Origin of the sequence: Seonamhaeicola sp., from assembly GCF_028281565.1 — a bacterium.
Lineage (GTDB): Bacteria > Bacteroidota > Bacteroidia > Flavobacteriales > Flavobacteriaceae > Seonamhaeicola.
Genome location: NZ_JANQJQ010000043.1, coordinates 346,029 through 403,699, shown reverse-complemented (window position 1 = coordinate 403,699; position 57,671 = coordinate 346,029). Strand labels below are relative to the sequence as shown.

39 protein-coding genes (2 of these 39 cut by a window edge) are annotated in these 57,671 nt (G+C 37.6%); 6 read left to right on the top strand and 33 right to left on the bottom strand.

The window, feature by feature from the left end; genetic code table 11:
* On the bottom strand, positions 1-1,802 hold the 5' portion of the coding sequence (locus tag Q0983_RS18830) for a glutamine synthetase III (protein WP_299556530.1). The gene continues 385 nt to the left of window position 1, outside the view; 1,802 of the gene's 2,187 nt are visible here — the first part of the coding sequence; it begins with the start codon at positions 1,800-1,802; the stop codon falls past the left edge of the window.
* Positions 1,803-2,053: 251 nt separating this feature from the next.
* Here Q0983_RS18830 and Q0983_RS18825 point away from each other — a divergent pair, with 251 nt between their 5' ends.
* A complete protein-coding gene (locus Q0983_RS18825; RefSeq protein WP_299556528.1) occupies positions 2,054-3,070 on the top strand; it encodes a glutamine synthetase beta-grasp domain-containing protein in 1,017 nt (338 codons plus the stop codon).
* A gap of 33 nt (positions 3,071-3,103) precedes the next feature.
* Here the strand turns inward: Q0983_RS18825 and Q0983_RS18820 are convergent, their stop codons facing one another.
* Entirely contained in the window at positions 3,104-3,322 is a 219-nt protein-coding gene (locus Q0983_RS18820; RefSeq protein ID WP_299556526.1) for a hypothetical protein, read from the bottom strand.
* 134 nt (positions 3,323-3,456) lie between these two features.
* Positions 3,457-4,401, bottom strand: a complete 945-nt coding sequence (locus Q0983_RS18815) for a calcium/sodium antiporter (protein WP_299556525.1) — start codon at positions 4,399-4,401, stop codon at positions 3,457-3,459.
* 220 nt (positions 4,402-4,621) lie between these two features.
* Between Q0983_RS18815 and Q0983_RS18810 the strand changes: the two genes are divergently transcribed.
* From Q0983_RS18810 to Q0983_RS18795, 4 genes are all read left to right on the top strand, one after another.
* The gene (locus Q0983_RS18810) at positions 4,622-4,969 is read left to right on the top strand and encodes a hypothetical protein (protein WP_299556523.1); all 348 of its coding nucleotides are present in this window, start codon (positions 4,622-4,624) and stop codon (positions 4,967-4,969) included.
* A gap of 281 nt (positions 4,970-5,250) precedes the next feature.
* The gene (locus Q0983_RS18805; protein WP_299556521.1) at positions 5,251-5,610 is read left to right on the top strand and encodes a BlaI/MecI/CopY family transcriptional regulator; all 360 of its coding nucleotides are present in this window, start codon (positions 5,251-5,253) and stop codon (positions 5,608-5,610) included.
* Between the two features lie 2 nt (positions 5,611-5,612).
* A complete protein-coding gene (locus tag Q0983_RS18800) occupies positions 5,613-7,658 on the top strand; it encodes a M56 family metallopeptidase (protein ID WP_299556519.1) in 2,046 nt (681 codons plus the stop codon).
* 505 nt (positions 7,659-8,163) lie between these two features.
* A complete protein-coding gene (locus Q0983_RS18795) occupies positions 8,164-8,316 on the top strand; it encodes an SsrA-binding protein (RefSeq protein WP_299556517.1) in 153 nt (50 codons plus the stop codon).
* 2 nt (positions 8,317-8,318) lie between these two features.
* On the opposite strand, the gene Q0983_RS18790 is transcribed toward Q0983_RS18795, so the two are convergent.
* The 27 genes from Q0983_RS18790 to Q0983_RS18660 form a co-directional block, all read right to left on the bottom strand.
* On the bottom strand, positions 8,319-8,915 hold the full coding sequence (locus Q0983_RS18790) for a nucleotidyltransferase family protein (protein WP_299556515.1): 597 nt from the start codon (positions 8,913-8,915) through the stop codon (positions 8,319-8,321).
* 2 nt (positions 8,916-8,917) lie between these two features.
* Positions 8,918-9,940, bottom strand: coding sequence for an XdhC/CoxI family protein (locus Q0983_RS18785; protein WP_299556513.1), 1,023 nt, complete (start codon positions 9,938-9,940; stop codon positions 8,918-8,920).
* A gap of 43 nt (positions 9,941-9,983) precedes the next feature.
* Positions 9,984-11,117 carry a hypothetical protein gene (locus Q0983_RS18780; protein WP_299556511.1) on the bottom strand — a complete coding sequence of 378 codons (1,134 nt, stop codon included), beginning with the start codon at positions 11,115-11,117 and terminating at the stop codon, positions 9,984-9,986.
* Positions 11,110-13,032: an FAD-dependent oxidoreductase gene (locus Q0983_RS18775; protein WP_299556509.1), complete on the bottom strand. Its 1,923-nt coding sequence runs from the start codon at positions 13,030-13,032 to the stop codon at positions 11,110-11,112. The genes Q0983_RS18780 and Q0983_RS18775 overlap by 8 nt, the downstream gene beginning before the upstream one ends.
* A 3-nt stretch (positions 13,033-13,035) precedes the next feature.
* Positions 13,036-14,679, bottom strand: a complete 1,644-nt coding sequence (locus Q0983_RS18770) for a sulfatase (protein ID WP_299556507.1) — start codon at positions 14,677-14,679, stop codon at positions 13,036-13,038.
* Between the two features lie 7 nt (positions 14,680-14,686).
* Positions 14,687-15,601 carry a family 16 glycosylhydrolase gene (locus Q0983_RS18765; protein WP_299556505.1) on the bottom strand — a complete coding sequence of 305 codons (915 nt, stop codon included), beginning with the start codon at positions 15,599-15,601 and terminating at the stop codon, positions 14,687-14,689.
* A gap of 4 nt (positions 15,602-15,605) precedes the next feature.
* Positions 15,606-17,990, bottom strand: coding sequence for a hypothetical protein (locus Q0983_RS18760; protein ID WP_299556503.1), 2,385 nt, complete (start codon positions 17,988-17,990; stop codon positions 15,606-15,608).
* Positions 17,991-18,012: 22 nt separating this feature from the next.
* Positions 18,013-20,400: a beta-galactosidase gene (locus tag Q0983_RS18755; RefSeq protein ID WP_299556501.1), complete on the bottom strand. Its 2,388-nt coding sequence runs from the start codon at positions 20,398-20,400 to the stop codon at positions 18,013-18,015.
* 13 nt (positions 20,401-20,413) lie between these two features.
* Positions 20,414-22,291, bottom strand: coding sequence for a CRTAC1 family protein (locus Q0983_RS18750; protein WP_299556499.1), 1,878 nt, complete (start codon positions 22,289-22,291; stop codon positions 20,414-20,416).
* 12 nt (positions 22,292-22,303) lie between these two features.
* Positions 22,304-23,956, bottom strand: coding sequence for a sulfatase (locus tag Q0983_RS18745; RefSeq protein WP_299556497.1), 1,653 nt, complete (start codon positions 23,954-23,956; stop codon positions 22,304-22,306).
* A 301-nt stretch (positions 23,957-24,257) separates the two neighbouring features.
* On the bottom strand, positions 24,258-26,798 hold the full coding sequence (locus Q0983_RS18740) for a glycoside hydrolase family 2 TIM barrel-domain containing protein (protein WP_299556495.1): 2,541 nt from the start codon (positions 26,796-26,798) through the stop codon (positions 24,258-24,260).
* A 136-nt stretch (positions 26,799-26,934) separates the two neighbouring features.
* The gene (locus Q0983_RS18735; RefSeq protein ID WP_299556493.1) at positions 26,935-28,821 is read right to left on the bottom strand and encodes a CRTAC1 family protein; all 1,887 of its coding nucleotides are present in this window, start codon (positions 28,819-28,821) and stop codon (positions 26,935-26,937) included.
* 9 nt (positions 28,822-28,830) lie between these two features.
* Complete coding sequence (locus tag Q0983_RS18730) at positions 28,831-30,915, bottom strand: beta-L-arabinofuranosidase domain-containing protein (RefSeq protein ID WP_299556491.1); 2,085 nt, start codon at positions 30,913-30,915, stop codon at positions 28,831-28,833.
* 215 nt (positions 30,916-31,130) lie between these two features.
* Positions 31,131-32,864 carry a RagB/SusD family nutrient uptake outer membrane protein gene (locus Q0983_RS18725; protein ID WP_299556489.1) on the bottom strand — a complete coding sequence of 578 codons (1,734 nt, stop codon included), beginning with the start codon at positions 32,862-32,864 and terminating at the stop codon, positions 31,131-31,133.
* Between the two features lie 14 nt (positions 32,865-32,878).
* The gene (locus Q0983_RS18720) at positions 32,879-36,127 is read right to left on the bottom strand and encodes a TonB-dependent receptor (protein WP_299556487.1); all 3,249 of its coding nucleotides are present in this window, start codon (positions 36,125-36,127) and stop codon (positions 32,879-32,881) included.
* 349 nt (positions 36,128-36,476) lie between these two features.
* Positions 36,477-38,462, bottom strand: a complete 1,986-nt coding sequence (locus Q0983_RS18715) for a beta-L-arabinofuranosidase domain-containing protein (RefSeq protein ID WP_299556485.1) — start codon at positions 38,460-38,462, stop codon at positions 36,477-36,479.
* Between the two features lie 53 nt (positions 38,463-38,515).
* Entirely contained in the window at positions 38,516-39,937 is a 1,422-nt protein-coding gene (locus Q0983_RS18710; RefSeq protein WP_299556483.1) for a sulfatase, read from the bottom strand.
* A gap of 208 nt (positions 39,938-40,145) precedes the next feature.
* On the bottom strand, positions 40,146-41,708 hold the full coding sequence (locus Q0983_RS18705) for an MFS transporter (RefSeq protein WP_299556481.1): 1,563 nt from the start codon (positions 41,706-41,708) through the stop codon (positions 40,146-40,148).
* 46 nt (positions 41,709-41,754) lie between these two features.
* Positions 41,755-42,519, bottom strand: coding sequence for an aldolase/citrate lyase family protein (locus Q0983_RS18700; protein WP_299556479.1), 765 nt, complete (start codon positions 42,517-42,519; stop codon positions 41,755-41,757).
* A gap of 3 nt (positions 42,520-42,522) precedes the next feature.
* Complete coding sequence (locus Q0983_RS18695) at positions 42,523-43,977, bottom strand: NAD-dependent succinate-semialdehyde dehydrogenase (protein WP_299556478.1); 1,455 nt, start codon at positions 43,975-43,977, stop codon at positions 42,523-42,525.
* Between the two features lie 14 nt (positions 43,978-43,991).
* Positions 43,992-45,143, bottom strand: a complete 1,152-nt coding sequence (locus Q0983_RS18690) for a mandelate racemase/muconate lactonizing enzyme family protein (protein WP_299556476.1) — start codon at positions 45,141-45,143, stop codon at positions 43,992-43,994.
* A 233-nt stretch (positions 45,144-45,376) separates the two neighbouring features.
* On the bottom strand, positions 45,377-46,840 hold the full coding sequence (locus Q0983_RS18685) for a sulfatase-like hydrolase/transferase (protein WP_299556474.1): 1,464 nt from the start codon (positions 46,838-46,840) through the stop codon (positions 45,377-45,379).
* A 93-nt stretch (positions 46,841-46,933) separates the two neighbouring features.
* Positions 46,934-47,284: a hypothetical protein gene (locus Q0983_RS18680; RefSeq protein WP_299556472.1), complete on the bottom strand. Its 351-nt coding sequence runs from the start codon at positions 47,282-47,284 to the stop codon at positions 46,934-46,936.
* Between the two features lie 50 nt (positions 47,285-47,334).
* Complete coding sequence (locus Q0983_RS18675) at positions 47,335-48,351, bottom strand: family 16 glycosylhydrolase (RefSeq protein ID WP_299556470.1); 1,017 nt, start codon at positions 48,349-48,351, stop codon at positions 47,335-47,337.
* Positions 48,351-49,364 carry a family 16 glycosylhydrolase gene (locus tag Q0983_RS18670; protein WP_299556468.1) on the bottom strand — a complete coding sequence of 338 codons (1,014 nt, stop codon included), beginning with the start codon at positions 49,362-49,364 and terminating at the stop codon, positions 48,351-48,353. Before Q0983_RS18670 ends, Q0983_RS18675 begins: the two co-directional genes overlap by 1 nt.
* Positions 49,365-49,492: 128 nt before the next feature.
* Complete coding sequence (locus Q0983_RS18665) at positions 49,493-50,827, bottom strand: Na+/H+ antiporter NhaC family protein (protein WP_299556467.1); 1,335 nt, start codon at positions 50,825-50,827, stop codon at positions 49,493-49,495.
* Positions 50,828-50,931: 104 nt separating this feature from the next.
* Entirely contained in the window at positions 50,932-51,789 is an 858-nt protein-coding gene (locus Q0983_RS18660) for an AraC family transcriptional regulator (RefSeq protein WP_299556465.1), read from the bottom strand.
* 405 nt (positions 51,790-52,194) lie between these two features.
* On the opposite strand from Q0983_RS18660, the gene Q0983_RS18655 reads away from it, so the two are divergent.
* Positions 52,195-53,241, top strand: coding sequence for a T9SS type A sorting domain-containing protein (locus Q0983_RS18655; protein ID WP_299556463.1), 1,047 nt, complete (start codon positions 52,195-52,197; stop codon positions 53,239-53,241).
* 436 nt (positions 53,242-53,677) lie between these two features.
* Here Q0983_RS18655 and Q0983_RS18650 read toward each other — a convergent pair whose 3' ends face one another.
* From Q0983_RS18650 to Q0983_RS18640, 3 genes are all read right to left on the bottom strand, one after another.
* Positions 53,678-54,076 (bottom strand): hypothetical protein, encoded by a 399-nt coding sequence (locus tag Q0983_RS18650; protein WP_299556461.1) that lies wholly within the window; start codon positions 54,074-54,076, stop codon positions 53,678-53,680.
* 354 nt (positions 54,077-54,430) lie between these two features.
* Positions 54,431-56,137, bottom strand: a complete 1,707-nt coding sequence (locus tag Q0983_RS18645) for a hypothetical protein (RefSeq protein ID WP_299556459.1) — start codon at positions 56,135-56,137, stop codon at positions 54,431-54,433.
* 6 nt (positions 56,138-56,143) lie between these two features.
* Positions 56,144-57,671, bottom strand: the 3' portion of a protein-coding gene (locus tag Q0983_RS18640) for a RagB/SusD family nutrient uptake outer membrane protein (RefSeq protein ID WP_299556457.1). 242 nt of this gene lie beyond the right edge of the window; the window shows 1,528 of its 1,770 coding nt (coding positions 243-1,770); the start codon falls outside the window, past its right edge — the gene reads right to left on this strand; the stop codon is at positions 56,144-56,146.

The following is a 57,671-nucleotide window of genomic DNA, read 5'->3' as shown; positions in this document are numbered from 1 at the left end:
TGAATATGCATAATATAAGCCTCCACTTCTATTTCGTAACGTGCCCTGGTTTCAATTTCACTCATAACATTCATTTCCTCAAACAGTTTTATAACTTGTTTCGATATCTTTACTTTTAAAGCCTCCGGCGTGGTTTTATTATTACTCAATCCGCGTTTTTTGGCTTCTTTTTGCCAGGCTTCGTCATAACCATTACCTTCAAACAAAATGGGTTTGCAAGATTTAATATATTCTCTTAATACATTAAAAACCGCTTCATCCTTTTTTAAGCCTTTGCCATCAATAAGTTTATCAACTTCTACTTTAAAATCTATTAATTGTTTGGCCACAATGGTATTTAAAATCGTCATGGGATTACTACAATTAGCAGTAGAACCAACCGCTCTGAACTCAAACTTATTTCCAGTGAAAGCAAAAGGCGACGTTCTGTTTCTATCGGTATTATCTAATAATACATCCGGTATTTTACCAACAACATTTAGTTTGAGTTCTGTTTTTTCCTGGGGTGATAATTTCCCTTTGGTAACTCCTTCCAACTCATTCAGCACTTTAGTCAATTGTTCCCCAATAAATACGGAAATGATGGCCGGCGGTGCTTCATTTGCTCCTAACCTATGGTCATTACCAGCGGATGCTATGGAAGCTCTTAACAACTCTTCATAAGTATGTACCGCTTTAATGGTATTTATAAAAAAGGTCAAAAACTGAAGATTGCTCATGGGGGTTTTTCCTGGTGCCAAAAGGTTTACTCCGGTATCTGTAGATAACGACCAGTTATTATGCTTCCCCGAACCATTCATACCGGCAAACGGTTTTTCATGCAGCAGCACTTTGAAGTTATGACGTGAGGCCACACGCCCCATGACATCCATTAATAAAGCATTGTGATCCACCGCTAAATTTGCCTCTTCGTAAATAGGTGCTAATTCAAACTGATTGGGTGCTACTTCATTATGCCTGGTCTTAACAGGAATGCCCAAAAGCATACATTCTGTTTCCAAATCACGCATAAAATTAAAGGCTCTGTTTGGTATGGCCCCAAAATAATGATCATCCAGTTGCTGTCCCTTTGCCGAAGAATGCCCTAACAATGTTCTGCCGGTTAAGGTTAGATCCGGCCTACTCGCAGCCAACATTTTATCAATTAAAAAGTACTCTTGTTCCCATCCCAAAGATGAGGATACTTTTTTTACATTTTTATCAAAATATCTGCAAACATCCGTAGCGGCATCATCAACCGCATGAAGTGCCCTTAAAAGCGGTGTTTTGTAGTCTAAAGCTTCACCCGTATAAGCAACAAAAATAGTTGGAATACAAAGTGTTGTCCCATAAATAAAAGCAGGTGATGTTGGATCCCAGGCCGTATACCCCCGTGCTTCAAATGTATTTCTAATACCACCACTTGGAAAACTTGAGGCATCCGGTTCCTGTTGCACTAATTGGCCACCGTCAAACTTCTCGATGGCCATGCCTTCACTTACGGTTTCAAAAAAGGCATCATGCTTTTCAGCCGTAGCTCCGGTTAGAGGCTGAAACCAATGGGTATAATGGGTGACCCCTTTTGATAACGCCCAATCTTTCATGGAAGCTGCTACCTGATCTGCAATGGTTCTTTTAATTTTTGTTCCATCCTGAACAGCACTCATAACACCTAAGAAGGCATCCCTGGTTAAGTACTGCCTCATGGCATTTTCATTAAACACATTTTCACCAAAAATTTCAGATCTTTTTTGAGATTCCTCTACAACAACTGGCTTGCGGGTGAGTGATTCCTTTACGGCATGAAATCGTAATGTAGGCATTGACTTATTAATTTGATTTATTTAGAATTACAAAATTAACCATAGTGGTCAAACCACAAAATATCGCATTAACAATTTTTCAATATTTATATAAAAAACTATACTTTTTTTAATGTAAACCCTAAAAAAATGGGGGATAAATAAAAATAACTAAGCATTTTACTAAAATACCCCTTAATTATTTAAAGTATTTATATAAAAATATATATTTGTGCTGATAACATTTTAGATCACAAAATTAAATATTCATTATGGCAAAAATTAAATTAGAATACCTTTGGTTAGATGGTTATAAGCCCACTCAAAATTTGAGAAGTAAAACTAAGGTAGAAGAGCATGAGAATTTTCAAGGAACTCTTGAGGAATTAGGTAACTGGTCTTTTGATGGATCATCAACGTTACAAGCAGAAGGTGGTTCTTCTGACTGTATCTTAAAACCTGTTGCTATTTATCCAGATCCACACAGAAGAAATGGTTATTTGGTAATGACTGAAGTTTTAAATGCTGATGGAACTCCACATGAGTCTAACGGTAGAGCTACTATTGATGATGATGATAACGATTTCTGGTTTGGTTTTGAGCAAGAATACTTTATAATGGATACTGAAACTCAACTTCCTTTAGGATTCCCTATTGGTGGTTACCCAGGACCTCAAGGATTATACTACTGTTCTGTAGGTGGAAAAAACACTTGGGGAAGAGACTTGGTAGAAGAGCATGCTGATGCTTGTATCGATGCTGGTCTTAACTTTGAAGGTATCAACCAGGAGGTTGCTGCCGGACAGTGGGAATTTCAATTATTCGCAAAAGGTGCCAAGAAAGCTGGTGATGAGATCTGGGTTGCCAGATACTTACTGGACCGTTTAACTGAAAAGTATGGATACTACATTGAGTACCACCCAAAACCAATTAAAGGTGACTGGAATGGTTCCGGTATGCACGCAAACTTCTCTAACTCTACGTTAAGAACTTGTGGAGACCAGGCTACTTATGAAGCAATTTGTGAGGCTTTCAGACCTGTAACTAAAGAGCATATTGAAGTGTATGGTGCTTATAATGACCAACGTTTAACTGGAGCTCATGAAACGCAATCTATAGATCAATTCTCATATGGTATTTCTGATAGAGGTGCTTCAATCCGTATTCCGGTTGCAACTGTAGAAAGAGGCTGGAAAGGTTGGTTAGAAGACAGAAGACCTGCTTCTAACGGTGACCCATACAAAATTGCGGGTAGAATTATTAAAACTGTTAAATCTGCTAAAATATAATTTAGCAACAGATTTTGTTCATAAAAAAAGCGCTTACCAATTGTAGGCGCTTTTTTCATACTTCTTTTTTTTAATTGGAACAGTACCATTATCGGTCATAAGTTTTCCAATTACTTCTGCACAACCTGTTTCACAGCCTTGACTAATTAAATCATCTTCATGATCATAACAACTTTGGAGTACTATTAATACTATTATCACTAACAGCCAGCCTCCAGTTTTTCTAATGCCTTTCAAACTAGCTAAAACCAAAAGCCTACAATAAACATTGACATTAATTATAACAATACACTGAAAGAAAACATAAAAGATTAATCAAATGCTTTACAGCACTCATCAAATTTGCAAACATTTTCTTGCTAAAAATTAAGTGATATATCTTAAAGCTAGCCCCTAGTAAAAATAAAGAACATCAACAAACCATAAGCCGCCACTAAAACCATCCCCTTTAACCTGCTAATTCGGAGTCTTTTGGGCAAGAAAATTAATGGCAACAGGATCGCTGCGAAACCCAGCATCCAAAAAATGTCATTTGTTAAAATAGTGGGCTCTGTGACCGGTATAGGCTTAACAATGGAGGTTATGCCTAAAACCGATGCTATATTAAAAATATTAGATCCAATAAGGTTACCTAAAGAGATAGCTTTTTCCTGTTTTGCCGCTGCTATTACCGATGCCGCTAATTCCGGAACACTGGTCCCAATAGCAATCAAAGACAATCCTATTACGCCCTTACTCACACCCACCGCCAGGGCTACTTCCTCAGCTCCTTTTACCAACCACTCACTTCCAAAATAAAGCGCTACGGCTCCAATTAACAACCAAAGTGTGATCTTAAAATTAGACACGGTAGCCAGGGCGTCGTCAACCGCTTCAACAACTTTATCTTTTTTGGCATGCTTTATCAATATATATAAAAACAGTATGAGCCCAAGAAATAGTGAAGCCCCTTCAAGTGTTGATAATTTACTGTCATTCTTTAAAAAGATATAAAGTACCAGGGAAAAAACCATCATGACCGGCCAATTGAGTTTATAAAAAGACTTGTCAACCGTGATGGTTCCCACTAAAGCGGTAACCCCCAAAACCAGGCCTATATTGGCAATATTTGAGCCTACTACATTATTTATGGCTATGGCCGGGGATCCAGATAAAGCAGCATTTAAACTCACCAGAAGTTCCGGTGCAGAAGTTGCAAACGATACTACTGTCATACCAATGACCATTTTAGAAATATTGAATTTAAATGATAATGCTACAGATGATCTTACCAAATATTCACCACCAACAACCAACAATGTAAACCCAAGGATGACCCAAAGTACGCTCATAAAAAATATTTTTTGCGAAGATATTATAAAGTTGGAAGTTAAAAGCTTGCAGACCCAAGTTTATTCGCCCTTACTTCAAAGAAGTCCTCAATCCATTAAACGTTTATTATCGATTAACTGTATCTATTTCAGTTCATTCATCGAAAAATCGACCAACGGCAGGCACTTCTGAATAATATTTCCAAAATTTGATATACCAAATCTATTAAATCAAATAACTATGAAACGATTAGCTTTTGTTATGTTTTGCCTTGTTTTTACCCTTACTTCCTGCTCTAAAGACGACATTGAAGTGGTAGGTGTGGAAATTAGCGGCACTTATAGCCTCAATGGCAAATACATGTTAGACAAGACCTACACTAAAGGCACTCAATATGTAAGTGTCACTGATGAAACATTGCGTTTGAAAACGGCATTTATAGACAACAAAGATATGTGGATACTCATACGTGGGAATGTGTACTATTACAAAATTGAGAAAGATGGCACCTACCCTCCGGAGTCCGGTTGGGAATGTGGTTATGATGTTGGTAAAGAAGATTTTAAATGTAAACTCATTATTGATTAGACTTTTAATTTTGGTTTTTTAGAAAAAATCCGGTGTTTATAAAAAGCATCGGGTTTTTTTATTTTCTGACTTAATAAAAACTAAAAATTTCGTTAAATAACTATTAAAATAGTTGTGTAACTATAAAAATAGTTATAGGTTTGTTTCATGTTAAAGATAATGATGTATTATTATGATGCTAAATTAAATTTAACACATGAGCTACAGTGAATAACCTGATAGTATTGAATCGCTCAAAATATTAGATTTCCTCAAAAGAGGAAATGAAAAAACTATAATTGATGGAAAAATTAACAAATAAGGAAGAGGAAATCATGCATATTTTATGGAAGCTGGAAAAGGCTTTTGTGAAGGATGTACTTAACGAAATTAAAGAGGATAAACCCCATTACAATACACTTTCTACCATCATTAGAAATTTGGAAGATAAAGGTTATGTAGGCTATACAGCTTATGGTAAGACACATCAGTACTTCCCTATTGTTACTAAAGAGGCTTACAGGAAACGTTTTATGAATATGGCCATTAGTAATTATTTTAACGACTCTTATAAAAATGTGGTGTCGTTTTTTGCAAAGGAGGAAAAAATTAGCGTTGAAGAGCTAAAGGAGATTATTGAACTTATTGAAAAAAACAACTAATTATGGAATATTTATTGAAGGCCAGTGCAGTTGTTGTCATTTTTTACGCGTGCTACAAATTGTTTTTACAGCGTGATACTTTTTTTGAATCAAATCGAGGGTTTTTATTAACAGGATTGGTTTCGGCATTTTTGATTCCTTTAATAGTTATTCCTGTTTATATTGAAAGAACGCCCGTAGTATTGGATAATCTTATTTTTGATAATGCTGTTGTTGCCCAGCCTATTGAATCATCTGTTAACTTAATTGATATTGCCGCTTACGTATATTTCATAGGGGCAGTTTTCTTTTTAGGCAAATTTTTGGTTCAGTTGGTTTCTTTAGCACTTCTTCTAGTACAAAACAAAAGCACAAAATTTGGTCGTTACAGGTATGTAAAAACCTCGAATAGCACATCTCCTTTTTCATTTTTTAACTGGATCGTTTACAATCCCGCTTTATTTAATAAAACGGAATTGGATCAAATATTGACTCACGAAAAAGTACATGCACGTCAGCATCACTCTATCGACATTCTGTTAACCCAATTAGCCGGTGTTGTGCTTTGGTTCAACCCGTTTATATGGCTTTACAACAAAGACCTAAAACAGAATTTAGAGTTTATTGCAGACCAAAATGCCCAACAAAAATCAGACTGTAAAAAAAGTTATCAGTACACTTTATTAAAAACAAGTATGCCAACTCATCAATTGGCTTTAACCAATAATTTTTACAATTCATTAATCAAAAAACGAATAGTTATGTTACACAAATCAAAATCTAAAAAGACAAACCTGCTTAAATATGCTTTGGTTATTCCGGTTTTAGCTGTTTTCCTCATGAGCTTTAACACCAAAGAAGTGTTTGTTGATACCGACGTGATCCCGGAAGAGGATTATCTCCTAAACTCATTTTATAATGAAGAAACGCCTTCTGTTGAAGACCATAAAATTGAGGAAGCCATCAAAAGTGAAACTACTGCTTCGAAACCGGTAACACCAATAAAAAAGAAAACTGCAACGGTTGCTCCAACCGGGAAAGACGTGGAAATGTTTTTGATCAGCAAACACTTTAGTGATGCTGATTTCGACAAACTGGCTGAAACCTTAAAGGAGAAAGGTATTACTGCAAAATTCAAAGGTATTAAGCGCAATAGTGACGATGAGATCATTGCCATTAAAATTGAACTAAGCTCCAAGCACTCAAACGCCAATTATAGTGTTAGCTCCGATAAGGCTATTAAATCTATTAAGATCTCCTTTGAAAACAACGGCAAAAACCTATCCATAGGAAATGCTTCTCATCATAAAGGTGCTTATTTTATATCAAAAGACGGTAAACATAAAGTCCATAAATCAGGAAAAGGTAAAAATGTATTCTTCTTTTCTGATGACGATGATGATGTACAGATAGTTCATGAAGATATTCATATTGTCCATGGTGATACTTTAAAATGGCACTCAACCGGTAAAGACGGCAAGCATGTTGTTGTTAGAAAACACAAAAATGTTGAAGTTATCACTGATGATGATGGTGAAACCCATGTAGAGGTTATTGTTGAAAATGATGATGACGTCATTAACGAAGAAGAAGATATAGTCATCATAAGAAAGAATGATGATGATAAAAAATCCTTTAAAGTAAGAACGCTTGCCAGTGGAAAAAGCAAAAACAAAGTCCTATTTATGAATGACGATGACAATCAGCCATTGTTTATTATTGATGGAAAAGAAGTAGAAAAAGACCTGACTGAAGACTTAAATCCTGATGATATAAAAACTGTTATGGTTTTAAAAGGAGAGCAAGCAACTAACAAATATGGTGATAAAGGAAAAAATGGTGTAGTCCTAATCAACACGAAAAATGACAAACGAATAAAAATTCATAGTTCCAATGACAAATCCCCGCTGATCTATTTAAATGGTAAAGAAATCACCCAGGAAGACATGGATAAACTTGACAAGGATACGATTGAATCCATTGATGTTATAAAAGGGGAGTCTGCAATAAAAAAATATGGTGGTAAAGGAAAAAACGGTGTTATAAATATTACCACTAAAAAAGAATAATAAACTATAAAAATCAATATGTTTTAAAGCACTTCTTTTGAAGTGCTTTTTTTATGTCACGTCTCCAAACCAAAAGACGATTTTATTAAAAAGTCGATTTTTTTGGGCAAAATGTCCCTTGGTTTTAAAAACACAGCCAAAAAACCGCCTACAATTATTATAAAATGAAACATTAAAACACAATCAACCTTACATTTATAAACTTCAATGAAGAGAGTCACTAAAATACCGAAATCAATTTGATTTTTTTACTTACAAATTCGCATTCAATTTCATCGATTTTTTCAAAAACACTTGACAATCATATTCCAAAATATATATCTTAAAAAAACATTGATATAAAAACTGTTTACTAACTCTTAAAACCTTTAAAAAATATGATGACACTTGCGAAAATTGTAGTTGATATAATACTTATTATCATATCAATTCTTTAAACCCCGAAAATGTAAAACTTAGTTCTAGAATAAGTTTTACTATTTTTACCTCCAAAGCGGTATAAAAAATGCAAAAGCAAGTATTTAAGGTTTTAGCGAAGATTAATAAAGCAGTATTGCCGAGTTATACTAAAAAAGGATTGGATATTTCGAAAGCAACAAAACTTCAATTAGCCATTATTGGGTGGCGATGGTACGTTACTAAAAATGCTTTAGATTAGATTCAATTATCCAAAAGTGTATTATAATCATCCGGTGTATCAATATCCAATAAGGTATTTCTGCGTTTGGGTGCTATCGAAATAACATCCACACCCTCACTATTTAAAAGCTGCTTAGCACCTTTATCTCCTTTTAATTTTAAAAGGCTTTCAAAATGTCTTTTCGAAAAAATAGCAGGGACGCCATTTTTTTCGTCGTAAGCAGAAGCTATAATACTGTCCTGATTTTCATGGTAAGCCTCTATTAGTGAATCCATATAATTGGAATCCACAAAAGGCTGATCAGCGAGCATAATTAAAACAGCATCCGGTACATTTTCCACAGATTGTATATACGTAATGCCTGCCACAATACTGGCACTCAAGCCTTCTTGCCAATATCGGTTCTCAATAAAAGTGACTTCACCCGTTTTAACCCGGTCTTTGATTTCTTTGGAATGAGCTCCTAACACGCAATACACCTTTCTTGCTTTTGTGGCCTGAGCATTCTTAACAGCATGTTCCAAAAGTGTGGTGTTCTTAAAAGGCAACAACTGCTTTGATGTCCCCATTCTGGAAGCATTACCCGCAGCTAATATTAGAACAGTAAGGTGCTTCACATTTAACAGTGTAGTTTCCCATTAAGTGTTTTCAAAGAAAAAGGCTCTCTATCCCTGGTAACCGTTAATATTTCCGAAAGAATAGATAATGCTATTTCTTCCGGGGTTACGGCTCCAATGTTTAACCCTGCCGGACTGTGAATACTATCTAACAAACTTTCGTCAAGATCTTCTATGTATTCAAATAATTCATTTTGAAGTTGCTGTCTTCGTTTTACAGACCCTAAAATGCCAATATAAGACAGGTTACAATCTTTCAGTTTTAACAAATACCTGAGATCCTGAGCATAATTATGCGTCATTAAAACCACCGAACATTCCGAGTCTATCTTATCTGTAACAAAGCCTTCCGGAGTGTTGGCTATTACCGACTTTGCTCCGGGAAAATCGCTTAACGCTTTCGGATCGCTCATGGATGTTACCACATCAACCTCCCAACCTAGTAAAGCAGCCATCTTGCAAAGTTTAACCGCATCATGCTCACCACCAACAATCAATAGTTTAAAACAGGGTGGCAGTGTTTGAGAAAATACTTTAATATCTTTTTCCAATGCTCCAGAATTAAAAGCATCTGAAAAGTTATAAGACTTCCCGTTGCTAAACTTAACAACGGACCCAAAATTGCCCACACTATCATCCTCTTTCTTAAAAAACGATGCCATCTCGAAGGCATTTCTATCCTCAATATTCCGGAAGAAAGTCTCTTTCAATACTTCCGAGACAACAAACGGTTCTATCAAAATATAAAGTGACCCTTCACAGCCCAACCGGTAGCGTCCGTCATAAACCATCACTTTAGATATGCCTGTATCAAAAACGGATTGTGCTCTTCTAAGCACTTCCTTTTCAACACAACCACCACTTACGGCCCCGATCATGGTACCATCATCAGTTAATAACATTCTAACACCGGGTTTTCTATAGGACGAGCCTTCCAAATCCACAACTGTAGCCAGAACACTCTTTTTTCCTGATTCCTGGTTTTGAATAGCAGCCTGAATTATTTGCTGTAATTCATGTGTCATTTATTCTAATTTAGAACTTAAATATAAGCATTATTTAAGTTTGTTATAACTTATCGGAATGCGCCTCAGAAAAAGTTTTTAGTTTTTTTTGCTGACCGTCATCAAGATTACTTTGTTCACCCAAAAACCAATAAACTCTGCGAGCTATTAAAAAGTCACCCTCCATCAACGCTATCAATGCTTTATTAATTTGAATCGAATTCGGATTTTTAACTTCCATTAACCCCAGAAAAACGGAAACTTCCTGAAAGGATTTTAAATAACCGATTTCATTGCTAAAGGAATCTAAATAGTCCTTAGGCAACTCCTTTTTACTGTACTGTAATGATCGGATCACAGCGATTCTCTGAAGTTTTTCGCTTGCAATAAAAATCTTTTTTAATGAAGCTGTATAGACTTCTAAAGGAGCTGCCTCCAAATACTTTATGGATGCTTTTATTAAATCATCATGATTCGCTGCTCTTTCAATGACCGTTTCTATAAATTCCGAAGCATAATGGTTTCTGCTGACCAATGCTTCTAAGGCAATCGGATAGTAGCTTTTATTATCATTAACTAAAAACTCTAAAAGTTGTTGGTTTGTCGACGACTCACCGGTTTTCTTTTTTATGGTCTTTATAATGTCACCGTTGGCCCAATGCCACAACGTATAACAGGTTAACGCTGCTCCGGGCACGGTGTCTTTTTCATCCAACTCAAGTGCTGTGGCACCGGCAACAGCATCAACACTATCATCTTCAACAGCAGTTAAAACCTGATGTATCGCCACGTCTTTAAACGGGGAGTTTTCATTAGCCAAAACAGTATGTAACTTCTTGTAATCTTCAGGTTCAAATAAATCGGCCTCATATTTTTCCAAAGTAGCATCTTTTGCCAGTACATATTTTTGGTAAACCCCAATATCGTTCCAAAAAAGCCTGACAGGAATCTCCTTGCATACCTCATCCAAACAAATGACCGATTCCACCTCCATAGCGTATCCAATAGTAGTGCTATCCTTATTCTGAATTTCGGTTAAAATGGTCTCGACCGGTACTTCTTCTCCGGGATGTTTTACAATGACCTTATGATCTATTTCAATACGTTCGCTTGAAACCATAGCTGGTTCATTGGAAAAAAGGATCCAAAAAGGGAAAAAGAAAAACGATATGAACTTTAATTTATACAGATTAGGCATAACAACGAATCTCAAACAATTTAACATTTTCGGCCCCGTAAGTTTCTTTCAAATTCACTCTAACAGCAGTTGTTTTTAACTGATTGAACTTAAATTTTATTAATCTGGTCCTATTATTTTCAATGGCTCCTAAATCTTTCCATTTACCATTAACACGTGCTTCAAGGCTTAACGACTTTAATAATTCCTTTGGAACATGATTTCCGTAAAGGTCATCGTTTTTACTGTCTTTACGCATCATGATATTACGCTTTACGTTAGTATCACATTTAAGCTCTACGGTGGACAATTGAACAGGGGTCTCCCATTCCAATTGAAGTTCTGCATTCAGGCCGTCTGATTGCCAATGATTAATGGCTCCGTCAATATCCCTGGACATACCGTTTAAAAGGTTTTTTGCATCTCCTAATAATGTGGTTGACCCAAAGATCAAACTTGCCTTTCTTGCCAGGTCTTTGGGATCCATAGCCGGTCTTTTCGGAATAAAAGCGTCATCTCTTAATAATTGCTCCTGTAATTCTTTAATGTGATTATTAGCGACCTCCCTTGGCAATATATTCCTTTTATTGCATATGGTAGCTGCCGTACCAACTGCCTGTCCCATTAATGCACAAGTAGCCATAATTCTTGAAGAGGACAACGCAATATGTGTCTGACTAACGTTACGGCCTGCAAACATTAAATTGGATACATTTTTAGAGTATAAACTTCTAAATGGGAATTCATATATTTTCTTGAAATGATAATGAAAATAACTGGGTGGCTCTGAAATATTTTCAATACCTCCCGGGTTGTGCTCATCTAAAGACCATCCACCAAAAGCCACTGCATCTTCAAAGTGTTTGTACCCTGTCATATCTTTTTCCGAAACAATGTAGTCACCAATAAAGCGACGTGATTCCCGTCTTGATGGTAACGATCCAACCCAATCCAGGGCCAGATTTTCGGCCTCGGGAAAATTCCCTGAATTTTTAATATAATCCCATACGCCATGTAAATAGCCCATTAATTTATGTCTGTTCTTTTCTGCATCAGCAATAATATCGCCTTTACTTCCTACTTCAATCCACCAGATACCATCTTTAAACCACTTAAAATGCCTTCTCGGGTGTGCGCCTTCATGTGTATATTTTATGGCATAAGACGGCGGATTATAAGTCATAGGCCTACCCATATCTTTTGAAGACATTAAAAGCGTGGCTCCCATTTGCCACCCGTCCGGTTCATCCGGCGCATAGGTTTCATTAAACTCAGCCTTTCCTTCTCTTCCGGTTCTGTACGCTGCCCCTGCCGAGGCTCCCAACAATCCATCCCCTGAACAATCAATAAAAATAGACGCATTAATAGTAAATAATGTCTCTGTAGTCGCCTGCCAGCATTTGGCAGATTTTATCTTATTTCCTTCCATCACCGCTTCAACCGCCTGGGTATTCACCATTAAGGTTAAGTTAGGTTCTCTCACTACAAAATCGTACATCACATGATCAAAAACCGGAAACGATTCCTGTTCATTTTCAAATCGGTTATGTAATAATAATTCTTCTATAATTCCGGTTTCTCTTTCTGCCTTTCCGTTAATATTATTTACGCCGTTTAAGTGCACGCGCATCTCACTGGAGGCGTTACCGCCTAATACCGGTCTGTCCTGAACCAATACGGTTAATGAACCATTTCTGGCTGATGCTACCGCTGCGCAAATACCGGCCGCACCGCCACCAATAACAGCTACATCATAGGTTTCCGTTTTCTTCCTTTCAGGGATTCCCTTTTTACCGGAACCCAGATGATACCATTTATCCTTTTTTCTGTCATCTACAATATCTTTTGCCGTAGCACAAGATGATGCTATAATCGGAACTACGCCCGCAGCTACTGCTGCCTTGGTACCTTTCTTAAAAAAATCTCTTCGTTTCATTGTTTATTTTTTTTTGGCTTCAGGTCGATTCCCTCTCCAACCTTTTTCAAATTGAATCATTAATTCTGAAACTAATTCTGGCATTTCCCCTGCCCTATTTTTTGTTTCGTTAGGATCTGTTTTATGATCGTACAGTTCCACATAAACCGGTTCTTTTTCTGGATGTTCTCTATCTTTCCAAACAATGAATCGATACCTGTCCGTACGCATGGCATACCCCATTAAATTATTTTCAAATAAATCCCTATCCCATGTTTCTTTTTGCTGATCCTTGATTCTTGCTTCCACTTCTTCAAGTAATGGACCAAAATACGTTTCGCACATTGCCGGACGAATTGGGAATGCTCCCCATTCCCGCAATGCCGGAGATGGGAATTGACTAAAGGCAGCTGTCTTCCATTCTTTATCAGGATTTTCCAATAATGGCCTGAAACTTGTCCCTTCAATGTGATCCGGCATAGGTATGCCCGCCAGATCGCATAAGGTTGGATACATATCTATCAGTTCTACCAAAGCATCTGTTTTGGTGCCTTGTTTAGATTTCATCATATCGGGTGTCCAGATCATCATAGGCACCCTGGTGGCTATCTCGTAGTTGGTAGCTTTTCCCCAAATACCCATATCACCCAAATGCCAACCATGGTCACTCCAAACTATTATTATTGTATTATCTCTTACTCCTACTTCTTCTAAAGCTGCAATCATCTTCCCAATTTGCGCATCTATATAACTCACACAAGCTAAATAGGCATGCTTTAATGTAACTGCTAATTCATCATCAATCCTCCCCTTTTTAGGAATACCACTTCTAACCCGTAATTCAAATGAAGGATGTAAGCCTACTTCTGCACCATGCTCAGGGCTTGAAGTTTGTGCCGACAATTTTATGTCTTCAGGGTTATATAAATCCCAGTACTTCTTTGGAGCTACCCAGTTTAAATGTGGTTTATTAAAGCCCAGCCCTAAGAAAAACGGTTTATTGCCCTTAGCAACCATATCTTTCATAGTTGCAATAGCAAGTTCCGTGTTATAACCATCTCCGAAGGTATTATCTGGAACATCGGCTGCTTCATAGGCATTTCCCATTGAAAGTCCATACCTGGCGGCTTCCCCATATTTCTCCAGCATAGCTTTACGCGTTTCAGCACGCTCTTTTCTGTTCTTTTCTAAGGCAAAACCAACCGGCGGTTTAATACCTTTTATTTTCATACTGTCCCTGGAAGGCAATCGGCTCCAAGACTTTTCGTCATCTTTATCGCCGTGATGGAAAATCTTTCCTGTATAAACAGTTTCGTACCCATTGTTCATAAAATGCTGCGGTAATGTAATCACATCAGGATTCGCCTCTCTAAACTTTATATAATTATGAAAAACACCACTGGTTTCAGGTCTTATTCCCGTTAACAAACTGGCCCGTGACGGCCCGCAAATAGCTTGTTGACAATAGGCCTTATTGAATTGCAGTCCCTGACTTGACAGCTTATCCAGGTTAGGGCTAATGGCAATATCCGACCCATAACATCCCAGCTCAGGGCGTAAATCATCAATCCCTATGAATAGAATGTTCGGTTTCTTTTGAGATTCCTTATTTTGTTCCTGACAACAGAGTACATTAACCAAAAGAAAAAGTAAGAACAAATGCTTCATCTTGATATTATTTTTTAACCCACACCCGTATATAGTCTACACTCATGGTTGTAGGCATACCTTCTAATTGTTTTTTTGCCTCTTCATCTATCAAAGGATTTACAGCTCTGTTAGCATTGTTGGAAAATTTCACAAAAGGTCTACGTAAACCTAAAGATGCTGTCACATTCATGGGTCTGTACCAATACGTATTGGGTTTACTGGCAATTTTCACACCATCAACATACCAAATAATTTCAGTCTCATTCACCTCACAACCGTAAACATGGTAATTTCTGCTGGGGTCATCACTGATTCTGTATTTGTTCATTTGCGTATCAATATGTTGCTTAGGACGAAACCACACACTTTTACCATCAACTTTTTTAACCAGGTGCAGATTATGGTCTGAATCCTGAATATCGTCCTGATGCCCTTTGAACCAATCAAACTGCTGAAGCTCCACCACATCAATTTCGCAATACACCGTTTTACCGTCTGAAGCACTTCTATCAAAATCACTGTAAAGCCAAAATGACGGACAGACACCCCAACCGTTTTTAGGACCGGAAACATCAATCACGGCCCCTTTTATTCTGGCTTCAACATAACCTGTTGTAAAGGTTCCTTTAGATTTTAAAATTCCCGATTTAAAATAAGTCCCACCATCAGAAGTATTATCCTCATTATGTCTCATGGTTAATTCGGCAATGCCATCAACAATTTTAACATTATCCGTATTATTCCATTTCCAACCTGTCGTATTTGGCAAACTGTTTTTTCTGTACCATTTTTCCCAATTTACTTCCGCCTTATCAAACTCATCCGATAAACTTTCAACCAACTCCCATGTATCATTGTCGTTAGAAGTTTTAGCCGGTGTTTGGGCATCCATCTGACCTGTAAGCAAACACAATACTATCAAGCTACTAATTCGTTTCATATAATTATATAATTTCAAGAAGTAAAATACCATTTGGTTTTAGTTCAAAATCCGGACCAAGAGATTCTCCAGTCATTATATTAGTTACATTTATAATTTTGCCATTCTTAAGACCAATATTCAATTTGGCATCATTCTTACCAACATTTAAGATATTAACTATATACCCTCCGTTTTCATTCTCAACCACTCGCCATGTACAACCTTTGTACGGCGTTCCATTGGATTCTTTTAAAACAATTTCAGGAAGACTATTGGACACTACGCCTAATACTTTTGTTTTGACCTCTGAAATACTTGCATCATCATCCATAATAACAAGTGTTCCCTCAGTTTCTTGCAAGCTCTTATTACGCAACTGTCCATATTCATTTTTAGACAAACTATTTTCATTATCCAGAATTATAGTTCCACCATCGTCCAAATACTTCTGAAGCGTACTAAACTCGGAATCTGTAACGTACTCGGTTTTATAAACCAGAATAGCGTCCCAATTGTTATGATCTTGTTTTTTAATAATTTTTTCAGTGGCAAAACCTAACGGAATTCCCTCAAAATACATGGATTCAAATAATTCTGATTGTTCTGCAATCTGTTCTTCTCTATTTATGTATGACGTTTCAGAATAGAAGAATCTAACAGGCCTTCGTTGTTTTCTAAGTGCAATAATTTCTTCAGATACACTATTCATGTCCATGTAAACCTGGGCTACCTCATTAACAACCTGAGGTTGCATATTAGCAGAAGCCGCGTAAGAACCGGCCAGGGCCGGGTCAAAGAAATTCAGATCACCCTCCAGCCTATCTTCCGGAGAACCGTCCGGATCTCTGGCCCAAAACCATGATATACTTGTATCCATTCCATGTAAGGTAGCCAGCCAATAACAGCTTCTTACATATTCCGGAGCGGTATCCAAATCCCGCCATGTCCATGTTGATAAAAAGTGGGCTTCTGAATTCACATGTATTTTACCCGGTGCAACGGATTCCATAAAATCATAGGAAAATGCCAACTCTTCCCAATAGTAAATATACTTATCCTCCCATTTTTCCCGTTCATTTTTTATCAGATCCCTGCGTGCTTTTGTTTTAGCATCATCGCCAATCATGGTAGTTAAATCTATAAGGGCTTCTAAGTCTATGCCATGAGAACGCTGGTGCTCCGTAATTATCTTAGGCATCACCTTTATATGGGTATCGGCATCAGGATTTGAAGATAACAACTCCCTTTGTAAAAAGGTAAACCAATCTGTACCTCTGTCCATATTATATCTGCACCAGTCGTACCAAATCGGAGTTCCTCTTGTTGAAGAATCTATGGGAATCTCTATTTCAACAGCTGAAAAATCATTAAAAGACATTTTCCAATTTTCATTTAAATCATTTATATCCCCGTTATATTTAATAGATAACCAATCTCTGAATTTGTTAAGCGTATAGGATGAGATGGCATTCATTTCTTTGAATTCATGCCTCCAGTTGCCTTTTTCTGAAAACCAATGCGGTTCATTTGATAAAATATAACCTAGCTGTGTTACCTTTTTATCTTTCGTCAATTCACCTGACTTTTTAATAACCTTGCTCCAAACCTCGCGCATTAAAGGGTTATCTACATCAAAACCCGTGAATAAAGACCTGCTCATTGCAGCTTCAGGCTCTTGTTTTAAAATCCAGTCAGGCATTCCCATATTCCAAAGAATCATGAACCCAACACTTGTATCAGGAATATCTGTGATGAGTTTTAACTTCTCCTCATCAAAAGTTCCATCTTCTTTTAAGATATAAGGATTAATAGCACGGTCTTCATTCGCTTCATACAAGGTACTACCTCCGTGAAAAATAGCGCCCAAATGATCATTATACACGTTTTTATCAGTTAACGGAACTCCCACGGATTTAGAAAAATAGTCAAACAAGAAAACAGGTTTTCCATGGCTTAAAAGCATATTATCCCCAACCTCAATATTTGCCCAATCTATCTTGTTCACAGGTCTTCTTTTAATACTTCCATCAAGAACCTTCTTTAAATTCCCTATACCAACATCCAGAATTTCAATGACTTTTTTTCTTTCAAAATCCGGAAGTTCTTCGGCATATTTTGTTTTTTCCGAAGCATACGGATCGTAATACCCAAAAAGCTTTTCTATTTCGTCTTTATGTGATTCGTCCCAATTGGCAAATTTTAAAAACTCCTTAGAAAACCAAAGGATAGTTTCTTCCCTGGCCACATCTAAAGATTCAGAGCTCGCTTCTTTCATTAAGGATTCCAGAGTACTAATCTTTTTAAGTGCCTCTTGTTCCAGCGACACCTCTTGATCACATCCAATTAAACTCAAAATCAACAACAAGCCGATTGTAACTTTATCCGGAAAGAATTTATTTTTAATCATACCATTTGCTTTAGGCACATGACTAATTTTTAACTTTCACTTCAAGCAATAACACTTCTTCTGATGCCAAATCAAACTCGGATGAAACAGGAACAGATGTCATCAGATTTTGAATGGTCATAGGTGTTCCTGATTTTAAGGATAATTTAATCTTAGCTGTGTTATGGCCTACATTCAATAAATTGACCAAGTAAGAACCATTCTCTTGCTTCACAACTCGTGAAATTATTGTTTTGAAGTCTTCACCGCTGTTAGATTCAATAACTACTTCCGGCATTTGGTCAGCAACTTCTGCCAAAGCTAATTCCTTTATTTTGCTAATATCTGCACCTTTTAAAGTAATCAATTTACCATTGCCAGCCTTTAGCTTTTTAGAGCGCTCTTTGCCATATTCATTCATGGATAAGCTTTTATCAGAATCCAATAATACAGTGCCTCCATTATTTAAATAGGCTTGTAGCGATTCAAATTCGGCATCTGTAACATAATTGGTTTTATAAACTACAACAGTATTCCACAAAGCATTGTCTTGCTTCTCTATAATGTTTTTTGTCACAAACCCTAAAGGAAGCCCTTCAAAAAATAAGGACTTGTATAGTTTTCCTGTTTGAGTCATGTAATCAGGTGTATTGATCGCCGAAGTTTCAGAGTAGAACAAGCGTAAGGGACGTGGTTGTTTTCTCAAAGCGATAATTTCTTCTGAAAACGAATTCAAATCGAACATCACTTGGGTTACTTCGTTGGTAATATGAGGTTGCATATTGTTTGAACCTGCATAGGCACCACCTAAACCAGGGTCGAAGAAATTTAAGTCTCCTTCTAAGCGGTCTTCAGGTGAACCGTCTGGGTCTCGTGCCCAAAACCATCCCATATTAGCATCCATACCCATTAGGGTTGCTAACCAATACACGTTACGAATATAACTTGTACGCATATCCAATTTTCTATATTGACCCGAAGAAAGGAAGTGTGATTCAGAGTTTACATTGATTTTATCCGGAGCTACAGACTCTAAAAAGTCATGTAAGATTGCCATTCCATCCCACTTATATGCATATTTTTTATGCCAATCCGAGTTAATATGTGGTCTAATACTTGGGTCACCTAAAGTTTTTGCATCATGACCAATCATAGTAGTTAATTCGGTTAAAGCTTCAAAGTCCATTCCATGAGAACGTGAATCTTCATAGAATGTCCTGGGGAATAATTTGATGTGTGTATTTGCACCAGGATTTACAGCATGTAAATTGTCTTGATTAAACTTGAACCATTCCGTAGTTCTCCCCATGTGGTAGCGATTCCAGTCGTACCATTTTGGAGTTCCTCTTAAAGATATTTCCATCGGAATTTCAATAGCAACAGCATCAAAATCAGTAAATGATGTACCCCAATTTGAGTTTAACTCATTTATATTTCCTTTATAAGTGTTCTTTAACCAAGTTCTGAATTTGTTCAAGGTATAAGATGAAATGCCATTCATTTCTTTGTACCTGTACGTCCAGTGATCCTTTTCAGAATACCAGTGTGGCTCATTGGCAAAAACATAGCCTAACTCTGTTACTTTTTTTCCTTTAGTAAGTTCGCCTGTATGACGAATAATTTTTCCCCATACTTCTCTAGCCAAAGGATTGTCAATATCAAAACCTGTAAATAAAGAACGCCCTTTTCTCACCTCTGGCTCTCTTTTTTCTACCCATTCTGGTATACCCATATCCCAATAATATAAAAACCCAATGTTTGTATCTGGAATATCAGTAAGTTTCTTGATGCCTTCATCATCAAACGTACCATCTTCATTCAATAAAAACGAGTTGATAGCACGGTCATGATCTACTTCATATAAGTTTTCTCCTCCATGATACAAAGCACCCAAATGATCATTGTAAACATCAGTATTTGTTAAAGGTTGACCTACGGTTTTGGAGAAGTAATCATAAGGGAACGATGGTTTACCATTGCTGTTTACAAACATGTTATCTGCTGCTTTGGTATTTTGCCAATCTACTTTATTAACCGGACGACGTTTTATCTCACCACTAAGTTCTTTCTTTAATTCCGCTATTCCGTTATCCAGTATTTCAATAACTTTTCTGCGTTCAAAATCCGGGAGCATTTCTGCCAGAGAATCTTTATTTGGTGCGTAATAGCGCTCATAACCAAATAATTTTTCAATAGCCTCTTTATTAGCTTCATCCCAATTAGCGAATTTGATAAACTCCTTAGAGAACCAAAGGACAGTTTCTTCCCTTGTAACATCTATAGATTTACCTTTGGCTTCTTTCATTAAGGATTCCAATCTGTCTATTTTGTCAAGCGCTTCCTTTTCCAAAGGCGACTTATTATCCTCACAACTTATTAAAGCTGTCATTATTGAAACGATTACAAAATATTTTACAAATACGTTTTTCATGTCTTAATTATAGTTAATTTATTGCTTTACCTGCCTGGTAAATGGTATTGATATTTTTGATATTTAATTTTTCAACTTCACCGTTACCCCAAGTAACAGTAGCTTCTTTTATGTTTTTAATGTCACCTAGCCCAACATGTAAATTAGTGTCTAATCCTTGTGAATACGAAGAGGAGGTAGCCCCCACAATGCGCTTATAAATTTTACCATCAACCTCCAGTTTTAGTAAGGCTCCAATTGGTGAGGCTTTCCCTGATGGTGAATTACCAATATTAACAACAACATAATTATTATTTGATTTTAGGTTATTGGTAAGCAGGTGCCATCTGCCACGTTCATTGGCATAAATAATATCCAAATCACCGTCTTTATCATAATCGAAAGCTTCTGCTCCCATACCCGTACTACCGCGTTCCTTTCTTATGATACCATGATTTTTTACAGGTTGGAACTTTTTTCCCTTTTGATTTAAATACAGAAATTGCTCGATAACAGACGCTGACTTTCCATAGCGCACTACAAAGATATCGGACCAGCCATCGTTATTAAAGTCACCTACCGCTGTACTAGTAGTTTGCTCAGGAATATCGATTCCATATTCATTGCTAACATCTACAAATTTGCCATCTACATTTTCCAATAGTTTGGCAGGTAAATCTTTTAATTTAATGGTCTTAGGTTTTTCAACTACATTATGAACAACTCCTGTGGTAGGCGCATTTGTAAATCCGCCAATACGCCAATAACCATTACCCAAATACCCTATGTATAACCCTTTTTTAGAGGTATCTTCTGGCCATCCTTCACCTTCTTCTTTGGTTATGGTTAAATCATGATGCCCGTGCCTATCCAACTTCCGTTTAAACAATTTCTTTTTTGTACCAATGAATACATCAAAATGTGGATAAGCCATTTGAAGGTTTTCAATTTTAAAGTCGCCTTCAATCTTAATACTATCGTGTTGAAAAGGTCGCCTTCTGGCTAAAAAATAAAAGGTCTTGTCCTCTTGATTATAATCAGCCTCTGAATCGAAGGGATGCTTTGAACGTGTTAAGAACAAATCGAAATCGCCATCATTATCAAAATCAATTTCTGAAACACTGTTTACTAAATTGGTGTTTGTTAAGCTTCCCAGAACTTCTTTTGAAACATTCGCAAAGCCTAATTTCTCACTTCCCTGTACGGCAATTATTTTGCTCCCACCGTAAAACAGAAAATCCTTGACATTATCGTTGTTAAAATCTGTTATTGTTGTACGCATGTTAAAGCGATCTGCATGCGGCAGGAAATCTGCAAATGAAAAATACTGACTTTCATCACTTTGATATAAAAAATGGGCTCTTTCAATTTTATCATTTGGAGGAAAGGCCGATAAAATCAAATCTAAGTCACTATTGTTATCTGCATCAAAGAATTTAACGGCGCGTCCCCTGCTGGCTTCAAAATGCTTGAATTCCTTTTCTTCTGATACGGTCCTGTCCAGATTGATAGTATAAGCCCTCAATTTTCTAGGGTTCTTACCATCTCCGCCTCCTGGTTGTACCAAAACCTCTAGTAAACCATCACGATTAAAATCACCTACGGTCATACCATGGGTGTCGCCAAATATGAACGGCTTCCCTATTTCATATTTGCCTTGATTGTTCCAGAATAACTCTACCCGCCTTGAGTGCTCTATAAGCAACAAATCCAAAAACCCGTCTTGATCCAAATCTGCAATGACGGCATTATCAAATTTTCTTCTTGAGCGTTGTTCTAACGGAATCACATCTAAGTCTTCGGTAAAAGACAGTTTGCTTTGCTCCTGTGCTATTCCGTTAATTGAAAACACTAAGCAGAAACTCAACACAAACCATGACTTAGACTTTAATAAAACTTTTGTAATCGGCATCCTGAAATGATCTTAACCTGGTAAATTGCCTTTCCAGCTTTTATTGAATTGTTCTAATAATTGCTTCACCAACTCCGGGTTATCATCAGCAATATTTTTGGTCTCACCGGGATCTGTTTGATGATCGTATAATTCATAGAATAAGGGTTCGCTATCCTTTTTGGTGTAGTCCTTCCAAACAATGAACCTGTAATTATCGGTTCGCATGGCATATCCCATTAAATTGTTTTCAAACAACTCCCGATCCCATTTATCACCCATTTGAGCTTTTATTTCTCCTTCTACTTCTTCAATCAACGGACCAAAATAAGTTTCTCTCATACCCTGAGATAGAGGGTTAGCAGCCCATTCTCTTAATGCCGGTGTAGGGAACTGACTAAAGGCCGCTTTTTTCCAGGACTGACCCGGATCTTCTAACAACGGTACAAAACTATGCCCTTCCAAATGCTCAGGTTTTTCTAATCCTGCCAGTTCACACAAGGTTGGATACATGTCTACCAATTCCACTAAAGCATCCGATTTTTTACCACGTGTATCTTTTGGCATATCCGGTGTCCAAACCATTAAAGGTACCCTGGTTGCTATTTCATAATTAGTAGCCTTACACCAAATACCCATATCGCCTAAATGAAAACCGTGGTCACTCCATATCATAATGATGGTGTTGTCTCTTAAACCTGCTTCATCTAAGGCATCAATCATCTTACCTATTTGAGCATCTATATAACTTACACAAGCTAAATAGGCATGTTTTAAAGTTCTTGCCATCTCATCATCAATTGGCCCTTTCTTTGGAATACCGTACCTAGCACGTAATTCAAACGAAGGGTGTAATCCCATAGTAGCTCCATTTTCAGGAGCTTCGGTAAGTGTTGCCAATTTAATTTTCTCGGGGTCATATAAATCCCAATATTTTGATGGAGCCATCCAGTTTAAGTGCGGCTTCTTCATTCCCATTCCCAGGAAAAACGGTTTATCGGGATTCTTTTCCAGCATATCTTTCATGGTAGCAATGGCTAATTCCGCGTTATAACCGTCTTCATAAAAGGTATCTTCAACATCTGCCTTTTCATAAGCTGGTCCTTTTCCCAAACCATTTCTAGGTGCATTTTCACCATATTTAGCAATGACCTCAGCTGTTGCTTTTTTAGAGAATTCCTGGTTTTCCGGTAAAGCATAGCCTCCCGGAGCTTTACTTTTTTTAATGGTCATTTTATCATAGGCAGGTTCTCTGCTCCAAGATTTCTCATTATCGGCCCATGCGGGTTTATGAAAAATTTTACCGGTATGAACTGTTTCGTAACCGCTGTTTCTGAAGTGCTGTGCTAAGGTTACAATATCCGGATTGGCTTCTCTAAAATAGGTGAAATTCTCAATTACATTGATAGTTTCAGGTCTGGCCCCGGTCATTAAACTTGCTCTGGACGGACTACAAATAGGCTCCTGGCAATAGGCTTTATTAAACAATAAACCATCTGCCGCAAACTTATCAAAATTAGGGGTGATGGCTATATCAGACCCATAAGCCCCAATTTCCGGCCTTAAGTCATCAATAGCTAAGAATAAGATGTTGGGTTTTTTAGCAGGTTGTGCTTCTTTAGATTCTTCTTTGGTTTTACAACCTACAAGTACCGTAAGCAAAAGCACTATTTTCAGGAATCTCATAATCACAGAAATTTATTAAAATAAACTTCTTCAAATTACGAAAAAATACATGCTAAAAACAGTGCTTGACTTACCTTATACTTATATTATTTTAACCTTGTTAAAACTGCCCTTAGAGTTTCTCGCTAAGACGCAAAGGCGCAAAGGCAGCAAGTTCTAAAAACCAAATCCCAAATACTAAATTCCAAATTCCAATAGGACGGGCTTATTGAAACTGTCCACTCCCGTCTTCGGTCTTCGGTCTCCTAACAAAGAAAACATTTTATAACTTCTCCTTCGGAACAAAAAAAGGAATAAACACTTATTTTATCTGAAGTGTTACTTCCTGGCTTTCAAAGCCTTCAGATTTTGCCTTAACCTTTACAGTCCCTGCTTGCTTAGTGGATTGCAGAATCATTAAACATCTTCCTTTGGCTGTTGTTAAACTATTCGATTGAAAATCCTGAATATTACTTCTGGCGCCGTTATCAACACCAAGTATTTTAGCATCTCCTTCAACTTCAAACTCAATTGTAGCATTCTCTGTTTTCACAGACAGTCCATCTTTATCAACTAACTGGACTATAAAGTGAGACACATCATAAGCGTCAGCTTTTAATTCGGTTTTATCTGCTGTTAATGTAAAGCCTACCGGTTCGGATGTTGTTTTTAACTCGGTTGAAATTTCAGCATCCCCGGAACTTGCTTTTGCGGTTAAAGTTCCAGCTTCATAAGGAATCGTCCAACGGCATAATTTATCCGGACTATCTGCTCCTTTTCTGCTTCCCAATGATTTCCCATTTAAGAATAATTCCACAGAGTCATAGTTAGAACAAACCTCAACCACAACCGTTTCGCCATCCTTATAATTCCAATGCATATTAGAATCTCTCCACTTATAAGCACTACTATTCTCCGGCAATTGCTGCCCTGAAATACCTGTTTGTTTAAATCCTGATTTAGCTATTGGCAAGGTACCTATAGAGATATGAGGTTCATCTACCCAAATACTTTTAAAGTAGTTCCAACCCTGGTATTTAAATCCTGCCAAATCCAACAGATCTCCCCAACCACTTTTTTCCGGCCAGTCGCCATCACGCTCCCCCATATAATCAATACCAGTCCACATGAAAATACTGAATACACCTGGATTTTCTATTACTTGCTTCCAATCATCCCAGGTTCCCGGATTTTCGTTGATAGTGATATGTCTGTCCGGCCAATGCTCATTTGCCCAGGCAATATCTAAATTACGGTAACTAAATCCCGAAATATCAACAGCATCTGCATAACCGGTCACCATACTGGTTTGTGGTACCACCATGTTAGTTGTAACCACTCTTGTGGGGTCTAACTCTCTAGTCCATTTTGCCAGTTTATGAGCTGTTTCAGCTAAAATATATTCACCCTTTTCAGCGGCATCATAGTTAGCTTTAATTTCTTCAGGCGTTAAAATTGGGGCACTCCCCCAATACTTTCCTGATTTTTGAGGGTCATTAGGATCTTTCCAAAAACCAGTTGCATATCTGTAGTGCAGGTAAGTCCACTCTATTTCATTACCAATACTCCATTGGAACACCGACGGATGATTTCTGTCACGTAGCATCGTACGTGTTAAATCGCTTTTAGCCCATTCCTGGAAATGCTCTACGTAACCTCGTGTGATATAATCGAAACTGCGGTCGTGGTAATTCTTTCTTTTATCTTTTGCATAATCCCACTCATCAAAAAACTCGTCCTGTACCAGGATACCCATTTCATCACACAAATTCATAAACTCTTCGGAATACGGATTGTGCGCTGTTCTAATAGCGTTTACGCCACAAGCTTTTAATGCTTCAAAACGTCTTCTCCAAACCCCTTCAGGAACAGCAGCACCTACTAAACCAGCGGCATGGTGCAGACAAACCCCTTTAATATCTGTTTTCTTTTCGTTTAAATAGAACCCTGATTTATTATCAAAACGAAGGCTCCTAATTCCGAAAGGGGTGGTGTATTCATCAACCACTTTTCCGTTCTGCGTGATGGATGTCACCGCCTTATACATATTGGGATGTTCCGTATCCCAAAGCTTCGGATTTGAAACCGAAAAGTCCTGTTTAAAGACGTCCTTATTATTAGCTGTTAGACTTAAACTATCTGCTTTTGAAACAACTTCGTTTCCATCGGCATCCAAAATTTTAGTAGTTAATGTAAACGAACTGTTTTCTGCTATCTGATTTTCAACCGTTGTTTCCAAATGTATAGAAGCTTCTGCCTTGGTTGCAACGGGTGTAGTAATAAAGGTTCCCCAAATAGGAATATGCAATTTATTTAACGTGATCAGCTTCACATTTCTATAAATACCACTGCCTGTGTACCAACGCCCGTCAGCATATCTGGAATGGTCTACGTGAACGGTAAGCACATTTTCTTTGCCTTTATTTAAAAACGGGCCTAAATCAAAATAAGTAGGTGAATAACCATATGGATTCTCTCCCAGCTTTTTACCGTTCAACCAAAATGTGGCGTTGTTATAGACACCATCAAACAATATGTAAACACTTTTATTTTCAAAATCTTCCGGTGACTCAAAGTGCTTTTGATACACACCTACACCTCCCGGTAAGTATCCCGTACAACCTTCCAAGCTTTCATCAAAAGATAATTCAACACTCCAATCATGTGGTAGTCTGATATCCCTCCAGTCAGCATCAGCTAAAGGGACGTTTGTTAGTTTAGTGGTATCCTTTTGTAATTGAAATTTCCAATCGAAATTAAAATCCGTTTCGCGGTTAAATGCCGTTTTAGTTGTAGTTGTTTTTTCTCCACAAGAAAACAAACAAATAACAAGTAATAGTGAGGTAAAAATGTGCTTGTTCATTCTAAGTTTAGTTTAGAACGCAAGTTACTTAACAATTGGCATTTAGTTATTATTAAAACCGCGTAAAAATTGAAATGTCTAGTTAAAGTATAGTCTTAACAGATCAGACAATGAATTCAGTTCATTAAAAAAATTTCTATTTGTTGCCTATAAAAACCCGTTTGTTATAGTCTTTAATAGTTTTATTTAATACTTCACCATTAGACCAGGTAATTTTCACTTTAGTAGCCTTTTTACAACTACCTAATCCAAAGTGCACAAAATTGTTAAATCCCTGCGAATATTGGGATCCTGTAGAGCCGATACGGTATATCTGTTTCCCTGAACAAGAAACAACCTCAACCATAGCTCCTAATCCGGATACGTTGCTCTTTGGAGATTTACCTACCTCAATAGTGATATACTTATTATTTTCGGCGTCTTTTAAATCGTTTTTAAACAAGTGCCACTTACCGCGTTCATTGCCAACGACCACATCCACTTTACCATCCTGATTATAATCGATAACCTCAACGGCCATTCCTATAGCCCCTAGTTCTTTGGAAACTATGCCATGGTTTTCTACAGCTTTAAAACCAGCTTTCCCTTGATTTAAGTATAAAATGGATTCATTGTCAAATACCAATTTTCCCCTTCGGATAACTAATATGTCTTTTAAGCCATCATTATTGAAATCCGCCACAGTACTTGCCATAGTATGCTCTTTATTGAGCAACCAAAGTTTTTCTGTGACATCCTTAAATGTTCCATTGGAGTTTTCCAATAGAATATCATTAAACCCTTCCGGATGATCATAAGGCTTATAATTTTTCACGCCATGAACTACGCCTGTGGCCGGCGCCCAAAGGAATCCGGCTATGCGCCATTTCCTGTTCCCCACATAACCAATATACCAGCCTCTCTTTTCTTTATAATTGGCATTATCCGGGAATCCCAACGCATCACTGTTCACTAATCTAATATCCTTTCCTGAGTGTGTTTCACCTTCAAACTCGTAATCATAAGAAGCCTCACCGATAAAGTAGGTATCATTATTAGGCCATTGGGACTGGAAGTTCTCGAGATTCAAGATATCCCCGGTTTCTAAGTCATCAAATTGAAATTCGCCTCTGGTTGTGAAGAACCCCCAATCTTTGGTTTCCGGGTTATAAAAATTTTGTCCGCTCTTATAGTCCTTTCCACGTGTGATAAACAAATCTAAATCACCGTCGTTGTCATAATCAATTTCACAAATACTTGTTGTTTCTTCAATAGCATATGGAAAGACCTTGTCTGTCACTTCTGTATAAGTTAAATCGCCATTTCCTTTGAAAGCTCGAGTTTTTCCATGACCATATAAAATTAAATCCAAAATAGTATCTCCATTAAAGTCTGTTACAGCAGTCTTTTGACCGTTTACTTTAATGGCCGGTAATGTTGCGTGTAGAATAAGCTCTCCACTTCCATTATTCCCATACACATAATTTTCACTGGCTCCTTTTTTAGCACTATCAGGGAAAGCAAAGTTTAGTAAATCCAGATCGCCATCATTATCGCCATCAATAAATTTTACTGTGCGCCCTCTCATCAAGGCCAGTGGTTCTTTAAAATCAGGCAGGGGTATAAAATCACGACCCACAACGCGATACATTTTGGAGTTTCTGGCATTACTTCCGGAACCACCACCACGAGACATGATCACTTCAAGATTTCCATCGTTATCAAAATCCCCAACGGAAACCCCGTGCAAATCTCCCATGATAATATCGTAGGGCTTCGCAAATTTACCTTTGTTATTCCATTGCACCTGAATCCCGAAACCATGATCATTAATCAATAAATCCTGGTAACCATCCTGATCCAGATCGGCTACCACCGGGGCATCCCATTTCCTTAGGTTTTTCTCCTGACGCGGGAATTCCTTAAAAACTTCAATGAAAGCACCATTGTCCTGCTGGGCGCTGATCTCAACTATAAAAACACTGCTTAATAAGACAACTAACGTTAGCCCTATACTTAAAAAATTGATATCTGTTCTTTTCATAAATTTTAATTAATCCCAAATGACCGGCATAAATACCGACATTTCACTTTCCCCTCTATTGCTCCAGGCATAGTATGGTATTAATTGCGTTTTATACGGTGTCATTTCAAGTTTAGTAATTTCATTGTACATTTTAGAAAGTTCATCTTTCCGAATCATAAGTTCTCCTTCAATAGCAACCACACCTCCCAGTAAATCAGGTTTATAAGCAGGTTTAAGCGTGTTCTTTACAGAAATATAGGCGTCCGTTATTTTTGAATTTTCGGGAAGATCAGGCGATTCCAAACAATAAACTATGGGGCCACGTTTTATTGCCACCTGATTCCGAATCTCTTCTATTCTATGATGGCCTTCAATGAATTTAATGGCCATAGGCATATCAATTGAAATGACATCTCCTGCTTTCCAACGGCGTTCCATTATTAAAAAACTGCCTTCTCCAACACCTTCTATATTTTCATTGTTAACCTTAATAGTTGTATTTGTAGCCCAATCCGGAATCCTTAACAATACTTCAAACGGCTTCTCTTTACACGCTTCAATAGTAATGTTCACCTGTCCGTCCCAGGGATAATCAGTCTCCTGCTTCAATCGCAATTCAGTCCCATCTAATAGAGTAGTTTCCAAAACATTTCCGCCATAAAGATTCACAGAAATCCCATTTTCAGATTTACTATATGCCCAGGCCGGAGATTTTAAAATGGTTCTGACCAAATTAGGAGGGCAGCAAAAGCACTTTAAATAGGGTTGCCTTTGAGGAAATTCTGTGTTCATTTTACTATAATCCAGGGCACCTTTAATTTTACGCAATGGGTTTGAATAGTAGTAGTGCTTACCTTCTAAACTAATACCTGATAATGCCGAATTGTAGAGTACTAACTCCATAATATCTGCATATTTCGCTTCTCCGTGAATTCCTAACATACGATGGTTGAACATAGAATTACAGATATTGGCACAGGTTTCATTATAGGCGGTAAGATTGGGCATCATGTATTCATTAATAAAGCCTTCTTCTATTTTGTCCTTTCTTGATGATCTGCCATAATGCGATTGCCCCAGGGCACCTGTAAGGTACATTTTTCTGTTAACAACGTTATCCCATAGCCTGTCTAAAGCATCGATAAGGGCCCGCTCCCCGGTTTCAGCATATACATCGGCGGCCCCGGCATAATAGTAAAGGGCCAAGACAGCATGGCCTACAGCTTCTGTTTCTTTACGTAGCGGTACCCGCTCCTGTACCATATCTCCAACCGGATATCCCCTTGTACTCTTATTTTCATCAATTTCGCTCTGCCCTCTCATGTTTATAAATAACTCCGCCAATTCTAAATAGCGTTCATCTCTAGTGGTTCTGTAGAGTTCTACCAACCCCATAATCTGAGTTTGGTTAAATCCAAAACGCTTTAAATGCTCCGGCTTCGGGTGAAAAAGCTTATAAAGCATATCAGCATGTTTAATAGCTATTTCTAAAAAATTAATTTTTCCCGTTACTCTGTGATGAATACATGCTGCCGTTAACAAATGCCCACTGTTGTAGAGTTCATGGTGTTTTCTGTTTTGAAAAGGTTTTAAATTGCCATTAATAATAATTGGAGTAGACAAGTAGCCATCCGGTTGTTGTGCTTTTGCTATTACTGCAATAATCTCATCCAAATCATTAATAATCTCTTGATCTTTATTAACTCCATAAAGATATGTACAGGCTTCCATCCATTTATAGAAATCGCCATCATGCCACCAATGCCCTTTATGGACTCCTTTTTTTAAACCTGCTGCTATTTTAAAGTTATTGTATCCATGACCGATATCGCCTTTAAGTAAGGTTCCCATATAAGGGATCATAACTTCTTCGGCCTGTTTCCATTTTTCGGCCCAAAATCCTTCAGTCCATTTACAATCCCCAATATCAATACTTTTAAGTTTAACATTTGGACTATTAATATTGTTAATAATGGCATGACCATCTAATTTGATATCCTTTAAAGTGTTTATAAGCTCTTTTGATATCTTTATCGACTGATCATCTGGTTGTCCATGCTTACAGGATACCATTAAAAGCATGGTACAAGCAGTTATAAGTATGTTTTTCATGATCAATGAATTTTGTTTATCTCTGTTTAGAACGTATTCAAAGCAAATGGTTTTTTTTGATTTTATATTTTTAAAAATTACCTATTATATGTGCTATTTTACCTAATTTAAGATACCTCAATAATATCACATAAAAAAACTGGAGACTATGCCCCCAGTTTTCAAACTAAACTAAACAATATGATCTATGATCTACATGAATCCATGTCCATATTTTAATACCCGTCATTTTGTACAAGAGTAGACCTGTCTATTTCAGATTGCGGAATTGGCAAATAATACATTCTGCTGTCCGTCCATGGCCTTGTAGCAACTGTATATTCGGTAGAAGTCACTGATAAATCCGGATGCTTAGTCCATAAAAGGCCTATTATATCCATTCCCAAGTGCGGTTCGTTCATCCAGCGTCTTTCATCAAAGAAGTTATGTCCTTCAAATGCCAGTTCCACACGTCTTTCTCTTTTAATAGCTTCTAACAACTCAGTTCCACCAGCTGTAATATCCGGTTGTAACGCTCTGGAAGATACTTTATTCAAGTAAATACGTGCTTCGGCATCATTTCCTAATTCAGCCTGAGCTTCCGCATAATTTAGATAGATCTCAGCTAAACGATATAATATATAAGGACGTTTTGCAGATATACCAGTAATTGGAATACCTTCATCCTGAAATTTACGAATGTGGTACCCGGTTCTGGACCAATGCCTAAAATTACCAAAATCCAATGCTAAAGATTCCGAATCCGCTCCATCAAGAGCAGCATTTGGCGTATCAGCTGCTAGTGAATAGTCTATAGCACGCCCTCTAAACTCAGCTCCCTGGTAATTAATATTGGCATAAAATCGCATTTCTCTTCCGGTATAAGGGTCTAACGGATCATAGCCTGCATCGGAGGTAGTAGTTCCATCGGCCATATTATACTCCAGAACGTAATTGTGCGTTGGAGTAGACAATCCCCAGCCATCAAAACCTCTTGGTGATTGTGTTTTATCCCACAAGGTATTGGCATCTGTACCATAATCAAAAAGGGATCCTCCATAAGGCCTTACAAATATCATATCCTGGTTAGGTGTTAAGAACAAACTCTGATATGCCGTCGCACTGGGTGTTGTTATTAAATCACGTCCTCCTACCATATCGATAACCGCTTTTGCCGCATTGGCAGCGTCCTGCCATTTATTGGCATTAGAATAGGTATATAATTCCTTATTAGATGTTTGTGGTGCCAATGCCGGATCATGTAAATCACTGGCCGCATATAACAAGGTTCGAGACTTTACCGCCAGGGCAGCCATACTGGTAGCTCTGCCCAATTCTGCATCTGGCCTCGTTTCGGGTAAAAGTGCTGCCGCAGCATCTAACTCACTAACAATAAAATCTACACACTCTTCATAGGTATTTCTTGGAATGTCGAAGTCATCATCCAGTGCATAGGTTCTGGTCAATATAGGCACTCCTCCATAATACTTTAATAATTTTGTGTACAGGTTAGCACGTAAAAAGCGCATTTCTGCTATTAATTGGTTAACAGCATCCGGATCTTGTTCCATAGCCTGACTATCTTGTGCTAACTCCAAAAACAAATTGGCTTCTCTTACATAGGTCCATAATTGGCCCCATTTATTGTTAAAAAGACCGGCATTACCAGCTGTCCAGCCAGCTCTTTCTCGGGCTAAGTCCAAATTATTAAAGTTAAACTTAGCTTCAAATGACGCAATCTCTATGTTGAAACGTCTTCCCCACCAGTTCTGTTTATTCATTCCCCAGCTATCCGTACTGTTATATGTGGAAAGTAATAATAACTCTAACTGTTCAGGCGTACTAAGCACCAGGTCACTTGCAAAAGCACTGGTTACTTCAATTTCAATATCTTCATCACAACTGTTCACTGTAAAGAACAATAATAACGCAAACAGATATTCTAATTTTAAATTTTTTAAATTTTTCATGTTTTTCATAATTTTTAGAAACTAAAATTTAAACCTACCGTATACGTTTTTAAAGGTGTATAGGTTGCACTCCTGAAATCCCTATAACCGGTAGCTTCCGGATCCAGACCTAAATCATAGATATCAGAGAACATGGTTAATAAGTTAAAGCCTCTTGCAAACAATTTAAGATCGCCTATACCAATAACATCTTTTGATAAGGTATACCCTATTTCTACTTCTTTCAATCTTAAAAAAGACGCATCCTGATACCAAAGATCAGCACCCTCAAAACCTGCATTTTGTGATGCCGGTGCAATCGTCTGCTGGCTTATGGGTGCATTTTGAGCATCTCCAGGGCCAAAAGGTCTGGGAAACCCTGTATTAGTATTATTTGGTGTCCATCTGTTATTAAACATAAATTCCGGAATGGCTCCCGGAGATTCGGGAAAATAAACTAAAGTTTCTGCCTCAGCCTGCCCCTGTAACAAGAAATTGAAATTGAAGGCTTTATAGTTAAATCCGCCGTAGATACCATACTGAATTTGAGGAATATTTGAAGACCCTACTCTAATCAGATCTCCGGCATCTATAGCTCCACTACCATCACTATCAACATAATTAATATCTCCAGGTTGTGGATCTCCCCATTTCACAGGGGTTGCATCTATTTGAGCCTGATCTCTAAACGCTCCATTGGTTCTGTACATTACATAAGAATCTATTGGAAGTCCTTCTTGCTTAACAAGGTCTGAAATATTGCTTCCTTCTGGTAATGAGATGACCTCATTTTTAGCCTGAGAAAAGTTTGCTCCAATATTGTAACTGAAGTTTTCATTAAGCTGATCTGCCCAAGATAGTTCAAATTCCCATCCCCAGTTTTTAGTAGCCCCAATATTTTCATCAGGAATTTGAGATGGCTGTAATCCAATAAAAGCAGGCGTAGCTCCGGTTACCTGAATTAAAATATCATCTCTTTTTTGATAGAAATAGTTGACATCACCATTTAGTTTACCGTCAAATAAAGAGAAATTTAAACCCAGATTTTTCATGTCGGCTGTTTCCCAGGTCACAAGTGGGTTTTCAATTAATGCAAGCCTGTAGGTGTTAAAAGTAACACCCCCTGTACCCAAAGTATAGTAATTAGGGAACGGCGTATTTAAGTTAGTACTACCATAATCAAATTGTGACAGGTATTGATTAGGCCTAATACGGTCATTACCCATTTGAGACCAGGATGCTCTTAATTTTAAAGCGGTGATCCAGTCAATATTCTCCATAAAAGACTCCTTATTCAAGGCCCAGGACACGGCTACACTTGGAAACGTACCATATTGGTGACCAAGTCCAAAATTACTGGAACCATCACGACGGATAGTAAAATCTACAAAGTACTTCTTCTGGTAATCATAAGACAGCGATCCAAAATAATCTATTCTCGCAAACTCAGAGCTTTCACCAAGAGCTAATTGTCTTTCACTACTACCTTGAAACAACTCTCCCGTCTTTGGATCAGGGAATCCTCCAATTTTTTCAGCAAAGAATTCACGTGTATTTGAATTTAGCCTTTCGTTTCCTACAAAGGCGCTTACACTATGATCACCAAATGTATTTGAATAGTGTAAGCGAATGTTAAACAACTGTTCATCAAATTTCCAGAAACTTTCACGTAATATTCTATCGGTTCCTCTTTGATTTGAACCAATAGCCTCATCGTAATCCGTTCCATTAAACACATAATAGGTCCACGGTGTATACCAGCTCTTAGTATCAGTGTTTAACTTTCTAATACCTGCAAACCCTTTAATACTTAAACCTTCAACCAACTTATTTAAGTTCACATCTAAGGTGAATCTCCCCTGTAGGTTAGTACTTTTTGCATTAACAAAACCAGAGGCATTACTTGACGTCAATACCGGATTTCCTTCATCAGACCCCCTGGCCGGTAGCCCATTAGGATATCTACCAACCTGAATTGGCACTGTATTAAAAATTAACTTATAGATGTTATTACGATCCACCCCTGGCTGTTGATTGTTTCCAAATCTTCCGGAGACATCAACCCCAAGTTTTATATCCTCGGTAATGTTAATATCAATGTTTGAACGCAGTTGGTGTTGTTTAAACTTTAAATCTTTGGATCTATACATCCCTGTTTGATCCATGAAGTCGCCACTAACAAAATACTTCACATTATCAGTTCCTCCTGAAATTGATAAAGAGGTTCTGGATTCCGGAGATGAATCTGCCAGTGTTAAAGCTGCCCAGTCTGTATTTGGGTAATTCAATGGATCTGAGCCTGAAGCATATAAATCAATTTCCTGTTGCGTAAAAGGCAAATCGGTTATATTAGGATCATAACCGGCAATTTCATTTTGGTATGTTGCCCACTGCGCGGAAGACATTAAATTTGGCAGCCTGGTAAAACTGGAAACATTATAGGTTGTTGTTAAATTAATCTTTGGCTTCCCGGACTTACCTCTTTTAGTGGTAATTAAAATTACTCCATTTGCCGCACGTGATCCATATATTGCCGCGGCACCGTCTTTTAGTACTGTTAAAGAGGCTATATCCTGAGGGTTTAATTGAGAAAAAGACCCCTGTGGAATCCCGTCTATTAAAATTAACGGCGAGTTGTTTCCGGTAGTTGCTTTACCCCTGATTAATATAGTGGTAGCATCATCATTAGTATTGGCTCCGGCGCCATTGCCTTGCCCCGGATAACCACCCCTGTCACTAATGATTAAACCGGAAGCTCTACCGGCTAAAGATTTAGCAACATCCTTACTTGAGGTTTGTTCTATAGCTTCACTACTTATAGTACTAACAGAACCAGTAAGTTCGCCACGTTTCTTAGTTGAGTAACCTACTACTACTACTTCATCAAGTCCCGCTATATCCTCCTCCAGGGTTACATCTATTTTGGTGTTACCAGCTACTGCTACTTCTTTAGTTTTATAGCCTAAAAAAGAGAACACTAATGTAGCGTTACCATCTACGGCGAGTGTATAATTTCCGTCGAAATCAGTTTGTGTACCCTGAGTAGTACCTTTTACAACAATATTCACCCCGGGCAAAGGTCCTGAAGCATCAGAAACCGTCCCTGAAACCGTAGTTTGTTGTGCCAAAATAGTTTTTGTGTCATCATTAAAAGTATTTGCATTTGTTTGTAGAACAGTCATCGCAAATACACTTATTAGAAGTTTGAACTTTAAATCAAACTTTAAGGACATTAGTTGCCCTAAATAAGACATCAGTTGCCTTACATAAAAGTGATTTTTCATACTTTTGTTTTGAATTATTGGTTAAATTTTTATTTAATCATTAAACCTGACCGGGAAATGCTCCAACATTTTCCGGTTTTTTTATGTTTAATTAGTTTGCTTAGAGTTTTTTTAAGGTTTATGTCATAAAGGAATAAGTTTAGTTAATGTTGTTATGTTTAGTTGTTAATACATAAAATCGTCTTCCTATTTTTTAAAGACAGAAGTCCACAAGTCTTTAAAAAGATAATTTAGCAAGTCATCTATTACAAAATAACAGAAATATACTCTTGGATAAATAAAGAAATTTACCCTTAACTTGCTTAATATTATCTTTCTAGCTTTCTTATAAAAAATCAGTGGAGTTCCACTAATTCCAAACCACCGGCAAGAACACAGTCATTTCTGCCTGTCCCCGGTTACTCCACGCAAAGTAAGGTACCAATTGTGTCTTATAAGATTTTAAAACTGGCTTTGTAACCACCTGGTACATGTCATCATTTTTATCATCTCTCAAAAGTAATTCAGTATTTACAACGGTAACACCCCCTAAAAAATCTTTTTTATGTTCTGCTTCCAGAGGAGCGCCTCCATTGATATATACATCCAGAATTGAAACATCTTCTGGTAAATCCGGTGATTCCACGCAATATACTATAGGGCCTCTCTTAACAGCAATTTGGTTTCTTACCTCTTCAATTCGGTTATGCCCTTCAAGTCGCGTTATTTCCATTGGCATATCTAAAACTATAGTATCGCCTGCTTTCCATGTTCTGTTAATAACTGCAAATGTTCCTGGAACAACATCAACGCCGGCATCTTCTCCATTTACCTTCAAAGTACTACCAACGGCCCATTTAGGAATTCTTACTTTAATATCAAACGCTTCTGCTTTACACTCATCTACTGTAATTTTCACAACACCTTTCCAAGGATAATCAGTATCTTGAGTTAATTTTATTGCTGAACCATCTAATAAGTTAGTGTCTAAATTGTTTCCTCCAAATAATACTACTGCAACTCCGTTTTCAGATAATGTATAAGCCCACCCGGAACTTTTACAAATAGTTCTTACTAAGTTAGGAGGACAGCAGAAACACTCCAGGTAAGGTTGTCTGACCGGGCTTTCCGTTACGTCAGCATGCGCTTCATAATCCCTGGAATTATTTACCATTCTTAATGGATTAGAGTAGAAGTATTCCGTCCCATCAATACTTATTCCGGACAAACCACTATTGAATAATACCAACTCAATAATGTCTGCATAGCGAGATTCTTCTTTTAATGCCATCATTCTATTGCTGAACATGGCATTACAAAGGTTAGCACACGTTTCGTTGTAAGCAGTCATGTTAGGCATCATATAAGCGTCAATAAACCCTTCTTCAATCATATCCAAACTAGTAGATGCTCCATAGTGTGCCTGTCCTACAGCACCTGTAACATACATTTTTTTACCTGTTACATTTTCCCATAATCTATCTAAAGCCTCAATTAATGCTTTTTCTCCGGTCTCAGCATATACATCAGCAGCTCCTGCGTAGTAATATAATGCTAATACAGCGTGTCCTACAGCTTCCTTGGCTTCTTTTAAAGGCGTACGCTCTTGTACCATATCTCCAATAGGGTAACCTTCTGTAGTTGAGTCGTGCTCAATTTTGTATGTACCTCTACGGTTAATGAATTTTTCAGCTAATTTTAAATACTTTTCATCTCTAACAGTTCTATATAATTCAACCAATCCCATGATCTGCGTCTGGTTAAATCCAAAACGCTGATAGTGTTTTGTGTCTGGCATAAAGTAAACACACAACAGATCGGCTTGCTTAATCGCAATGTCTAAAAAGTTACGTTGGCCCGTTAAACGGTAATGCACACTTGCAGCAATAAACAAGTGGCCGTAATTATACATTTCGTGGTATTTCCTGTTAGAGAAACGCTCAGCACCTTCAGTAATTTGAATATGAGTATGTATGTATCCATCTTCTTCTTGAGCTTTTCCAATCCACCCAATGTACTCATCTAACTTCTTTAATAAAGTTTTATTTTTGGTTAAAGAATAGATATACATACAGGCTTCCATATACTTAAAGAAGTCGCCATCATGCCAATAAAAACCTTTGTGCTCTCCTTCTTTTTCTCCTGCTGCAATTTTAAAGTTGTTTAAACCATGTCCAACATCTCCACATAAAACATCTCCCATATAAGGCAACATGATTTGTGCAGCAGCATTTTCTTTATCTGCCCAAAAACCCGTGCTCCATCTACAGTCTCCAAAATCGATACTTTTTAGTTTTACGTAAGGACTGTCTACCGTATTAGTAATTGCTCTTGTATGCTTTTTTGCTGTACTCATATTTTCTTATTTATCTTTTTACGCTTTTTAATTGTATATATTTTTTTCTGATACTAATCGTACTTCTTCATATATTCTTTAACTAATTCAGGGTTCCTGAACCAATCCATCCGGTCTGTGTCATATTTTTCAAATTGCTGTTTAAGCGTCCATAAGGGACGTTCCAAAGTCAGCTCCCATTCAAATAGCTTTTTAAACATGCTTTTTAAACGCTCCGGATGTTTTGATGCCAGATCATTTTGTTCTGTTAAATCTTTAGATAAATCATATAATTCCGCCGGTCTATCTGCAAAACGAATGAGCTTCCAATCGTTATGTCTGTATACGGCACGCACATCCTTTTTCCAAAATAAATCTTCGTGTGGCCTTGCTTTATTGTCTCCGGTAATAAAGGGAATCAGATTAACACCATCTATATCTTTAAGGTCTGCCATATCTCCACCGGCAGCAGCATGAAATGTGGGCAATAAATCAAACGTACTAACCGGGTAATTGTATACGGTACCTGCTTTAAATTTACGAGGCCATTTGATTAAATAAGGCACTCTAAAACCCCCTTCCAGGTGATTGGATTTTGTCCCGCTTAACGGTAAATTCAATGAGGCATTTTTATCTGTAGGCCCGCCATTATCATTAGAAAAGACAACAATAGTATTGTCATCTAATCCCAATTCTTTTAGCTTATCCATAACTTTGCCACAGGCCCTGTCAAGTGCCCATGTCATTGCGGCTACTTCCTTGCGCTTCCCTTTTAAACTGGGGAACTTTTTTAAATCTTCCTCAGTAGCTTCCATTGGGGTATGTACCGCATTAAAAGCTAAATAAATGAAGAATGGTTTGTCCTTATTCCTTTCAATAAATGATACCGCTTCATCTGCAAAAACATCAGTCGCATAGCCATTTGGTTCTTCAAAATTTCCAAAATTCCGTTCCATTTTGTTATCATGATGAATTCCTTTGAAATATTTATACGGGAAATAACTTCTCCCGCCGCCTCTAAAACCATAAAACTCGTCAAAACCTCTATTTAAAGGATGAAAACGATCGGCATTACCCAAATGCCACTTACCATACATGGCATTGGTATACCCCAATGCTTTCAAATAATCTGCTATGGTGACCTGATCTAACGGAAGCCCCATGTCATCCCCCAAAAACTTGGAGTTTTCACTCATATAACCGGGCACATTAATTTCCTGATAGCCGAACCGTTGCTGATATTTCCCAGTCATTAACCCGGCTCTCGAAGGCCCACAAGTAGCATCGGTTACATAGCCTTGCGTAAACCGAACGCCCTGATCTGAAAGTTTATCCAAATTAGGTGTTTTCATCACTTTGCTTCCGTGAAACCCAAAATCGGCATATCCGGCATCATCAGAAAATAAGAATATAATGTTTGGCTTATCTTGTGCCTGGGTTTTAGACTGACAAGACATAAACAACAATAAAACGAAAAGGTAACTTAGTTTTTTCATGAATTTATCTATAAAAGTTCTAAATGGTCTTTTACCAAAAGTACCACTTCAATTCAGTGATAAAGATACATGCTATTGAATGGAAAAAACAAACGTGAAATATCCTGTTCCAAAACATATTTACCCTTATTAGACAAGTTTTGCACCCGGAAAAGATAATCCTGTACTTAAACCTATCTATTTTGAGCGTCTTTTGGAGCCCTGGAATTTATTTCTTTTGAAGTTTTAACTGAATCTCTTCAATACTTAAGCCTTTGGTTTCAACCAAATACTTGGACAAAATGATCATACCAACAAATACGGTAACGGCATAAAAGAGTAAGGTATTACTAATACCAAAACTAGATAACTGTGTTGGGAAGAAGGTTTGAATCAGCCAACTTGTAGTACTTGTTATTAAGGTAAAAAACGGAATGGCAATACCGCGAATGGAATTTGGAAATATTTCTGAGAATAGGACCCACATAACCGGACCGACCGAGAAATGGAATGCCGCAATAAAACTAAGGATCCCTATTAAAATCAAAATAGCATTAATTTTTGCCGATTTTTGAATTAATAAGCTTGAATACTCTCTGGCTTCTTCTTTACCTATAGATTCTATTAACGCCCTCTTTAGTTCAATATCACTGCCATACTCCACATCAATCATGCTGTTCAATCGTTCCGGGTTTTTAAACTCCGTCATTTCGGCAACTGCTTCTTTAGTAAGTGTATAAGTAGCCGACTTAAAACCGTAAAAAGCAATACCCAAACTTAAAACCACCCAAAGCATACCTCCTAAAATCATAGGTCTGCGTCCGAGTCTATCAACACAAATCAATCCTAAAACTGTAAAAATCAAACCGGTCAATCCTGTCCAGATAGCCTGTAAAAACGCCGCATCTTTCCCTAAACCGATTTGTTCAAAAACTGTAGGCGCGTAAAATAAAATAGCATTGATACCCGTTGTTTGCTGGGCAATAGCCAGTGTAAGGGCGATTATAAAAACAACTCTGAATTCTCTACTAAAGATCCCTTTAAATTGAGCCCAAATAGAACGGCTTTCAGTATCTTCCATACTTTCTTTCATCTCTTCAATATGCGCCTCAATTTTTTCTGCAGGCATCAACTTTAACAAGGTCTTTTTAGCCTCCTCTATCCTTCCTTTGAAAAACAACCAGGAAGGACTTTTAGGTACCATGAATAGCAATGCCAACCAAATTAATGCCGGAATAATTTCAGAGCCTAACATCCATCGCCATGTGTATTTATCAAACCCTAAACCAGATGCCCAATCGGGTGTTGTTGTGCCCCATTGCAATATGAGATAGTTAATAAAATAAGCGCCCGATAAACCAATGACTATATTAATTTGAATCATGGTAACTAACTTTCCTCTTAATCTTGGCGGGGCAATTTCACCGATATACATTGATGCCAATGAAATTGAGGTAAATGCCAAACCACCTAAAAACCTAAAGGATAACAAACTCCAATAGTCAGGTGCCAGAGTAGAGCCTACTGCAGATACCACGTAAAGTGCTGCCACTATTTGCAAGGTTCTCTTTCTACCCAATATATCACAAGAAAAACCGGCAAAAAGCAATGCCAAAAGTACGCCTGCTGCGGGTGCGCCAACTACCATACCCAGTTGAATATCATTTAATCCAAATTCCTGGGAAATAAAGTCGACCGTTCCGGAAATTAACGCTGCATCCAATCCAAAGACAAAGCCTCCCATGGCTACAATGGTTGAATAGAAATACGCTTTTCTTGTGTATGCACTCATAATAATATAGTTTAGAAAGTTTAGTTAGTTTTTTAAGTTGCTGCCACTAGTCATTCAATTGTGATGTAATAGCCTTAAAAGCATTCATCACGATCCCCACATCAACGGCATAGGAAATGTATTGAACCCCAATATCCCGCCACATTTTTGCTTTCTCGGGTGATTCTGTAAAAGTACCGACATACTTACCATATTTTTTGGCTATCTCAACAGCATCTTTCATAGCATTTACCACTTTAGGGTTATCCACTTCACCGGGAACACCGCAAGATTGCGACAGATCATAAGGCCCTAAGAAAATCACATCGATTCCATCAACCTTTACAATCTCTTCAAGGTTTCGGATGCCTTCCATGCCTTCAATGTGAATGATGGAAATGACCGAATCGTTAGCTTTACCAAAGTGATCCTGAGGTCCAATATTTGTATACTCTGCAGCACGGACATAACGACACATACCTCGTTCTCCTTTTGGATAAAACTTTAATGCTTTTACCAATTTGTCGGCATCTGCCCTGGTACATATTTGAGGCACCTGAATACATTTAACGCCAATATCCAGAACTCTTAATATTAAGGTTTCTGAATTTTCAGTAACTCTTACTACCGGCGTAATCCCTTTGGACTCTGCAGCTCTAACCATATTTTGGGCAGATTCTACACTGAAAGGTCCATGCTCCATATCAATAATTACAAAATCGAAACCGCTAAATGCCGCTATCTCGGCAATGGCCGGATCCTGAAGTTTACAAAAAGGGCCAAAAACCGTTTGACCCTTTTTAAGACTTTCTTGCAATAAATTTTTTGTCATTTTTTAAATTGCTGTTGATACTCGTTTTTTAACTAAATAATCTTCTAAAGCCAAATGTGAGCAGTCATGACCAATACCACTATTTTTGTAACCACCATGGGGCAGATAAATAGCATATTTCACACCATTGATTTGAATTTCACCAAATTCTAATTCTTCGGTAAATCGTTCAATTCTCTTGTGATTATTAGTAAAGATGTAAGATGCCAATCCAAATTCGGTATCATTTGCCAATTCCAACACTTCATCATCGCTTTCAAAAGGCATAATGCCTGCCACCGGCCCAAAGGTTTCCTGGGTGAACAGTTTCATCTCGGTAGTAATACCGGAAACCACTGTTGGCTCTATCCAATTTCCTGCCTCAGGAAATCCTTCCGGTATGTTCCCTCCGTATTCCAAAGTACCTCCCTTACTAATAGCATCTTCTACCAAATCAAACATTCTGTCTCTATCTTTTCTGCTCACTACCGGCCCCATAAACACCTCAGGATTTTCTTTTGTGCCAAATCCTAATTTTAATTCTGAAGCGCGCTTCGCATAAGCTTTTACGAATTTATCATAGATATTCTTATGAACAAAAATTCTATTAGCTGCGACACAAATTTGACCTGAATTTCCAAATTTCAAAGCAATAGCTAGGTCTAACGCCTTATCAAAATCGGCATCTTCAAATACAATGAATGGTGCATTGCCTCCTAATTCCATGCCGAATTTCTTAATAGAAGTGGTACTATCAGCTATTACTCTTAATCCTGTAGTAGTAGAGCCTATCATAGTTAATACAGCAGGAATGTTACTTGTTGTCATAGTGGTAGCCACTTCACTACTTGGCCCCGATAATATGTTTACAACACCCGCCGGAAAGTTAATACTATGCATAATCTCACCAACCATATATGACGATAAGGGTGATAAGGCGGATGGTTTTATTATTAAAGAGCACCCGGCCGCTAAAGCCGGCCCTATTTTATAGCCTACATTTAACAAGGGAAAGTTCCATGCCAAATAAGCCACGGCAACACCTGCCGGCTTAGAGATCATTTTATGGGTGTAGGTATTCTCATAATCCGGAATTTGTTCCTCGCGCAGGTTTTTCATCGCATTGGGGTACCACTCTAATGCCTCTGTAAGTCTATCAATATCTTCCTGAGATCCGGCATAGGTCTTACCCATTTCATGCACCATAGCGGTTCTTAATTCATGCTCTTTTTCAAGAATGGCATCACGTAGTTTCAGCATCCAATCGGTGCGCTCGGCTAACGATAATTTAGACCAATATTTAAAGCCTTTTTGGGCCGATTCTAATGCTTTCAACGCATCTTCTTTTCCTGCTCTGGCAACCTGAGCAATGACCTCACCAGTTGCAGGACAAATAACATCGTCTCTTTCTCCACTGACGGAATCAATTAATTGCCCGTCTATATATAGCTTTTTGTACCCGAAATTTTGAGTATTCATTTTAAGTTATCTTTTTAGATAATAATTTTTTTTGTTTTCTTTTCCGCGAAACTTTCCAGGACCTCTTCATCAACATCAATACCTAAACCGGGCCTGTCCGGTACGGCTATGTAGCCATCTTTCATTTCAATTGACGGAAATGTTAGTTTCTCTCTTAGTCCATTTTCAGTTTGGTCATATTCCATTAGGAAATCCGGTTGATACATTCTACCGGGGACTGATTCTATATTCGAAATAAAATGCAGTGCCACATGAATTCCAATAGATGTTCCCCAAGTATGTGGAATAATATCCACACCATTAGCGCTGGCTAATGCCGAAATACGTTTAGCCTCTGTTAAACCGCCACTGGCACAAATATCCGGTTGAATAATATCCACCGATTTATTTTTAATAAGCTGCTGGAAACCGAATCTTAAATATTCACATTCGCCACCGGAAATGGGAATGGTTGTTTTTTGTCTTAATTCACTGTATTGCTCATAAAACTCCGGAGACAATGGCTCTTCAAACCAACCAATATCGTATTGTTCTATTTTTCTGGCTAATTCCGTAGCTTCCCTTAAAGTATAAGCGTGATTGGAATCGACCATTAATTTGATATCGGGCCCAATAACACTTCGCATTTTCTTTACATTTTCCACATCGGCCTTAATACCTAATCCAACTTTCATTTTCATGGCTTTAAAGCCTTGAGATATGTATAATCTGGCTTCTTCTTCAAAGTCCCTTGAAGGATTCTTATGATCTGTAAAATATAATCCGGTAGCGTATGGCTGTACTTTATTTCTATGCGCTCCACCAAGCAGGGTAGAAACGGGCAAGCTTAAAATTTTTCCTTTTAAATCCCAAATAGCAATATCAATGGCACTCATGGATGCCACCAGGATACCTCTTCTTGCAAAGTCGAGGGTTTTACGGTACATTTTGTTCCAAATAACTTCATTCTCCAACGGATTCTCACCAACTACAAAAGGTTCTAAAAGTTTGATCCCTGCCTCCAAAACCGGCGCAGGCCCATAACCTTCTCCCCAACCATAAGTACCATCTTCCGCGGTAACTTTTACAACACATATACAACGTTCTGAGTATTCCCATTGTGAAAAGAAAAAACTCTTGGACAGTTTATCCTTTAAAATGAAAGTTTCTATTTTTTTAATAACCATTTTAATAATTATTTATGTTCCAGGTATTTAAAGTCTACAAACACCTCTTTAATTCAGATACTAAATTAAGCGATAAACACGCTTTAACAATCTCATAAATTACCCCAGAAATAACCAATATTACCATGTTTGAAGGTATCTGGACATAACAATTGTTGAAGATAAATAAAAAAGTACTAGCTTATCTCTACGCCAGTACTTTTTTCAGTATTATGCCCTTAAAACATAAGGTTTTACGGTAATTTAAAGGTTTTGTCAAACCTGGGCATGTTATCGGTTCGCCACTGTTCGCCTTCCTTTTCAATGTGAAACCAATAGGGTTGTATATGGCTTTCACTCCAAACTTTAGCTTCAGAGACCAGTTCTTTTAAAATTTCAGGATGCCTGCTACTCACGTCATTTTGCTCACCCAGATCTTTTTCAATTTGGAAGAGTTTCCATTTCTGTTGTTTTACTTTTAAGGCTTTCCATTCATTCTTTCTAACCGCTACATCACTAAAACCTTTTCTGTGGCGCATTATAAATAATGTTTCATCTTTTCTAGGGTTTTTCCCTTTTAAAAAATCGCTCCAAATATCTTTTCCGTCCAATTGTTTTCCTTCCGGAATTTTAGCATTTGCCAAACCGGCCAACGTTGGATACATATCCAAAGCCGATACCGGATGTTCAAATACTTTCCCTCCTGGCACTACATGGGGCCAATGAAAGAACATAGGCACACGGAAACCGCCTTCATAGGCACTTCCCTTTCCTTCTTTAAGCGGGTAATTATTGGCTCCGGTTACAACCTTTCCGCCGTTATCGCTGAAGAAAATAATCAAGGTATTATCATACTGCCCGGTTGCTTTTAGGGTCTCCACTATTTGGCCAACACCTCTATCCACAGCATACACCATAGCTGCATAAGTTCTTCGTTTTTTGTCTTGAATATGCTCAAACAGTTTTAAATCTTCTGCTTTGGCTTCCATTGGTGTATGCGGGGCATTGTATGACAAATACATAAAAAATGGCTTCTCTTTTGCTCCTGCTTCCCCAATAAAACGAATGGCTTCTCTTGATAAACCATCGGTAACGTATTCAGTTTCATCAACCTCTTTACCATTGTGTTCCAAAGGGCGCAGGTATTCCCAAATGAACTCCCTGCCGCTTTCCTTTTGTCTTTTATAGGCGGCTTTAAACTGCTCAGGGAAATAACTATGGCCACCTCCAAGGAATCCGTAAAAATCGTCAAAACCCCTGAAGTTGGGATGGTATTCTGTTTGGTACCCTAAATGCCATTTACCCATAACACCAGTATAATAACCGGATTGTTGCAATACTTTGCTAATAAAGGTTTCATTAACATCAATGCCTTTTGATTCGTCACCCTCCGTAGGCAAATTGAATTGCGAACCAATTTTATGGGCGTATCTCCCGGTCAATAAACTGGCACGACTTGGTCCACAAAACGGATGCGCTACATAGGCTTCGTTAAAGATAGTCCCGCTGTTAGCCAAAGCATCCAAATTAGGTGTCGTGATATCTCTTGAACCGTTAAAACCAACATCGGCATACCCCAGATCATCACATAAGATCAATAAGATATTTGGGCGTTCAAGCGTTTCAGCTTTTTCATCAGACACCTTTGGTTGCCCTTTACAACTCGCTATTGAAAATACCGATATACTAAGGACAAATAGCTTTATTAAACTTGACATAGCTTGCATCTTTTTATAAAAATCAATAATTAATTTAGTCAAAACATGCGATTTGGTTTCAATCAGATCACACCTTTAATTCCTTTTAAAAGCCTATTTGACGTTCTTTAGCTCCTCACGCATTCTTGCTAAGAATGGTTGAATATTATCGCTTCCGGTAACCTCTTTTAGATCTGCATTAAACTTTTGGTTATGTGCATTTATTTGAGTTTTCTTTTCCTCTTCTGTTATGGCACCACTTTTTGCTTTTTTTACTATTTCCATATATTCCAGAAAATAAGTGGTTCTAACTTTTGAAAGCGTTTTGGTCCGTTTTTTATCTAATTTAAACTCTTTTGCTGCGGCCTCTACAAAATAGTCAATCTTTTTTTGTTGCCATTGGTTCTGACCAAAAGTAACCAATGCAGTAAACAAGAATAATACTCCTAAAATGATACGTTTCATACTCTAATTTTTAAGGTTAAAATTTATTTTAGTTCAAGTTTTAATTTTAGTTATCGCTTTTGCCAAACACGAACGTATTCTATTTCAAAACCAACAACACCATCTTCTTTTTCGCCTTCAGGGCTATGCGTTTCCAATTCCGCTTTGCTTTTCGGTATATCATGCCAGGGAAAAATTTCCATATCTAACCAAATGCTTATGGGTCTTGTAGCTACATAGCCATTGTACTCCTCCGGTAAATTAAGATTCTTTCTGTTTTCTTTGACCCAGGCTGTTACTTCTTCAGCTGTTACTTCTGAGAACAACTTACCGTCAATATAGTACTTAACACCATGTTCACTCCACTCTATGCCCCAGACATGCCAATCGTCCGAAATTCTGAAACCCACATCTCTTTTCTCAGTATAAGATGGTTTTCCCGTCATGGGTTTTTCCCAATCTCTTATAGACCACCACAACTGGTTATCAAGGTGCTTTTTTTTAGGGTTTATCGTTCCGCCGTAAGTTTCAAAAAAGTCGAATTCTAATTTTTCTCCCATGGACCAAAACCCACTGGTTACGGGCGCGTCAGCTGCTTTACTTTTAATTTCAATGTAGCCGTATTTAAAGTATTTACGTCCTATAAAACAGGCTGTGGTGATGTTTTCATAGGGCATGGCCTCTCCAAAAACCGGCTTTCTTATTTCATCACTAAAAGGGAAGTCCGGTTCCCATTTTGTTTCTAAAATTAGTTTACCGTCTTCCAAACGATAGTTTCTTCCTGAAAACTGGGATGGTGCCCTACCTTTCCAAACCTTTTTGTAGGGTTTATCCGGGTGTTTATAAAATGGTTTCCCATCTTTAAACTTACCTACGATATACCATCTGTTCTCATCAATTTCATCAGTATCAAACTCATCACTCACTTCAGTATTTAAAACCCAACCACCTTTGTTTTCCGGATCGGTATGTGGAAACACCTGTTTTAGGGAAACATTTTGACTTTTACAGTTTAAGGTAATAGATACTATCACCAGTAACATCAAAACACATTTCTTTTTAGTTGTATTATTCATTCTTGTCGCCATTAAGATTTTTGCCAAACTCTAAGGTATTCAATTTCGAAATCAACAATACCATCGTCTTTTTTATCTGCCGGACTATTTAACTCCAAATCGGCTTTACTGTCCGGTACCCCATGCCAGGGAAAGGTTTCCTGATCAAACCAAAGCGCAATGGGTTTAGTCACCACAAAGTTTTCATTGGCGCCATTACCTCCATTACTGTTAGCAACATCGTCATAGGCATTTATGGTGGCTTTTGATGCGTATCTAAACAACTCACCGTCTATAAATATTTTGAGTCCGTTTGCATCCCACTCAAAGCCATACACATGAAAATCATCTGCTACTCTATACCCTAAGTCATGGTGCTCTGTGTAGGTTGTCCTGCCTTGCCCGGCAGATGTCCAGTCATGAATAGACCACCATAGCTCGCGGTCTCTCCAGGCTTTATTAGATTGTCTGTGGTCGCCAAACATTTCAAAGAAATCAAATTCGGTATTATTTCCCGTGGCCCAAAACGAACTGGTCACTTCAGCATCAGCCGCTTTACATTTTACTTCCATATAACCATACAGAAACTCTTTTTTGGTAATTACAGCTGCCGTTGTAATGTTCTCATAAGTTTCACCTGTGTTCGGGTGTGTGGTTGGTGAAAAATTATAATCCGGGTCCCAACGTGTTTCCAACTTTAACTTTCCATCTTCCAAGCGGACATTGTCCGTTGAAAACTGCGAAGGCGGCCTGCCTCTAAAGTTGGATTTGTACTCACCATTTCTTCCCTGAATAAGCCACTTGGTTTCGTCTAAAGCAGTGCCTTCAAACTCGTCGCTTAAATCGGTATTCAATACCCATTTCCCAATATTGGTTTGGTCAGACAACGGATAATCAGCAGTTGGTGTATTATCAACCGGATCCGGTTGTTCTGTTTCCTGTTCTACTTCATCATCTGAAGAAGCATTACTACCTGAACAACCTATCATGACTAATGTAAAACATGCATAAATAACCCAGGCACCTATTTTTCTTAATTCAATCATTTGAAGTGTTATAATCTTTACTACAAAACAATAGAAAAAAGACAGTAAATTATTTACCAAACTTACCCATAACATACATTATTTTACCAAGAGTAAATACCTAATAAAAAAGCTCTGGCTATTTTATCTTAAAACCCGAAAAAATGAAGTAAAAGCACACCAATCAATCCGGCAAAGCCCATAACCAAAGATTGCATTGTAAGTGTTTTATACAGGGCTTTTGGAGGCACTTCATGCAACCTGTTTAACAACCAAAACAAACTGGAATTAGCATGAACCACACAAAAAGAGCCACATCCAATTAAAGCTGCTACCATTTCCGGTGATACAGGTAGGCTATCAACCATAGGGGCTAACATAGAACCACTTCCCACCAAAGACACTGTGATTGAACCTGTTGAAACAGTTAAAATGGCTGCCACCACAAAAGGCAATAGAATCCCTAAAAACGGAAAGTTTGCAAAAACATCGACAATTTGGTTTTGAATACCGGTTTCTTTAATTACAAACCCTAATGCGCCGCCGGCTCCTGTGATCATGATCACCAATGCCGATTTTACTACAGCTTGCTCCACCAAAGTATTTAATTTTCCGGATCGTGGTTTTTCCAATTGAAAAAGTGCTATCACAGCTCCGATCAAAACCGCTATTAACGGAATTGTTATAAAGTTAAATACGGTAGCAAACAGGTTATTCCCTTCTAAATTAAGAAATGACCCCACCCCAATTAAAACTATGGGAACCACAATGGGCAACAAATCTAAAAGCACATTGCCGGAAACCGTTGTATCTTTTGAAACACCCGGTTCATCTATCCCGGATAACTCATTCTTTAATTTCTCATCATATTTAAGCCATGACTTTTTACAGTAGAAAATAACCCAGAGTACACCTCCAATCATGGCAAAAACACCTACAATGATATTTATCAGAAGCATTCTTCCCAGGTTTAAATTGAGTAATTCTGCCACAGCCAGTGGCCCGGGCGTTGGCGGAATTAATGTATGAGACACCATTAAACCCGCTACCAAAGCCAAACCAATATATAATACAGGCCTTTTACTTTTTACTGATAATGATTCCGTAACCGGTTGCAACAATATATAGGCCACGTCAACAAATACAGGAATGGAGACAATATAACCCGTAAACCCCATGGCCCAGGGTAACTTCTTTTTGCCCACTCCTTTAACAATGGTGTTTGCAATTCTAAAGGCACCGCCTGTATCCTGTAAAACCTCTCCAATAAAAGCTCCAATAATTATGATGATGGCTATGCCTTTAAGCGTACCGCTAAAGCCGCTTAAAACAACATCAACGGCTTCTTTCCCTCCCAGGCCAAAAGATAAAGCCAGGGCAATCGCAGTAAGTATTAATGCTATAAACGGATGTACTTTCCATTTTGAAATGGCAAAAATTAAAAAGAGGAGAAAAAATATTAAGATGGAAAGGTTTAAAAGCATATTCACAAAATAAACATGAAATCACTATTAAGTCATAACAAAAGTTACCCCTTAGTTATATTCATTTACCTGAACAGTACTATTTTGAATGACATACTAAAGCATTAAAGCTTATATCTATAAGATTTTGGAGTTTCTCCCATGATATGTTTGAACTGTTTATTAAAGTTTGGAATAGACTTATAACCAACTAAATAGCATATTTCTGATATGGGATAATTTTCCTGAACCAACATACGGGCTGCATTTCTGACACGGATCTCATTCAAAAATTCCGTAAACGATTTATTGGTCATCTTTTTAAAGAATCTACAAAACGAATTAGTGGTCATACATGCTATATCTGCGATGTCTCCTAACGAAATCGTGTTCATATAATTATCTGAAATATACTTGATAACATTATCCAACCTGTCCGGTGTTTCCGTAGAAAACTGACGCATATCGGTTGATGACAACTGTGTCTTATCATCTACTTGTGACAACTTGTAAAGAAAACTTAAAAGCCGTATGGATTGTTCCCCTTTGGAAAGGTCTGTAATCTCAAGAATCTCATCGTGCATTTCCCTGCTAACATTTTTTCCGAATAGCACACCATACTTGGACTCATCCAAAAGTTTATTTACATCTGCAAACTCAGGATTATCAAACGTACCTTCCCCCATAAAGTCCTTTGTAAACTTCATGACAATGGTTTTAACCTTCAAGTTCCCGCCTTCTTCATAATAAGCAGGATCATTGCGGTACAAATGCGGTAAATAGGACCCTACCAAAACCAATTCTCCGGGCGAAAAATGTGATACATTATCCCCTACAAATCTGATACCACTGCTCCTGGAAATATACAACAGTTCATACTCCGGATGATAATGCCATGCAGAATCCAAACAAGGTACCTCTTTCTTAACGATATTGATGCGCTTATTTATAAAACTCTCAGTGTTTTTTAAGACTAATTTCATCTCTTTTAATTTTATTGTTTTTCAACGGTCGGATGTAATTCGCCATTTAACATTTTCACGGATAATTCCACAAAGCTATTATGGCTCATTTCATGACTATAGTTTTTGATTACCACAAGAAACGCATAAAAATTACGAATTTATTATTCAAATTTACCCCTAAATAAGCATAAATTAACCTTTTTAAGGGTAAAATAGATTAACACGTGTCATTTTTACCTTTAAAACAATAAATAGCGTGATTTTTTAATCCAATGAATTGTTACACTTCTTCAATACAATTCATAATACTCTAATTACTAACAAGATAAATTAGATTAGGTATGAGGTAATTTACAAGAATACAAAACAGTCATTCTAAATTAACTTGCTGGCATATAAACTTTACTAATTAAAATATATATTATGAAAAAACTTTACTTTTTTATTTGCTGTGGATTACTAGCCATTTCCCTAAACGCACAAGAAACTATTTTTGACCCCGATTTTGAAGACGGTACTTATACCGGTGTTGGTGCTGTAGAAACAGATTTAGATGCCCATGCGGATTGGATTGCAGGTCATTTTGGAAATGCTAACACCTGGGTAGCCTTTACAACAGGAGGGGGCACAGGTATATCTGTAGTTCGTACTGGTGCTTATTTCACGTATACAATTGCAGACAAAGCTATAACAGGGTCAGATGGAGACATCATCACTATTAGAACTGTTATGGACTATGGTTTTGCCGGTCAATCATTTGGGACAACGGCTGGTGAAAACCTTATTTTTACAGGTCTTTTAGACAGAAACAATCCTGCATCAGGATCAGAAGGAAATGTACCAAACAGAGATGGTGTCATGGTTGTTAACAGAGCATCTATAAATGAAATAGCATTATCAAGTAATAATGGGGGGAGCAGCTTCTCAACTGAGCCATCATTGCCTACTTCAGAGTCAGGCAGCCATCTTTTTGAAGTTATTGTTGAATATACCATTGGAAACTCTGCTGCCACATCATCAAAAAAGGCGTATATAAATGATATTAACGGTACCAACGGGTCTTCAACATCATCGGTTGCAACAGAACTTGCAGCAAACGTTTATAACGCGCTTACCGGTTCCGGAGCTTATTTCTTTAACTGGGCATTAGCCTTTGGAACTGGCGATAGTAATCTTAGCCACTTACATCTAAGGAGTTTAACTATAACTAAAAACGCTCCTCTATTATCAACAAATAATAAAGATGCCTTTGAGTTTGCAATGTATCCAAACCCGGTAAGAGACATTTTACACATCAATACTTTGGAACCAATTAAAAAAGTAGAAGTATATGATTTATTAGGCAAATCTGTTCTTACCCAATACAATGTATTAGATCAGGTTGATGTGTCCTCATTAAATAAAGCTTTATATATAGTAAAATTAACTTCAGACAATGGAGTTTCGACCAAAAAATTCATAAAAGAATAAGTTTTTGGTTAATAGTTTTTGATTGCAAAACGCCTCTACTTAGAGGCGTTTTTTTTGCGTTTAAATTTAATGCTTTATTTATTTATTTGATCGAAGCAACAAAAGTCTTTTATGGTTGCTAGTTTCAAAAACCAGAATGAGCATATTTAAGGTCCTTAATCTATCTTGCCGGGAAAGTCTATCTCTCATGCATCGTTTTACAGACATGATAAATATGTAGTAACAGGTCTCAACCTTAGCTTATCTTGAGCGATGACAACAGGCTCAACCAGACAATTAAATATATTATTGACAGTATTTGCCATCCCTTAATCAATCCAATTTAAATTGACTAATCCTTTTCGATACAATAAGATGTATTTATTAAAAAAGGATGAAACTTTCGTTCCATCCTTTTAACTAACTAAATAATCTACAATACTTCTTACATACAGTATTAATTATAAACTTCTTCTTCGTTTAGCACGATGTCATGAACCGCAGTTCCATCCACCGTTAAGGTTCCGGCTCCCGAAGCCTTATCCGCAGAAACAACATAAGATTGCATTCCTGTTTCAGTTTGCTTGCTTACTGTTATTTCATAGTTTGTATCGGTCGACGCATCCGTAAATCCCGAAGACACAAAACTTTCAGCATTTACCTCCGAACGATACTCAATAATTAAACTCTTTTCTCTATAAATATTTATTTTAAACGGTCCATTGTTACTAATATCCGTAAGACTATATACCGGAGTTAAAGCCGCTTCAAACGCTTTAAAATTGCTTTCCTCTTCACAACTAATCAGTGTTAAAACCAACACGAAGACTCCAAAATATGTTTTTATACTTTTCATACGTTTAAATTTTAGTAATTATCTGTTAATAAATTAATTATAAAACTGAGAACGTATGTAACCACTCCGTTCTCATATTAAAATTTTTAAACATTCCCTTTTGTAAAAAATGTTTAAAATTTATTAATATTCGTTTCATCTGTTTATTTTTATTGTTTTTTATTTGTCATGCTTCGACTAGGCTCAGCACAGGAATGTAATTACTCATTTGGTTTTTATTTCAAATTAATGAATTCGTGAATCTATGATTTCGCCATTAAACATTTCGACAAGCTCAATGCAACTCATTTCAGTGGGTATTACCGTTTAGTTATTATGGCTCATTTCATAATTACTTTGTTTTACTTTTAAAACTTATGGTCTCACCTCAATTTCAATGAATTTCAGGTTATCTATATACATTACCTGCGCTCCCGTAACACTAGGGTTCTCAGCTGCATGAGGTCTGAAGGTAAATCTTAAATTCATAGCAGGGGTAATTTCATCTGTTGTTACTGTGTTAGTTACAGTTATCCATTCTCCCCTGGGTTCATTTTCAATATTCCACAATTGCCTGCTAAACACAGGTTTATTAAACTCTGTCCTGAATGTTTTCAAAGTAGTTCCCGGTTCTATGAACAAATCATACTCTATACGATAGGTTCCGGCAGGAATAGGCGCAATACGGGCAATACCAAAACTCCAGAGATTAACATTAGGCAGCGGATTAGAAGCCAAAGTGCTCCATTTCATACTGGCATCACCGTCTGAAGACCTTGTGGTAACTCTTTCAAAAGCAAAATTACCACCACCGAGAATATTATTGTTACCGGTAAAATAATTTAAAGCAAATGCCCTGTTAGCCGCGCCACTTGGTTCTTCAAAACTGGCATGCGCTTTTTCCGGAATAATATTACCTCCAAAATTCATAGCAACGTTCTCCGGGCCAAAAGCCTCTAAAGGTCTTTCGTCAGCCGATTGAATACTTCCGTTCCCGTTATACGAAACAGTTACCACGTCACTATTATAAATTGGTTCCGATAGCATCAACTCAATAAAAATGGCATTGTCCTCACTTACCCTGGCCGAAGCTACCGGAATATCCTGATCAAAACCTGTTGCCGAGTTAGTAACATGTACCGTAAAATTCCCTTCCTCTCCTGAAAATGGCACAACCTCTCCATTTACTCTAAAACGGATAACTTCGTTTTCATCTTCGGTTAAGGCACCGGCAAACTGAAAGGGCTGACTGGATTGAATTACTCTGACCTTAAGCGGTATCACTTTCTCTGCCACGTATCTGGGCAACTCGTTAATTCTTAAAGACCTAAGGGTTCCGGCATTGAACGTCCCTAACTTATAGAAGTTTATTTCTCTCTCGGTCCCACCTATTTGGTTCGGCACCCCATCCGGAATAATCCAGGTGGTTGCATTTGGTCTGCCAATTGTGGTATTATCAATATAAGTTAAACTTGTTGCCGCTTCTATTTCAACGGTTGGCCAACTGGCTTCATCTTCAATAGAAGTTTCTTCTTCTCTCGTTACATTTAAAACAGGGGCTCCATCTTTCATAATGGTAAAGGCAGGAAGTATTTTAGCGTACACATCAAAAGTAAATGTCGTATCAATCACCCATAAATCGCCTTCTTTATGAGCCTCTAAACTTCCTTCACTTGACCTATATGTTACTTTTTCATTAAACTTGTTGAGTAACCTAACTTTATTTATTCCGCTATTCCTAAAAAGGACAAATGCTTTAGGATCCGTAATAGATAAGCCAGCATCTTCTTTAATATAATCGTCAAAAATGGAGTCTCTGGAATTAAAACCTGTATTTAAAAACTTATTCCCTTCTTCAATAATCCACTCATGACTCACAGCACCTTGTGACAAATCCAGAAAAGGTACTTGTGTATCAACATTGATACTAAACGGATCATTAACAAAAGGTTGTGTCCCTATTAACCAGGACACATCCGACAACTCATCAACCGGAGTATAATCGGCATACTCCTTTTCTTCACAAGAACTTAAGGCAAATAAAATGCCGCAAAGAATAATATATATTTTTATATTTTTCATAGTCTCTTAATTTATATTAGGGTTTGCATTAGCCTCTGCAAATGGAATGGGGTAATATCGCTGTGTGCTTTCGTTATAATTTAAAGCGGAAGTATCATACTCATAATCGACAACTATATGGGCACCGGCTGGCTGGGCTCCTTCCAAAGAAGGAAAATTGAATCGGGTTCTGGTAATTCCTTCTTCATTTATATAAGTGAAGTTAACACCGTATAGTACAACATCAGACAATTCTTGTAATCTATCAGTAAAACTGTATCCTTCTGATTTTTCCCATCTGATAAAATCCAGCCAACGAATAGCATGGCCCTCAATTGACATTTCCAAAGGTTTCTCTACGTACATTAAATGCCTCATTAAAGAACCTTCATCATATACCACATCATCATAAGTCCGGTTAAAATCGCCACCCTGGGCACCAAGTAACACCAGGCCCCAACGTTTTCTAACCTCATTAATCAATTCCAAAGCACCTGTGACATCGCCTGTTTTAATTTTACATTCCGCTTGCATTAAAATCACTTCTGCTAACCTGTTAACAACCACATTTTTCTCTGATAACGTGGAAGCGCCTGTAGGTAATTGACCTTCAGTGGCAACTATATCATGATTTGTATATTTTTTCCACCATGCAAAGCCCCAGGCGGTGCCATGAAATCTTGGGTATGCACTGGTTTGCACTTCGTAATATATAGTTTGTGCGTCATCTACCAATGCCATCATGGATGACGCTCTTAACGGCACATTTCTTAGCGTAAGACCGGTATCCGGATCGATATAGTAGTTTCTGGAGTCCAAAGGATCCATAGGTTCCGTTTTATAGGCATATGCTATCCAGGCAGGCCCTACGGCTCCCCGGGTATTGGAAGTTTGTTGATTTAACCAATTCGTTCCTGTTTCTCCGGTCCACCTACTTTCATTTGTCAGATCTGCATCAATGGCGCTGAAATTAATCTCAAAAATGGATTCACTATTAAATTCTCCGGCATTTGTAAACATTTTATCCAGATCACTTTCAAGCTCATAGTCATGATTGTTGATGACATCCTCAAAGTATGGCATGGCCTTATTATATTCTAAATGCTGTAAATAAGTATGCCCTAAAATTGTGGCCGCAGCACCGGAAGTGACTCTGGTAATGTCTCCACTTGGGTACCCTCCTTTTTTATATAAGTTGGCATAGGCATACTCCAAATCCTGACGAACAAAGGCAATGACATCCTCTGCCGGAGAAAGTGCTTTAGCATAGTCTTCATTGGTTATCGGTACAAAATCCCTGATAATTATGCTTCCCTCATTATAGGTAGTATATAAATAGTAATGGAACAAACCTCTAAAAAACCTGGCTTGTGCCATTTGAGAGGTCCATTCAGCCTCGTCTTCAATCGTATCTTTGATATTATCAAGCGCTTCAATCACCTGGTTAGCCCTGAAAATCCCCTGATAGCAAGTTTGCCATTTATCAATGATTTCGTTAGTACCTCCATTATAGGTATGCAGGTAAAAATCCTCGGTGTTTTGTGGAATTGGACGT

Coding starts and splice junctions, on each gene's coding strand:
- Q0983_RS18660 (WP_299556465.1), bottom strand. CDS start 51,789: ATGAAATTAGTCTTAAAAAACACTGAGAGTTTTATAAATAAGCGCATC.
- Q0983_RS18755 (WP_299556501.1), bottom strand. CDS start 20,400: ATGAAAAACGTATTTGTAAAATATTTTGTAATCGTTTCAATAATGACA.
- Q0983_RS18805 (WP_299556521.1), top strand. CDS start 5,251: ATGGAAAAATTAACAAATAAGGAAGAGGAAATCATGCATATTTTATGG.
- Q0983_RS18705 (WP_299556481.1), bottom strand. CDS start 41,708: ATGAGTGCATACACAAGAAAAGCGTATTTCTATTCAACCATTGTAGCC.
- Q0983_RS18750 (WP_299556499.1), bottom strand. CDS start 22,291: ATGCCGATTACAAAAGTTTTATTAAAGTCTAAGTCATGGTTTGTGTTG.
- Q0983_RS18655 (WP_299556463.1), top strand. CDS start 52,195: ATGAAAAAACTTTACTTTTTTATTTGCTGTGGATTACTAGCCATTTCC.
- Q0983_RS18800 (WP_299556519.1), top strand. CDS start 5,613: ATGGAATATTTATTGAAGGCCAGTGCAGTTGTTGTCATTTTTTACGCG.
- Q0983_RS18710 (WP_299556483.1), bottom strand. CDS start 39,937: ATGAAAAAACTAAGTTACCTTTTCGTTTTATTGTTGTTTATGTCTTGT.
- Q0983_RS18770 (WP_299556507.1), bottom strand. CDS start 14,679: ATGAAGCATTTGTTCTTACTTTTTCTTTTGGTTAATGTACTCTGTTGT.
- Q0983_RS18740 (WP_299556495.1), bottom strand. CDS start 26,798: ATGAACAAGCACATTTTTACCTCACTATTACTTGTTATTTGTTTGTTT.
- Q0983_RS18675 (WP_299556470.1), bottom strand. CDS start 48,351: ATGGCGACAAGAATGAATAATACAACTAAAAAGAAATGTGTTTTGATG.
- Q0983_RS18780 (WP_299556511.1), bottom strand. CDS start 11,117: ATGCCTAATCTGTATAAATTAAAGTTCATATCGTTTTTCTTTTTCCCT.
- Q0983_RS18765 (WP_299556505.1), bottom strand. CDS start 15,601: ATGAAACGAATTAGTAGCTTGATAGTATTGTGTTTGCTTACAGGTCAG.
- Q0983_RS18745 (WP_299556497.1), bottom strand. CDS start 23,956: ATGAGATTCCTGAAAATAGTGCTTTTGCTTACGGTACTTGTAGGTTGT.
- Q0983_RS18700 (WP_299556479.1), bottom strand. CDS start 42,519: ATGACAAAAAATTTATTGCAAGAAAGTCTTAAAAAGGGTCAAACGGTT.
- Q0983_RS18810 (WP_299556523.1), top strand. CDS start 4,622: ATGAAACGATTAGCTTTTGTTATGTTTTGCCTTGTTTTTACCCTTACT.
- Q0983_RS18670 (WP_299556468.1), bottom strand. CDS start 49,364: ATGATTGAATTAAGAAAAATAGGTGCCTGGGTTATTTATGCATGTTTT.
- Q0983_RS18825 (WP_299556528.1), top strand. CDS start 2,054: ATGGCAAAAATTAAATTAGAATACCTTTGGTTAGATGGTTATAAGCCC.
- Q0983_RS18815 (WP_299556525.1), bottom strand. CDS start 4,401: ATGAGCGTACTTTGGGTCATCCTTGGGTTTACATTGTTGGTTGTTGGT.
- Q0983_RS18730 (WP_299556491.1), bottom strand. CDS start 30,915: ATGAAAAACATACTTATAACTGCTTGTACCATGCTTTTAATGGTATCC.
- Q0983_RS18760 (WP_299556503.1), bottom strand. CDS start 17,990: ATGATTAAAAATAAATTCTTTCCGGATAAAGTTACAATCGGCTTGTTG.
- Q0983_RS18720 (WP_299556487.1), bottom strand. CDS start 36,127: ATGAAAAATCACTTTTATGTAAGGCAACTGATGTCTTATTTAGGGCAA.
- Q0983_RS18690 (WP_299556476.1), bottom strand. CDS start 45,143: ATGGTTATTAAAAAAATAGAAACTTTCATTTTAAAGGATAAACTGTCC.
- Q0983_RS18695 (WP_299556478.1), bottom strand. CDS start 43,977: ATGAATACTCAAAATTTCGGGTACAAAAAGCTATATATAGACGGGCAA.
- Q0983_RS18715 (WP_299556485.1), bottom strand. CDS start 38,462: ATGAGTACAGCAAAAAAGCATACAAGAGCAATTACTAATACGGTAGAC.
- Q0983_RS18795 (WP_299556517.1), top strand. CDS start 8,164: ATGCAAAAGCAAGTATTTAAGGTTTTAGCGAAGATTAATAAAGCAGTA.
- Q0983_RS18735 (WP_299556493.1), bottom strand. CDS start 28,821: ATGAAAAGAACAGATATCAATTTTTTAAGTATAGGGCTAACGTTAGTT.
- Q0983_RS18725 (WP_299556489.1), bottom strand. CDS start 32,864: ATGAAAAATTTAAAAAATTTAAAATTAGAATATCTGTTTGCGTTATTA.
- Q0983_RS18685 (WP_299556474.1), bottom strand. CDS start 46,840: ATGTCAAGTTTAATAAAGCTATTTGTCCTTAGTATATCGGTATTTTCA.
- Q0983_RS18645 (WP_299556459.1), bottom strand. CDS start 56,137: ATGAAAAATATAAAAATATATATTATTCTTTGCGGCATTTTATTTGCC.
- Q0983_RS18785 (WP_299556513.1), bottom strand. CDS start 9,940: ATGACACATGAATTACAGCAAATAATTCAGGCTGCTATTCAAAACCAG.
- Q0983_RS18665 (WP_299556467.1), bottom strand. CDS start 50,827: ATGCTTTTAAACCTTTCCATCTTAATATTTTTTCTCCTCTTTTTAATT.
- Q0983_RS18680 (WP_299556472.1), bottom strand. CDS start 47,284: ATGAAACGTATCATTTTAGGAGTATTATTCTTGTTTACTGCATTGGTT.
- Q0983_RS18775 (WP_299556509.1), bottom strand. CDS start 13,032: ATGAAACGAAGAGATTTTTTTAAGAAAGGTACCAAGGCAGCAGTAGCT.
- Q0983_RS18650 (WP_299556461.1), bottom strand. CDS start 54,076: ATGAAAAGTATAAAAACATATTTTGGAGTCTTCGTGTTGGTTTTAACA.